This window comes from Oryzifoliimicrobium ureilyticum (assembly GCF_037199735.1).
Taxonomy (GTDB): Bacteria; Pseudomonadota; Alphaproteobacteria; order Rhizobiales; family Rhizobiaceae; genus Rhizobium; species Rhizobium ureilyticus.
This window is the reverse complement of the sequence record NZ_JBBBVQ010000020.1, coordinates 57,672-114,421: the sequence shown is the minus strand read 5'-3', so window position 1 is coordinate 114,421 and position 56,750 is coordinate 57,672. Positions and strand designations below refer to the sequence as shown.

Annotated in this window: 50 protein-coding genes (1 of these 50 only partly in view); 29 read left to right on the top strand and 21 right to left on the bottom strand. The window is 55.1% G+C overall.

Translation table 11 applies throughout. From position 1 onward, the window contains the following. The 3 genes from VQ830_RS22875 to greA all read left to right on the top strand — a co-directional run. The coding region (locus VQ830_RS22875; RefSeq protein WP_337270467.1) for a dTDP-glucose 4,6-dehydratase at positions 1 to 470 on the top strand (470 nt) is incomplete at its 5' end. Positions 471 to 511: 41 nt separating this feature from the next. After that, positions 512 to 1,381 carry a glucose-1-phosphate thymidylyltransferase RfbA gene (rfbA, locus tag VQ830_RS22870; RefSeq protein WP_337270466.1) on the top strand — a complete coding sequence of 290 codons (870 nt, stop codon included), beginning with the start codon at positions 512 to 514 and terminating at the stop codon, positions 1,379 to 1,381. Between the two features lie 175 nt (positions 1,382 to 1,556). Further along, entirely contained in the window at positions 1,557 to 2,039 is a 483-nt protein-coding gene (gene greA, locus VQ830_RS22865) for a transcription elongation factor GreA (RefSeq protein WP_337270465.1), read from the top strand. A gap of 124 nt (positions 2,040 to 2,163) precedes the next feature. On the opposite strand, the gene kdgD is transcribed toward greA, so the two are convergent. From kdgD to tssH, 15 genes are all read right to left on the bottom strand, one after another. After that, positions 2,164 to 3,075 (bottom strand): 5-dehydro-4-deoxyglucarate dehydratase, encoded by a 912-nt coding sequence (gene kdgD / locus VQ830_RS22860; protein WP_337270464.1) that lies wholly within the window; start codon positions 3,073 to 3,075, stop codon positions 2,164 to 2,166. Positions 3,076 to 3,104: 29 nt separating this feature from the next. Continuing rightward, positions 3,105 to 4,085, bottom strand: a complete 981-nt coding sequence (locus VQ830_RS22855) for a mannonate dehydratase (RefSeq protein ID WP_337270463.1) — start codon at positions 4,083 to 4,085, stop codon at positions 3,105 to 3,107. A 60-nt stretch (positions 4,086 to 4,145) separates the two neighbouring features. After that, complete coding sequence (locus VQ830_RS22850; RefSeq protein ID WP_337270462.1) at positions 4,146 to 4,856, bottom strand: FadR/GntR family transcriptional regulator; 711 nt, start codon at positions 4,854 to 4,856, stop codon at positions 4,146 to 4,148. Between the two features lie 158 nt (positions 4,857 to 5,014). Then, a complete protein-coding gene (locus VQ830_RS22845; protein ID WP_337270461.1) occupies positions 5,015 to 5,473 on the bottom strand; it encodes a hypothetical protein in 459 nt (152 codons plus the stop codon). Positions 5,474 to 5,617: 144 nt separating this feature from the next. Beyond that, a complete protein-coding gene (locus VQ830_RS22840; protein ID WP_337270460.1) occupies positions 5,618 to 6,058 on the bottom strand; it encodes a hypothetical protein in 441 nt (146 codons plus the stop codon). A gap of 338 nt (positions 6,059 to 6,396) precedes the next feature. Next, positions 6,397 to 7,095, bottom strand: a complete 699-nt coding sequence (locus tag VQ830_RS22835; protein ID WP_337270459.1) for a GAD-like domain-containing protein — start codon at positions 7,093 to 7,095, stop codon at positions 6,397 to 6,399. Positions 7,096 to 7,491: 396 nt separating this feature from the next. Next, the gene (locus VQ830_RS22830) at positions 7,492 to 8,226 is read right to left on the bottom strand and encodes a GAD-like domain-containing protein (protein WP_337270458.1); all 735 of its coding nucleotides are present in this window, start codon (positions 8,224 to 8,226) and stop codon (positions 7,492 to 7,494) included. Between the two features lie 247 nt (positions 8,227 to 8,473). Next, positions 8,474 to 9,637 (bottom strand): hypothetical protein, encoded by a 1,164-nt coding sequence (locus tag VQ830_RS22825; RefSeq protein WP_337270457.1) that lies wholly within the window; start codon positions 9,635 to 9,637, stop codon positions 8,474 to 8,476. 117 nt (positions 9,638 to 9,754) lie between these two features. Further along, on the bottom strand, positions 9,755 to 10,336 hold the full coding sequence (locus VQ830_RS22820) for a suppressor of fused domain protein (protein WP_337270456.1): 582 nt from the start codon (positions 10,334 to 10,336) through the stop codon (positions 9,755 to 9,757). 15 nt (positions 10,337 to 10,351) lie between these two features. Further along, positions 10,352 to 11,923: a PAAR-like domain-containing protein gene (locus tag VQ830_RS22815; protein ID WP_337270455.1), complete on the bottom strand. Its 1,572-nt coding sequence runs from the start codon at positions 11,921 to 11,923 to the stop codon at positions 10,352 to 10,354. Continuing rightward, a complete protein-coding gene (locus tag VQ830_RS22810; protein ID WP_337270454.1) occupies positions 11,923 to 12,978 on the bottom strand; it encodes a DUF2169 family type VI secretion system accessory protein in 1,056 nt (351 codons plus the stop codon). The genes VQ830_RS22815 and VQ830_RS22810 overlap by 1 nt, the downstream gene beginning before the upstream one ends. A 6-nt stretch (positions 12,979 to 12,984) precedes the next feature. Beyond that, complete coding sequence (gene tssI, locus VQ830_RS22805; RefSeq protein ID WP_337270453.1) at positions 12,985 to 15,309, bottom strand: type VI secretion system tip protein TssI/VgrG; 2,325 nt, start codon at positions 15,307 to 15,309, stop codon at positions 12,985 to 12,987. A 27-nt stretch (positions 15,310 to 15,336) separates the two neighbouring features. Beyond that, a complete protein-coding gene (locus tag VQ830_RS22800) occupies positions 15,337 to 15,780 on the bottom strand; it encodes a hypothetical protein (protein ID WP_337270452.1) in 444 nt (147 codons plus the stop codon). A gap of 290 nt (positions 15,781 to 16,070) precedes the next feature. Further along, positions 16,071 to 16,547 carry an Hcp family type VI secretion system effector gene (locus tag VQ830_RS22795; RefSeq protein WP_337270451.1) on the bottom strand — a complete coding sequence of 159 codons (477 nt, stop codon included), beginning with the start codon at positions 16,545 to 16,547 and terminating at the stop codon, positions 16,071 to 16,073. 59 nt (positions 16,548 to 16,606) lie between these two features. Further along, positions 16,607 to 19,258, bottom strand: coding sequence for a type VI secretion system ATPase TssH (gene tssH / locus VQ830_RS22790; RefSeq protein WP_337270450.1), 2,652 nt, complete (start codon positions 19,256 to 19,258; stop codon positions 16,607 to 16,609). A 219-nt stretch (positions 19,259 to 19,477) separates the two neighbouring features. Here tssH and tssA point away from each other — a divergent pair, with 219 nt between their 5' ends. The 16 genes from tssA to VQ830_RS22715 all read left to right on the top strand — a co-directional run bounded on the left by tssA (position 19,478) and on the right by VQ830_RS22715 (position 39,032). Beyond that, positions 19,478 to 20,539 carry a type VI secretion system protein TssA gene (tssA, locus tag VQ830_RS22785; protein WP_337270449.1) on the top strand — a complete coding sequence of 354 codons (1,062 nt, stop codon included), beginning with the start codon at positions 19,478 to 19,480 and terminating at the stop codon, positions 20,537 to 20,539. Positions 20,540 to 20,604: 65 nt separating this feature from the next. After that, the gene (tssB, locus tag VQ830_RS22780; RefSeq protein ID WP_337270448.1) at positions 20,605 to 21,120 is read left to right on the top strand and encodes a type VI secretion system contractile sheath small subunit; all 516 of its coding nucleotides are present in this window, start codon (positions 20,605 to 20,607) and stop codon (positions 21,118 to 21,120) included. 93 nt (positions 21,121 to 21,213) lie between these two features. Further along, positions 21,214 to 22,698: a type VI secretion system contractile sheath large subunit gene (tssC, locus tag VQ830_RS22775; protein WP_337270447.1), complete on the top strand. Its 1,485-nt coding sequence runs from the start codon at positions 21,214 to 21,216 to the stop codon at positions 22,696 to 22,698. A 67-nt stretch (positions 22,699 to 22,765) separates the two neighbouring features. Further along, positions 22,766 to 24,145, top strand: a complete 1,380-nt coding sequence (gene tssC, locus VQ830_RS22770; protein WP_337270446.1) for a type VI secretion system contractile sheath large subunit — start codon at positions 22,766 to 22,768, stop codon at positions 24,143 to 24,145. After that, positions 24,142 to 24,969 (top strand): type VI secretion system accessory protein TagJ, encoded by an 828-nt coding sequence (locus VQ830_RS22765; protein WP_337270445.1) that lies wholly within the window; start codon positions 24,142 to 24,144, stop codon positions 24,967 to 24,969. The genes tssC (VQ830_RS22770) and VQ830_RS22765 overlap by 4 nt, the downstream gene beginning before the upstream one ends. Next, positions 24,962 to 25,471: a type VI secretion system baseplate subunit TssE gene (gene tssE, locus VQ830_RS22760; RefSeq protein WP_337270444.1), complete on the top strand. Its 510-nt coding sequence runs from the start codon at positions 24,962 to 24,964 to the stop codon at positions 25,469 to 25,471. The genes VQ830_RS22765 and tssE overlap by 8 nt, the downstream gene beginning before the upstream one ends. Next, positions 25,464 to 27,245: a type VI secretion system baseplate subunit TssF gene (gene tssF / locus VQ830_RS22755; RefSeq protein WP_337270443.1), complete on the top strand. Its 1,782-nt coding sequence runs from the start codon at positions 25,464 to 25,466 to the stop codon at positions 27,243 to 27,245. The genes tssE and tssF overlap by 8 nt, the downstream gene beginning before the upstream one ends. A gap of 9 nt (positions 27,246 to 27,254) precedes the next feature. Continuing rightward, positions 27,255 to 28,259 carry a type VI secretion system baseplate subunit TssG gene (gene tssG / locus VQ830_RS22750; RefSeq protein WP_337270442.1) on the top strand — a complete coding sequence of 335 codons (1,005 nt, stop codon included), beginning with the start codon at positions 27,255 to 27,257 and terminating at the stop codon, positions 28,257 to 28,259. Positions 28,260 to 28,269: 10 nt separating this feature from the next. Further along, positions 28,270 to 29,451 (top strand): FHA domain-containing protein, encoded by a 1,182-nt coding sequence (locus tag VQ830_RS22745; protein ID WP_337270441.1) that lies wholly within the window; start codon positions 28,270 to 28,272, stop codon positions 29,449 to 29,451. Next, the gene (tssK, locus tag VQ830_RS22740; RefSeq protein WP_337270440.1) at positions 29,441 to 30,778 is read left to right on the top strand and encodes a type VI secretion system baseplate subunit TssK; all 1,338 of its coding nucleotides are present in this window, start codon (positions 29,441 to 29,443) and stop codon (positions 30,776 to 30,778) included. The genes VQ830_RS22745 and tssK overlap by 11 nt, the downstream gene beginning before the upstream one ends. Then, entirely contained in the window at positions 30,775 to 32,307 is a 1,533-nt protein-coding gene (gene tssL / locus VQ830_RS22735) for a type VI secretion system protein TssL, long form (protein WP_337270439.1), read from the top strand. Before tssK ends, tssL begins: the two co-directional genes overlap by 4 nt. Next, a complete protein-coding gene (tssM, locus tag VQ830_RS22730; protein ID WP_337270438.1) occupies positions 32,304 to 35,771 on the top strand; it encodes a type VI secretion system membrane subunit TssM in 3,468 nt (1,155 codons plus the stop codon). The genes tssL and tssM overlap by 4 nt, the downstream gene beginning before the upstream one ends. 82 nt (positions 35,772 to 35,853) lie before the next feature. Then, on the top strand, positions 35,854 to 37,266 hold the full coding sequence (gene tagF / locus VQ830_RS22725) for a type VI secretion system-associated protein TagF (RefSeq protein WP_337270437.1): 1,413 nt from the start codon (positions 35,854 to 35,856) through the stop codon (positions 37,264 to 37,266). Next, positions 37,247 to 38,173: a protein kinase domain-containing protein gene (locus VQ830_RS22720; RefSeq protein WP_337270436.1), complete on the top strand. Its 927-nt coding sequence runs from the start codon at positions 37,247 to 37,249 to the stop codon at positions 38,171 to 38,173. The genes tagF and VQ830_RS22720 overlap by 20 nt, the downstream gene beginning before the upstream one ends. A 118-nt stretch (positions 38,174 to 38,291) precedes the next feature. Continuing rightward, entirely contained in the window at positions 38,292 to 38,477 is a 186-nt protein-coding gene (locus VQ830_RS28855) for a suppressor of fused domain protein (RefSeq protein ID WP_497812707.1), read from the top strand. A 252-nt stretch (positions 38,478 to 38,729) separates the two neighbouring features. Next, positions 38,730 to 39,032, top strand: a complete 303-nt coding sequence (locus VQ830_RS22715) for an alkylphosphonate utilization protein (protein WP_337270435.1) — start codon at positions 38,730 to 38,732, stop codon at positions 39,030 to 39,032. A 158-nt stretch (positions 39,033 to 39,190) separates the two neighbouring features. Here the strand turns inward: VQ830_RS22715 and VQ830_RS22710 are convergent, their stop codons facing one another. Further along, positions 39,191 to 39,922 (bottom strand): SDR family oxidoreductase, encoded by a 732-nt coding sequence (locus tag VQ830_RS22710; RefSeq protein WP_337270434.1) that lies wholly within the window; start codon positions 39,920 to 39,922, stop codon positions 39,191 to 39,193. Between the two features lie 88 nt (positions 39,923 to 40,010). On the opposite strand from VQ830_RS22710, the gene VQ830_RS22705 reads away from it, so the two are divergent. The 3 genes from VQ830_RS22705 to atzD all read left to right on the top strand — a co-directional run bounded on the left by VQ830_RS22705 (position 40,011) and on the right by atzD (position 43,245). After that, positions 40,011 to 40,928, top strand: coding sequence for a LysR family transcriptional regulator (locus tag VQ830_RS22705; protein ID WP_337270433.1), 918 nt, complete (start codon positions 40,011 to 40,013; stop codon positions 40,926 to 40,928). A 183-nt stretch (positions 40,929 to 41,111) separates the two neighbouring features. Continuing rightward, positions 41,112 to 41,999 (top strand): LysR family transcriptional regulator, encoded by an 888-nt coding sequence (locus VQ830_RS22700; RefSeq protein WP_337270432.1) that lies wholly within the window; start codon positions 41,112 to 41,114, stop codon positions 41,997 to 41,999. Between the two features lie 187 nt (positions 42,000 to 42,186). Then, on the top strand, positions 42,187 to 43,245 hold the full coding sequence (gene atzD, locus VQ830_RS22695; RefSeq protein ID WP_337270431.1) for a cyanuric acid amidohydrolase: 1,059 nt from the start codon (positions 42,187 to 42,189) through the stop codon (positions 43,243 to 43,245). 31 nt (positions 43,246 to 43,276) lie between these two features. On the opposite strand, the gene VQ830_RS22690 is transcribed toward atzD, so the two are convergent. After that, on the bottom strand, positions 43,277 to 45,904 hold the full coding sequence (locus VQ830_RS22690; RefSeq protein WP_337270430.1) for an ATP-binding protein: 2,628 nt from the start codon (positions 45,902 to 45,904) through the stop codon (positions 43,277 to 43,279). 237 nt (positions 45,905 to 46,141) lie between these two features. On the opposite strand from VQ830_RS22690, the gene VQ830_RS22685 reads away from it, so the two are divergent. The 5 genes from VQ830_RS22685 (at position 46,142) to VQ830_RS22665 (ending at position 50,902) form a co-directional block, all read left to right on the top strand. Then, a complete protein-coding gene (locus tag VQ830_RS22685; protein ID WP_337270429.1) occupies positions 46,142 to 46,678 on the top strand; it encodes a helix-turn-helix transcriptional regulator in 537 nt (178 codons plus the stop codon). Between the two features lie 35 nt (positions 46,679 to 46,713). Then, complete coding sequence (locus VQ830_RS22680; RefSeq protein ID WP_337270428.1) at positions 46,714 to 47,640, top strand: alpha/beta hydrolase fold domain-containing protein; 927 nt, start codon at positions 46,714 to 46,716, stop codon at positions 47,638 to 47,640. A 138-nt stretch (positions 47,641 to 47,778) separates the two neighbouring features. Continuing rightward, the gene (locus VQ830_RS22675; protein ID WP_337270427.1) at positions 47,779 to 48,120 is read left to right on the top strand and encodes a hypothetical protein; all 342 of its coding nucleotides are present in this window, start codon (positions 47,779 to 47,781) and stop codon (positions 48,118 to 48,120) included. Positions 48,121 to 48,373: 253 nt separating this feature from the next. Continuing rightward, positions 48,374 to 49,252, top strand: coding sequence for a helix-turn-helix domain-containing protein (locus tag VQ830_RS22670; protein WP_337270426.1), 879 nt, complete (start codon positions 48,374 to 48,376; stop codon positions 49,250 to 49,252). A 174-nt stretch (positions 49,253 to 49,426) separates the two neighbouring features. Continuing rightward, entirely contained in the window at positions 49,427 to 50,902 is a 1,476-nt protein-coding gene (locus tag VQ830_RS22665; RefSeq protein ID WP_337270425.1) for a mechanosensitive ion channel domain-containing protein, read from the top strand. A 327-nt stretch (positions 50,903 to 51,229) separates the two neighbouring features. On the opposite strand, the gene VQ830_RS22660 is transcribed toward VQ830_RS22665, so the two are convergent. Next, complete coding sequence (locus VQ830_RS22660; protein WP_337270424.1) at positions 51,230 to 52,423, bottom strand: MFS transporter; 1,194 nt, start codon at positions 52,421 to 52,423, stop codon at positions 51,230 to 51,232. A gap of 103 nt (positions 52,424 to 52,526) precedes the next feature. Here VQ830_RS22660 and VQ830_RS22655 point away from each other — a divergent pair, with 103 nt between their 5' ends. Then, entirely contained in the window at positions 52,527 to 53,420 is an 894-nt protein-coding gene (locus tag VQ830_RS22655) for a LysR family transcriptional regulator (protein WP_337270423.1), read from the top strand. Between the two features lie 54 nt (positions 53,421 to 53,474). On the opposite strand, the gene VQ830_RS22650 is transcribed toward VQ830_RS22655, so the two are convergent. After that, on the bottom strand, positions 53,475 to 54,035 hold the full coding sequence (locus tag VQ830_RS22650; protein ID WP_337270422.1) for a helix-turn-helix domain-containing protein: 561 nt from the start codon (positions 54,033 to 54,035) through the stop codon (positions 53,475 to 53,477). A gap of 683 nt (positions 54,036 to 54,718) precedes the next feature. Here VQ830_RS22650 and VQ830_RS22645 point away from each other — a divergent pair. Next, positions 54,719 to 55,594, top strand: a complete 876-nt coding sequence (locus tag VQ830_RS22645) for a sensor histidine kinase (protein ID WP_337270421.1) — start codon at positions 54,719 to 54,721, stop codon at positions 55,592 to 55,594. Between the two features lie 14 nt (positions 55,595 to 55,608). Here the strand turns inward: VQ830_RS22645 and VQ830_RS22640 are convergent, their stop codons facing one another. Both VQ830_RS22640 and VQ830_RS22635 read right to left on the bottom strand, forming a co-directional pair. Then, positions 55,609 to 55,992, bottom strand: coding sequence for a response regulator (locus tag VQ830_RS22640; RefSeq protein ID WP_337270420.1), 384 nt, complete (start codon positions 55,990 to 55,992; stop codon positions 55,609 to 55,611). Positions 55,993 to 56,147: 155 nt separating this feature from the next. Next, positions 56,148 to 56,750 carry the 3' end of an MFS transporter gene (locus tag VQ830_RS22635; protein WP_337270419.1) on the bottom strand. The gene runs 609 nt beyond the window's last position, so only the last 603 of its 1,212 coding nucleotides appear in the window; the start codon falls outside the window, past its right edge; its stop codon occupies positions 56,148 to 56,150.

Genomic DNA, 56,750 nt, shown 5'->3' with positions numbered 1-56,750 from the left:
AGAAGCTGATCCCGCTGATGATCCTCAATGCGCTGGAGGGCAAGCCGCTGCCGGTTTATGGCAATGGCGCCAATATCCGCGACTGGCTTTATGTCGAAGATCATGCAAGGGCACTTGACCTGATTGCCGAGCGCGGCCGCATCAGCGAGACCTACAATGTCGGCGGACGCAACGAGCGGCGCAATATCGACGTCGTCACACGCATCTGCGAACTGATGGATGCGATCCGTCCTCGGGCAGACAGCCACAAGCGTCTCATCACCTATGTGGATGATCGTCCAGGTCATGATGCCCGCTATGCGATCGATGCCGACAAGCTGGAGAACGAGCTCGGTTGGCGCGCCCAGGAGAACTTCGACAGCGGCATCGAAAAGACCGTTTGCTGGTATCTGGAAAATCAGTGGTGGTGGGAACCACTGCGCAAGGGATATGCCGGCGATCGGCTCGGGCTTCTCAATGAGAAGCACTGAGATACGCGAGATCAACGGCATGAGTTAAAGGTAGATCGATCATGAAGGGCATTATTCTTGCTGGCGGTAGCGGCACGCGACTTCATCCGATGACGAGGGTCATCTCGAAGCAGCTGATGCCGGTCTATGACAAGCCGATGATCTATTATCCGCTGTCGACGCTGATGCTCGCAGGCATCCGCGAGATTCTGATCATCTCAACGCCGCTCGACATGCCGCTCTTCGAGCGCCTCCTCGGCGATGGATCGCAGTGGGGCGTCAAGCTCAGCTATGCCGTCCAGCCGCATCCCGGCGGACTTGCACAAGCCTACATCATCGGTGCCGACTTTATCGGCGACAGTCCGTCCTGCCTCATCCTTGGCGACAACATCTTCTACGGCCATGGCGTGACTGATACCTTCCGTCGCGCCATCGACAACCTGCAAGGCGCGACCGTCTTTGCCTATCGGGTTGCCGATCCGGAGCGTTATGGTGTCGTCGAGTTCGATGAGACGCGCAAGGCCATCTCCATCGAGGAAAAGCCCGAAAAGCCGAAATCGAGCTATGCCGTGACCGGCCTTTACTTCTACGACAAGCATGTCGTCGAGATTGCCGCCAATCTGAAGCCATCGCCTCGCGGCGAGCTTGAGATCACCGACGTGAACAAGGAGTATCTGAAGCGCGGCCGGATGAATGTCGAGACGCTCGGACGCGGTTTTGCATGGTTTGACACAGGCACTCCGGACAGTCTCCTCAACGCCGCTGAATTCGTAGCAACCTTGGAACGGCGTCAGGACGTCAAGATCTCCTGCCCGGAAGAGATCGCCTACCGCCAGGGCTTCATCGACCGCGCTGCCCTCACCCGCCTTGCCCAGGAATATGGCAAGAGCGCCTACGGCGCATATCTGCGGGAAAAGGTGTTGGCGGAATAGAGCCCTCGGAGGGTGAGCTGGAGCGCCAGCAAGCCCTCAATGCTCTTGAAGTGAGCCGACCGAGCTGATCTCATAGTCACCCTTTCCGTTGGGGCGCCAAAACCACCCCTTTCGCCATCAGTCGTCGACACTATATCCTTGCGAAAAGCAAATAAGCATCGAGTGGAGGATCGTCTTGGCAGTTGCATTCACAAAAGAAGAAAGCGCAGAAACGGCAGCGGAAACGCAGCTGCCTGACCGCCCGATCTCAACACATCCAAATCTCGTCACCAAAAACGGTTTGGCAGCTTTACAGGCTGCGCTTCATCAGGCGCGACAGGCCTATGAGGCCGCTCAGACAATCGAAGATATCAACGAAAGGCGCCGTCAATCTGCCCTTCCCGCACGCGACCTACGTTATTTCGCAGAGAGAGTAAGAACAGCGGAGCTTGTGGAGATCGCGTTATCGGCCGATAAAGTGTCGTTCGGCAGCACCGTCAGTTTTGTGAGGAACGACGGAAGGAAACAGGTCTATCGCATCGTTGGTGAAGACGAGGCCGAACCGAAGACGGGCACGATTTCCTATGTTTCACCTGTCGCGGTCGCGCTGGTGGGCAAGGCCGTCGGCGATGTTGTCCCGTTTGGTGACGATGAACTCGAAATCATCGCTATTGAGTAAGCAGCAAGCAGCGTAACGGCCCGCTCGTCGAGAAAGGCATGGCTACCTGCCAGCCAGCTCAAAAGCGCTGGCGGCAGATCCGCCCGCGCTAGGTCGTCGAGCTCAGCGGCCCTACAGCACTTCGCTATTGCGTATCTTTTTGCGCCGCCATCAGCTTCTGCAACTCCGCGAATTCCTCGGGCGTGAGATCTGTCAGTGGCGGGCGGACCTTGCCGGGATCGCGGCCAACCGCTTTCAATCCCGCCTTGATGATCGAGACGGCATAGCCCTTTTTCCGGTTTCTCAATGCGACCAGCGGAAAGAAGAAACCTTTCAGGATACTGTCAACAGTCGATTGATCCCCTGTGCGCAGCGCTTGATAGAAACGCTGCGCAAGGCTTGGGACAAAATTGAAGACAGCGGAAGAATAGGTCGTAACGCCGGCAGCAAAGTAAGCTTGGGCATAAACCTCGTGCGTCGGCATGCCGCCAACATAGACCAATCGGTCACCGATCTTGGTGGTAATCTCGATAACGCGATCCACGTCGCCGACGCCGTCTTTGAAGCCGATAAGGTTGGGGCATTCCTCGCAAAGCCTCGCAAGACTGTCGGCCGTCAAGACGGCGTTATCCCTGTTATAAACGATGACGCCGATGCCAACAGCGCGGCATACCGCTCTGACGTGCTCTATCAGCCCTGCCTGTTCTGCAAACATCAGATAGGGAGGCAATAGCAACAGTCCATCTGCTCCCGCCTTCTCGGCCGATCGCGCAATTTCGATGGCGAGCGAGGTCCCATAGCCGGTCCCGGAAAGGATCGGGGTCGCCCCAGCCGCCTCTTTGGCGGTGGCGATGACATGCGGAATTTCCTGAGGGTTAAGCGAGAAGAACTCCCCGGTCCCCCCAGCCGCAAAAAGCGCACTCGCGCCGTAGCCGGAGAGCCATTGGACATGCGCGCCATAGGCCTCTGGGTCGAAATCGTTGTTTGCTTTGAAGTGCGTTACCGGAAAAGAAAGCAGTCCGCCGCCAACGGCTGCTTTTATGGCATTTGGTTCCACGGGAGCCCCCTTGTCAATTTCGGATAGAATTAAAAATGGCCGGCATCGAGCGCTTCAAGGAGCGCTGCGATATAGCCGTAACAAAAAGCAAAGGCGACACCCGTCGGATCACGCCCGCTGATGCGTGGCACATGATCTGGCATGACCATGTATTTGTACCCAATCTCTTTGTAGATCTTCAGGGATTGGACCATGTCCATGTCACCTTCGTCCGGAAAGGTTTCCATAAAAGACAGTTTGCCGCCGCGGATATTGCGGAAATGGAGATTGAAGATCTTTTCTCGCTCGCCAAACCAGCGGATGACCGGACCGATCTCCTCGCGTGGGTTCTCCAGCATTTCGCCGATCGATCCCTGGCAGAAGTTCAAACCGTGATAGTGACTTTCACGCAGTTGGACAAACTTCTTGAGGCCATCGACTGACCCCAGAACGCGCGTCACGCCGCGATAGCCTGGCGGCGTGTAGGGGTCATGGGGGTGGCAGGCGAGTCTAACCCGATTTTCTTCCGCAACGGGAACGACGCGCTCGAGAAAATAATCGATGCGTTCCCAGTTCTCATCTTCCGAAAGCTGGCCTGCCGCCCCAGGCTGCGCCCGCTGATCGGCCTTCTCCCAGCGGAATGCCTCGTTCAAGGACCCGCCACGTCCCGGCTCGAGCTCCGTGCGCGGAATACCAATGAGGTTCAGATTGTATTTGACAGCGGGAATGCCAGCTTTCGCGCAGTTTTCGATCATGCCACAAACGGCATCGATCTGGCGATCCCGCTGCGGCCCTGCAAGGAGGATATCCGGATAGGAAGCCTGCTCGATCGGCTTTGACGGCAACGGTAGCTGAACCATATCCAGGATCAGACCAAAGCTTTCGACACGGTCGCGATGGCGATCGAGATCCTCGAGCGTCCAGCTCGATGGCGGCCCGGGAGGATCGGCGGAGATATGCTTTACGCCCAGTTGCGCGAAAACGCGCAAATCATCATCGTCACGAACTTCGACCTGCGTTCCCAAATACAAGAGAACCTCCTATTCATATGACGTCATATGAATAGGTCGATGCCCGGGAATTGTCCAGCGCTATCCTGCTTCGGCAAGGCCACGATAGCGACGTTGACTTTCCGCAATATGGGAGCGCATGAGCGAGCGAGCGCGTTCGGGATCCTGCTCGATGATTGCGGCCAGTATAGCAGCATGCTCTGCGTGTACTTTCTCCAGGTAATCGCGCTTATTCGCCTGTGGGAGGCTTGGAAACTGGCTGCGCGGTATAGCGCGCGCACCGAAATGACGGAGCGCCTCGACATAAAACCTGTTGTTGGTCGCTAACGCCACGGCAGAATGAAATTCATAGTCGGCTTCGACCGTTGGCTGGGCTGCTTCGATTGCACGCGCCATCTTCCTATGCGCGTTGCGAATGGCTTCTTCCTGCTCGGCGGTCCGGCGATAGGCCGCAATTGCCGCCGCTTCGCCCTCGACAGCGACGCGATATTCCAGCAGTTCCAGCATCTCAGGAATATTGCTGAGGTCCGCCGGCGTCAGTATTGACGGCGGGTTCGCGCCAGCGCCTGTCACGAAGACGCCTTTGCCTTGGACCGGGCTGACATAGCCTGCCGCTCGTAAATCGGCGATCGCCTCACGCACCACCGTTCTGCTCACGCCGAAAGACGCCTCAAGTTGCGGCTCAGTGGGCAGCCTGTCCCCCGGCTGTAAAAGACCGCTCTCGATTTGCTGTCTCACATGATCGATAAGCTGCTGAGCCAGACGTTTACGACCGGTACTCTGGGTTGCCATTTCTTTACGCAGCCTCGTTGAAGGAAATCCTAGGAGACATCATACGACAAGGACATCTCATATGACATCCTGATCATCTCTGCGTTCGCAGTATCGAAAATATGCGGGCTTGGCGAGAGCACAGGAAAGGCATGCAACGCCGTTGCTTGCGGAGAGAGCTATGCAATCGTGTAGCGGCTCCTGATGTCGCGAAGAAACTCGACGGTGGCTGGAGAGAGCGCGCCGCTTTGAAGATATTCATCGAAATCAAGTTCAAAGATCCGGCTCTCGACAACGTCCTTCACGAGGCTGGGGTCGCCAAAGATCACCATATATTCGTGCGCTTCCGGCGCCCAAATGTAGAGTTCGCGGGCGCCGAATTTCATGAGGAGGTTCGTGTAGGATCGCTCATAGGTCCAGATAAGCGATTGTCGCAAGTTTGCAGGTCCAAACTGCTCCGGCTCGTTTCCAAACTCCTGCGCCCAGCATTCTAGCGAGGTTACTTGCAGGAGCCGGGCTACCTTTGCCAGCTCTTCCTCGCTGGGATATTCCGGTAGAACGACGCTGCGGAAGCCGGCACGTTTCATCTCAGCAAGATCAAGCTCTGTGTTTTCAGTGATGAAAGCGGCCTTAGACATCAGACAAACATAACAGAGAAAGCCGGCTTATAGGACGTGCTGGCACCACCAACTGATGAAGACGTTCACAGCGGCTAACTTGACAGAAGCCATATGTCTGACTCCCAAGCTTATGAAAGTCGCTTATCCCATTGTGAGCCGTCATTACAAACGGATATCCTCGAATTGGAAAAAGCCTGATCCATCTGTCAATGCGAACAACTTCATCTTTGTTTCATGACCTGGCAGCTGCTTGTCTAGAAACGTGGTTCCGGAGACGCCTTGCTCAAGCTTCCACCAAGGGTTATCATCTCCACTGGCGAACAAGAACGCATCAGTGACGACAAAGCCGTTATTCTCTAATTCCTTTATTATCTTCGCCACGTTGGAATGAACGAAGGAGCCTTGTGCCCGGACCACTGGATCGCGACCACTCACGGCATCTAATTTTGTAACCTGTAAAAGGGTAGTTAAGCCTGGAAGGTTAACTTTTTCGAAGACATTCCCCTTCGTTACGAGGGGATCCTTATCATAATAAGGAGAGTCCCAGGCTGCTGACGTGAGCACCACAATTGAAAAGAAAATCAGTCTACTGATCATGGACATATAAGGGACCTCACACATCCGTTCGCTTATACAGTTATGGCCGCCCGAATTAGTTCAGATTGCACGATGGTACGGATTTCGGTGTACGCCCAGCTTCAAGTCGCATTAAACTCTCGAAACCAACAGTCTCAATGGGAGGGAAGTATCCGAAGCACTCGCCTCTTTCCAGCGACCCATGCGCAACTATAAACCGGTCGAACATAGGTTGATCTTGTGCATCGAATTCCTCGAACGTCTTGCTTTTTGAAGGGAGTAGGGATCGCGCTAGAACATCTTGATCAATACTTCTGTCACCTTTAGGAAGTCCAGGCGGTAAAACGAACGCTGTAGGTTCCAGCTCAGCCAATCATTCTAACTAGCTTGGGAGGATATTGTTTGAGGTCCATGAGTTTCAGTTGAGTCGCTTGGGCCAGTATACTCATGTGCGGCAAAGCGTCATACACAGTTAAGCTGTCGGCAGTTCGATTGCCGCCAAGCGCGAGAATAGGTTTGAACCCATAAATCTGAGCCCGCTCCAAAATACCTAGTCTTGAACGAACTGACGGAAATAAGGGGCTGCCGTTTTCATCCAGCGGATCCTGAGACGCACCGTCTGCGAGCAGCAGACTCGTTAGGAGCGTTATGTTGGGGTCGATATTCTGTTTGGGGGCCAACAACCACCGGCAGGATACAAAGCTATCAACTAACGCGATGCGCACGTCGCGATGATCTTCGTTCCACGCAAGTATTTCACCGAAAGCGCTAAACCCTATAGGATAAGTCTTGTCTGGGTCTAAATCCGGGTCGTTTCCAAACGCTTGCCTGAGCACAGGTCGATATTTGTCTGGATCACAAAGTTGAAAATAGCCGTCCCGAAACACACCAATACCGACTTTATCCCAAAGATAGAAAATCGATTCAGGAAGGTGCCCATTATATTTTTCAGCATTCTCTGGCGCGCAAGGTTCCGTTGACTCGCCGCCCCTAGCGAACTTCGCAAGAACCGCTTCAAATCTTTGTCGATATTGCTCCATCCAGACGAACTTTCTTTTTTGCATGATGATCTTGGCGTGCTTGAACTACCTTGGTCAGGATTGGCTGAGGATGAATCTTGATGTTGCATCGCCGGAAAACGTACTGTTGATCGCATAGATGGATTGGCCGTTAGGAACGGTGTCTCTCCTCCTCTCGACAGCACAAGGCCTATCTCACGGCCCCTGAAAAACATGACGTTCGTGCCGCTCAGCGCAGGCTTCTGTCCTGCGGTGATTACCTAACCACCTTCTGGTGGCTCATACTCATCATAGGTCGGTGACCTATTGAAGTGAGACGGACAAAGCATTCGACAAGCGGCATCTTCCGAAGGTTCCGCCCTTCAGGTTCAAGGCGGAGCAAAATGGTATATTTCCATGTCAGTCGCCATGAACTTTGTGTCTCAGATTTCGGGTACCAAGCTATCCTTGAGGTCCCAGCTCACGCACAGGCACAGGCCTTCTCAGCGGGTTCGCTGGATTATTCGGGTCTCTTTGCCATTCTATCAGCGTCGGGCGCGTGAGTTCTGCTTGGAACAGTAGATGCTCTATAACCTTCACCTTCTGCATATCCTCGGGATAGCCCTCTCCACCCATCTGTCTAGCAGGCACAAAACCAAAGATCTCGCCCGGTTTCAACAGACCGAGACGGTTGGATGCGGATGAGAATAAGTCATATTCCGAATATTGCTCATCCATATTTCGGCTCATAGTAAAGCCCTTCGTTCTAATAGACTGAGCAACTGCGAGATCATCGCTCATCGGATTGCCGTCGCCATCCATCAATGGATCAGGTCCATCGATGGCAACGTCACTTTCAAAGCCAGTAAGATCGATTCTGCACCGATGGAGTTTGGAGCTCCAGGCCGAAATGCTGCCGTCGTGCTCATACATATAAACGTCAAAATCTTCTGCGCGGTACTCTGGATCGCAGACCCAAACATAACCCTTCAACAAGGCGCCTCTGCCGTGATCGCGCCAAAACCGCAGCAGTCCATCTGGCAATCGCCCACGGTAACGCTCGATTTCCTCGTCGCTGACCCGTTGCGCATAATCCAGAGGCCCAATGACATCGACAATATCGCTAAACGGATCGGCAAAGTTGATCATCGGGATATTGTGGAGTTGCTCGTAAGTGAACTCGACCTTCTCGCTCATATCGGAAGTCCTTGTTTGTTCCACGGCCAGCGCATTTTCGAAGACGGCGTCGGATCTCAGCTATATCAAGCTCTGCTTCGCCGGCGGAAAATCTGGGCATATCTCTGCCGCCGATTTGCATGAAAAACTTATTTCAGCAAAGTCCATGACCCCCTGACACGAGCTTTGGCGGGAAATGGGACCGAGGCGAGCCCGTATCTGCTTTTCAAAGAGCGCGCCCTGCATCATCTTACAAGCTGGCTCGTCATTACATCCGTGGTGGGTTGCCCTTGAATGGCCGCTCGCTCAGTTCCTTTGGAATATCGTATTGGTCCCAGGTGGCCCCGTCCGTCCAGAAATATCGAAGCTGGTAATCGAAGAGATACGCTTTGCCTCCCTCGATCTGAAGGTTGCTTGTCTGCACAAGATAAGGCGGAGCATTCACCTTGATCTTCGGAGAAAACGGCGAAAGCATGTGGCCATCGAACTGCGATACCCCATCTGATGTTGTGACAATCATCTTGTCTCCAAGGAACTCGCCAAAGCTAATCCTAGTGTTCCTATCGCCAAGGAAGGATATGTCGGTGAAGCCCGACTGAGCACTTCCCTTCATGATTAGTCCCTTGTCGCCCAGAACGTAATCGAACCCCTTCTGGTCCGTGCAAACGTTGGAAAGGCTAACGGCATCTTCCTTTACCTTTGCAACGCGGTCAGGAAGATCATGCTTTTTCCAATTCCCTGGACTTCCCGTATACATCATCATGAGGTCAGGGTAGCTTTTGAATTCCTTGTCCAGCTTCGCTTCGATCGCTTCCTCTTCTTCCTCCGGCATGTCTTCACGATAAAGAGGGTGGCCTGGATACAGCAGGAACTGCCTGCGATCCGGCGTCAGTTTGACTTCGAGATAAAGTTCGCCGTTATGGTCTTTCCCGATGATCCGAAACTGTGGCTGCTTATAGGCAGGTGGTACATCCACTTGTGGAGCAACATCCTGCCATGTTTTATCGTGGCCCAGTTTCAACCATCCACGATTACCGGCGACAAGAAATTGATCGCCAATTGGTGTTATCGTGTAAAAAGATATATCTGGAGCGTCTTCTGTTTCGGCTTTGGTTCCCGGGATGATGAAGTGCTCAGTTGTTTCCGGGTGGAAGATGTAAATATCGCCACTCACGCTGAGGGCGACATAAGACGGTTCGCCATCCTGAGGTGCCGCATAAACCTGTATGTCGTTCAACTGCCGACGGACATCGTCTCTGTCGAAAGTACGGTCGATGGTGTCGCGTCTCAGAACGATGGTGTAAGGATCGTCCCAGCGCGGCCCTCCCACCAGCAAGGCAAAGTAACGCTCACTGACCATAACAGCATTATAGAGGGAAGGCTCCCACCGTCCGTAAAGCTCCTCGAAATCCTCGTCGTCTGATTCAATCATCTTGGATGCTGTCAATTGCTGCGCGTCGGTGTTCTAAACCACATATTTTGGATCTATCGTCTACAGCTCCAACGTCATTCGACTATGGACAGATTTTTCCAGAGCTAGCGAGAAACCTCATCTCGTCGATTGACGATCTATATTAAATATATCGATTTGTTCTTTCTCAAAGAGATCCTCGAGAGCATCAAAGCTTTCATCCTTTGCGAAACGGTATTCTTCTTCAGAAATTGGCACGGCCAGAAGCCAATCAACCGTTTTCGTATCAAGCTTTAAACTTGAAAGTTTATCCTCCCAGATAAATGGCTCTACGAAGGCAATATGCTGCATGGTTTTGGAAGCGCTATACATTTGCACGATGTTGGGGAAAATTACTCCTGGAGCTAGGAACCAGTGATCGTTCACAACGCAAAACCCGCAAGTTGCGATAATATTAGCGTAATGTGGGGAGTTCGAGTCGCAAACACCAAGAATTTCAACTCGGGCGGGATATTCAACTTTACCCCTCATTATCGGGTAGTCGGAGACGCCTATTGTCGCGTATGAACTAACGCCTTCATCTGGAGCATCAGAGCATGCAACTATATCTAGATTACTTATGTGGTTGTCGTCCCAATACTTCCTTATATTAGGCACGCCGCCGAAAACTGAAACAATTGTCTTGGCAATTAATCTATTTTCATCAGAAACTTTCTGCATCGACTCCCGCCTCAGCTACTTTCCAAGATAAGTATCGGTCATGTCTTCACCAGCATGACTTCGATTTGATGATGGCAATTCAGGGCGATAGTGGCTTGGATCATTATATTCGTCAAGGAACTGCGATCGGCTATAGTTTTTGTCAATCGCATTTTCTTGAGCTTTTCGGAATTCATACCCTGGCTTATGGCCCATATCCCAAGGCTCGTTCTCATTCATTTCCCGCCCGGTTAACGGATCTCGGATTTTTCCGTCAGGCCCCCGTGCATCCTCCCAAACCTTTTTGCGGACACCCTTCCTAAAACCTGATGGTCGCTTGTAAATTGTTTTCTTAAGATCTTTTCTTGTGCTTCTGGTCCCCTCGTCTCCTGCTGTCTTGGCTTCCCCCAGAGCCTCCTCAGCCTTTTTTCCTTCTTTGGCCTTGCGCGCTGCGTCGACAGCTTCCTTTGCCCGATGCTCTACTTTCGCAATATCGCCAAGCTTTTCCGCACCTTCAATTAATTCGCCTGCAAGCTTCGCTTTTTTGAATGGGTTTATAACGCCGACAGCCACGGCGGCGAGGTGACCTCCAGCCTGAAGTACGCCGCCTTTGTCGTACGCGTCAGTAACGCCGGTCCATAATCCTTTAACAGCATCGCCTGTCCAAGTTGCGACGTTTTCAGCGGACTGAACGGGATTATTCCACACATATTTGGCAGTATTGCCGACACCGTGAGCGACGTTTTCGCCGAACTCTTCCACATCGCTGACAGATGGTCGCGCATCCCAGGCTGATTTTAGATCAGATCCGATCTTCGAAGGATCTTGCCAATATTCTTGGCCTTTACTTAAAGCACCACCGACGAGTTGCGCCTCGTCGGAATTCTCGTAAAAGCCGTCCCAGGCCTTGCTAAAACCGCTTCTGTTTTGCTTGTCATCTCCATCAGGCGGATCATATACGCTCGTGGACTTAACATTAATATATTCACCGGGGCAATTGCCGTTGTTGAGAGTGCATCTGTCGCTGTGCCGCTGAACTGGAACTCCATTTGCAAAAACAATTGGAGAAGATGTGACCGGCTTAACAACACCGCCCACCGTGCCGGATTTTACACCTAGCCCTACACCCGGTTCATCGCCGTAACAGCAGGAAAATGTTGAATTTTGACGTTTAATTAGCTTGCCATTAGAGCGCACATTAGGGGAGTATTCGCTTTTATCGCTTGCCTTGCCCCAGGTAGGAAAAGGAATGACCTTGTCTGGTGCTCGACAAAAGTCGGGTGAAAGACAGACAGCTATGGCTGTGCTGTCGTCTGGAATCAATTCGGGCGGTGGTGGATTTGCGGCAGTTGGAGCAGGTGGACGACCAGCTTTACTCCCCTTACTGTCACGAAGCTTCTTTTCTAGTTCAGTGTCATTAAATTCAACAACGCTGTCGAGGTCATTGGGATTTTTAAACTGATAAAAGTAGTTCCCGCGCTGGTTCCACAGAACAGGTTGATCCTCCACAAGCCCATTACGCGTTATTGCATTTGTCGCGCGGGCTTCGGCAGTGACGTCTACGTTTACATAACCTTGGTGGTTAGCAGAGGCGGCCCCACCTGACATCAAGCTTGCTCCTGTCTTATTTCAAATGAAATTTGGGGAAGGCCACGCCGCTTCGGCCATGGGAATGCCGTGCGCCAAGTTAAAAACACGCGTCCAATTCCTGGACGCATATCAAAATGAACACCGTCCAATACCATTGGGCCTTCTGCTGGGCCATTTCCTTGATCAATGTTAACCCTCAGATAAATACCAGGGAGGTTGCCTTTCAGAATGTCGTATTGCGGCAGAAGACGAAAGAGTTCAAACCTCTCTTCGCCGCGCAACCAAGGCTCAACAATTAGGTCCCTCGATGCCGCTTGCCAAAACGCAAAGTTGAAATCGGTGGGTAAAAGCGGATACCGCTCTTCCAGCCAGTCATCGTCATATGTTCCAGCTAAATCAGCACGATCTTTCCAAAACGGGGAAATTGGAGCTAGTCCTGCTGGCGCAGGGCGGTCCTTTATCGATGTTATAGGAGCCGCGTCATCCTCAATCTGTGGCGCAGGCCACTCAGGTTTTTCTTTGAAGCGCGCTTCATCGACGAGACCGATACCAATCGGATTTGCTTCAACCTTTTCATTTTCTAGTTGACCGCCAAACGCTAGGCGCCAGTCTAAAGGAACGTAGCGCGCTGGCCGCCCCTCAGTTAGTTCCCAACCGTCAAGCGCATCTTCATTGTCACGAGTGATTAAACCTCGCCATGTCTTTCGGGTCTTAGCTCGCCAGAAGCGCGGTCCATGAACACGGAGACGCTTTTCAACGGGCCCTAGCTTTAAAGCACATTGCCATGTCGACGCAGGAACGCCTTCCGGAGCAAAGGTCGCACCGATGAACGTAACGTCGGTGCCAGGTTTGAAAGGGGCGAGATCGGTACAAGCGACCTGCGGTGTTTGATGGGGATCTCCATCATAAACATCAGACAAGACGAGTGGCGCCTGCTTGTCAGCGAGTTGCAGTGGTCCACCATTCGTAAGTTTAAATGTGCCTCTGGCGACAACCACCCCTAGCAGATCGCCGACCATGTTATACTGGCGAAAAGCTAAAGCAGGAAAGGGAGTGCGGTTATCAACTGACATCGCACATCAACCTTTGACTGAAGCATCCGCAGATGTTGGCGCTGCTTCCGAGAAACCACCGCCAGGCTTATTGAGATCAACGACAACGCCGTTTATTTGCGTCGGGCCCGATGCTGTGAAGTTAAAATTGGTCCCAAGAATAATGACCGTGCCATCTTTGCGCATGATGAATTTTGAGGCGCCGCATTCAATTACGAATTCCTCACCAACAATCGTTTTTTTGAATTTCCCGACAGTCTCCAAGGATGTTTGCCCGATATTGGTTACTTTGCTGATCCCGATCTGCTCTGCATGGGCCACTCCCACGCTGTCAGATTTGAAGCTGCTGACGATCGTGTTCATGATGCCGGGCAGCGGGAACAGGCTGGAGGCGTCCGTTCCAACACCTGTGCCGGAGCCGGCAAGCGCCGTCCCCGCATCGGCGCGCGGACTTGGGCCTGACACGACGCCTTCGCGCGCGGATAGGCCGCCTGAGCCGAGAAAACCAAGGGCGGAGGAGGCAAGGGTCGTCGCGAAGCTCGCGATGCCAGGACCGCCACCGCCAGCAATCTGCGCGGCTTGCGAAAGAAGGCTCGCCGTTTGACCGGATAGCGCCTGCACACCCGCCATGGCCATCATCGCCATCGGCCCCGTGCCGCCCACAACCATATTTACCGAACCGCCGATCTCATGCTTCTGGTTGCCCGCCACTTCGACAGCACGGTTGCCGCCAATGGAGGCGACTTCGTGGCGGTCGATGCGTTTGGTGCGGTCGTTGAGGACGCGTGTCGTCTGGTCTTTCTGGGCGTGAAAGAACTGGTTCTCTTTTCCCGCCTCGTCCTCGAAGGTGATTTCGTTGAAGCCCTGGCCTTTATGCGTATTCGAGCGCAGCACCATGCGGGTCTTGTTGGCGGGGAGGTCATAGGGAACCGAATTGGCGGGGTTGTTGACGACACCAGTGACAACAGGTCGATCAGGGTCGCCATCGACGAAGGCGACCATAACCTCCATGCCAATGCGTGGGATGACTTGTGCGCCCCAGCTTGATCCGCCCCATGCCTGGCTGACTCGCACCCAGCAGGTATCCGTCCCATCCTTCTTGGCTCTGCGGTCCCAGGGAAACCAGACCTTGATGCGGCCATACTGGTCGGGGTGGATCTCCTCGCCTTGCGGGCCGGCAACGATCGCGACCTGCGTGCCTTCGATGCGCGGGCGCTTCGTGTTGCGGTGCGGCGTCAGGGGAATGCGGGAGGGGATGGCTTCGAAGTGGTTGATATATTCCGGCTCGTTCGTGTTCGTCTCATAGGACCGGTCGACGATGGTATGGGCAGCGCGGATGATTACATGCTCTTCGTATTCATGCTCGGGATGGGCCACCTCATAGGGCGTAAAGCGGCGGCCGGCTTCCAAAATACGGACGGTCGATTCCCCGAAGACATGATCGTGATCGGCTTCGGTTGCCTGCACCCGCAGCTTCTGAGCACGCTCTGCTTCGGCAACGGACGAGATGCGGGCGGGATATTCATAAAGCTCGCGCTTGGTTGCATCCGGCATCTGAACCAGCGAGGGCGTCATCGTGCCCGGCACCATGCTCGGCGTCTCAAAATTCCAGTCAGCGCCAGCCCGTTGTCCCGGCACATAAGAGTAGCGTCTTGCCCAGTCTGTGATATGATTGCGATCGGATGAACCCTGCGCCAGGCGCACCTTTCCTTCGCCTTGTGCCGAGGGGGATGGCCCAAGCCAGCCGTTGGCTGTATCGGCGACATTGAGCTTATGGCTGCCATCCTCATGGCTGAACCAATAGAACAGCCCATCTTCCTCGAACCTCCTGAGAAGATAGGATAAATCATCTTCATTCCATTGCACGCTATAGTGCTGAGGTGGCGGAGGACTGATGATGCCGGAGACATCGGGGGCTGGGATGCCATGCTCGGCAAACAGCGTTTGCACCACATCCACCGAGGTCTTGTCCATCCAGATGCGGCAGTCGGAGCGGCGGGACAACAGCCACATCTGCGGGCGCAGCACCAGAGAATAGGAGCGCAGCCCGCGCGTGATGGGCGGCCCTTCATTCAGCTCGGTCACAAGGCCATTGAAGGGCCGGCGCACGCCGCTGCCTTCGTCCTCGCCCTGCTGCACCTCGACGGAGACATCTGCCAGCCGGCCAATCAGTTCCTGCGGCTTGACCGCCTCCTTCTTGGCGCGGACGAACAGTCTGATCTCAAAGAGCTGCGAGACGCCTTCATCGACAATCACGCGCTCCGGCAAAAGCTGGTCTTCTCCCAGCGGCGACTTTACCTTCAGAACACGGCTCGCCTGGATGAAATCAGCGGGCGATAAAATCTCGTCCATAGTGTCTCCCGACATAAACGATCGCGATCAGCTTGCCGCCGCCATGGCTTTAGAAAAGCGACGTTGGAAATTTTGCAGAAGCATCTGCTTTTCGAACTGGCGCAGGATTTCGAAATGGCCGCTCGCGCTGTTGTAGTAGGCGGCGGCGATAGGTTGGTCATCGCCTTGTTGAATAAAAGGCACCGCCGGATTGCCATATAGAATCTTGTTCGGCGCTGGGTCTTTTCCAATCAAATCGAGAAAGCGGAGTGGGATGTCGAATTTATATTTTTCACCGACGGTTGCTTTAAAGATATTCTTCTTGCCGGTGTAAACATGCACAACGCTCGTCTTGCCGTTCGGCACGCTGACGATTTGTTGTCCGGGCTTAATCCATTCCGTCGCCAGCTCACGAAAGCCCGGCATATGAGGTAACTTCACGCCTTCGAAATAAACGTCCTCTACCCGCGCAAGCGTATAGACATAGCGCATGACCTGGAGATGGCTTGAGCCAATGACCTTGATGCCTTTTACCTTATAACTCGGCGCTATAGACCCAAACAGGCTTTCGCCAGATGTGTATTCGACAATCAAATGCTGCGATGTAAGCGAAATCTTATCGATTGCAGGGGCGCTCATCAGCCCACCTCCTCTATCACCGAAACGATGCTCGCCAGGCTTTCGTACAAGCAATCTCGCGAAGGTCAGTGTTCCTTGTGATCGACAACCACTCCAGACAAAGATGGATGCCGACATGAGCCGGCATCCACTTGTCAATGACGTTACGACGCCTTTGTGGTCGCAAGATCGTAAGAGGCGATCATTGGCGACTTCGGCGTGTTGTTGTCGTCGTATGGCGTGTACTTCACTTCCATCTTGGTGAAGTTGAGCTTGATGGTTTCGACCGGACGATCGCCGCTCGAATCCACCGAGTAGCTCGCCAGAAGCGTATTGGTCAGGCGATATTCGATGTAAGTATTGCCTGGGTTACCTGTGGTTACCAGGTGAATCAGGGCCTGCTTACCAGTACGGCCAGCGCAGGCTTCCGAAAAAAGCTTGGTGGACGAAGAGTCGCTCACCTTAGTAAGAATGACTTCTGAAATAGTCGGCTCCGAAGCTTCACGGTTTGCAGCAGAACCAGCTGACGTGTTCATGTTACGAGCCACGTTCCAGTGAATGGCTTCGATATCCATCCATTGGCGATGTTCCTCGTGCGTTGCGTCGCCTTGGATACCGTCGATCTGCAAATAAATCGGCATGCTTTAGCTCTCCTATTGCTAATAATGACCTCTTGCTCCGAGGTCGGCTTACCTTTCATCTAGTGCCGCATGCGCCGGGTATTTCCCTCCGACGCGGCAACTTCATCCACCGTAGCGTCACCTACTCCGGCGAATTCCTCAATTTCCTCGATCTTTCCAGCCGTAATGCTGAAGCGACCCTCGTTATACTGGACGGTCGCCTCGCCAACGCGCGCGCCGTCCGCCATCCGTTCCAGAAAGAAGGTGGATAGCGGTGGAAGAAGATCGCGACCGATCATGATCTCGATTGCGCGTGCACCGATCTCGCTCGCGCCAGCGCGCGCCACCAAGGCCTCACGCGCTTCAGCAGAAAGAATAAGATCCGTGCCGTAGGTTGACTGAACGCGCTCCTTGATCTTGCCGATCTGGATATCGACGATCTTCGACAATTGTTCTGTGCCGAGCGGCATGAAGGGCAGGATAATCGTGCGGCCCAGGAAGGCCGGCTTGAACTGCTTTTTGAGCTCGGGCATCAAAAGCGCTTCCAGAGCCTCGCCTTCCGGCATCGTGTCCGGATCGGCAGCCAGAGCCGTCAAGAGTTCCGACCCGGTATTGGCCGTCATAAAGATCGTGGTGTTCTTGAAATCGACGTCGCGGCCCTCGCCGTCGCGGAGAATGCCTTTGTCGAAGACCTGATAAAATATATCCTGAACACCTGGGTGAGCCTTATCGATTTCATCGAGAAGCAGGACGCCATAGGGTCTGCGCCGCACTGCCTCCGTCAGCACCCCGCCCTCGCCATAGCCGACATAGCCTGGAGGCGAACCGAGCAAGAGCGAAACCTTATGCTCTTCCTTGAACTCGGACATATTGATGGTGGTGAGATGACTGCTCCCCCCATATAGCATATCCGCAAGGCTAAGGGCCGTTTCCGTCTTACCCGTGCCCGACATGCCGACAAGCAGGAAGACGGCCGGTGGCCGGCGCGGATCGGCAAGTCCGGCGCGCGCCGCCCGCATTGCATCGGCAATGCGATCAATCGCTCCATCCTGTCCGATGACGCGCTGCTTTAAGCGCTCGTCCAAGGTCTTTGCCGTCTCGACCTGGTCGGCAAGAAGCTTTCCAAGAGGAATGCCTGTCCAACGGGCAACCACTGCTGCAACGACTTCTCGGTCGACGACATCAGGAATCAGCTTTTCGTCTTTCGCCTTGGCGACAAGTCTTACCGTCTGCTTGCGCTTTGTCGCCTTAACGCCAGCCTCGTCGGGTCCGTCGAGCTTCTCCAGTTCCAGCATCTCTGCTTCGTAGCGTGCGCTGACGGCTTCCGATTCCTTCTCCAAGCGCGCGATTTCAGCCGCGATTGCCTCAGCGCGCTCTTCGATCTCCTTATCCTGCGGCTCGCGCGCAAGCCATTCTGCTTCCTGTTGCAACAGGCGGCGCTCATCTTCCAAGCGCGACAGCCGCTCCGGCGGCGTTTGACGCGCGAGCGAAACGGCAGCGGCAGCGGTATCCAGCAAGCTGACAGCCTTATCCGGCAGCTGACGCGCTGGCATGTATCGCGCCGAAAGCTCGACCGCGGCAACGATGGCCTCGTCTCGAATTGTTACGCCATGATGTTCGATGAAGGTTTCCGCAACGCCGCGCAGCATGCGGACAGCCGTCTGTTCGTCCGGCTCGCGGACGTGAACGGGTTGAAAGCGACGCGTCAGAGCGGCGTCCTTCTCGAAGTACCGCTTGTATTCGCTCCACGTCGTCGCCGCGACAGTGCGAACTTCGCCGCGCGCAAGCGCCGGTTTGAGAATATTGGCGGCATCGCCCTGGCCAGCCGAACCGCCGGCGCCGATCAGCCCATGGGCCTCATCGATGAAAAGGATAATGGGTTCCGGCGAGCGCTTGACGGCGTCAATGACGCCATGCAAGCGGCGCTCAAATTCGCCCTTTACCCCTGCACCCGCCTGAAGAAGGGTCAGATCCAGCATCAAAAGGCGAACCGGCTTCAGCTTTTCAGGAACACGGCCAGCCGCAATTTCCAAAGCAAGCGCCTCGGCGACCGCCGTTTTACCAACGCCTGCCTCACCAACGAGAATTGGGTTATTCTGGCGGCGACGCGTGAGAATATCGACGACCTGGCGAAGCTCGTCGGCGCGGCCGATGACCGGATCCAGTTTGCCCTGGCGGGCATCTTCGGTCATGTCATGTGTGTAGAGCCGAAGGAAATCGTTGTCAGCGCTCGAACTGGATAGTGGCTTGGCTGTCTCAATATCGCTCGGCGCTTCCTTGCGGGCCTCTCGCAATTCATCGAGAGCGGCACGATCCATCGCCCGCAACGAGGGAAGCGTCGTCCTGAGAAGCGAGCGCATCGATGGTTCTTCATCGAGCGCCAGAAGAAGATCGAGGAAATCGATGCTCTTGCGACCGGACTGAAGTGAGGCAAGCAACCAAGCTTCCTTGCCAAGACTTAGGAGATTTTGGGAAAGCGTCAGACTTTCTCCGTCACCGATTGGCATGTCCTCGAAAGCGCGCTCAATCTCCTCAGACAATTTTCGCGAGGAAATTTTCAGAGCACTGAGCGTGTCTTCTTGCGAATTTGTCTTGAGGATTCCACTCAACCAATGCGGAAGGTCGACATGCTGATGCGCGCGAGCAGCGGCTACCGAAGCCCCCTCCTCAAGCGCCACACGAAGGTCAGGCTCAAGCGCTTCGATCAGGCGATTGAGGTCTATACGCGGCATGCAATAACACTCCCCGATTGCTGCATTCCACAACGTGACGTGGCATACCTAGAGCGAGCTTCCTTAAGAGTCTAGCCCCAACCAATTCTTTTTCGGCAAACTTTAAAGGCCTTGCCTGATAATGAAGTCGTATTATATGTAGCACCAACAGTGACTTAGGGTCACGTATTTATAGTATACCCAGTTTATGACGTCTTTAAAGTTGAGGTAACTTTGCCTTTGAGTACAGACGAAGTAAAACTAAAGATAGAATATTCAAGCGACTGCGGAGAAAATATCCGCGCCGTTCCTAGATTACGTGAGTTATATTACAGGCTGAAGGACGAACGAAACAAAGCGCGGACAGAAGAGCGCACAGTTGACCCTGACGATGTTCTTAAAATTTCTCCAGCTTGGATTAATGTTAGCAATCTCGGGTTGCAAATTATTTCTTCCGAGAGCCGCGACCTCGAAGTATTGGCTTGGCTCGCCGAAGCGCACTTGCGGCTGCGGGGATTTCACGGATTACGCGAAATTTATGAGACCTGCATTGAGATCTTCTCGCAGCATTGGGAAGCGCTTCGATCGATCGATGATGACGATCTCGAAGAAAAGTTTGCGCCTTTTTCCGGCTTGAACGGCGTTGGCAGTGAGGGCACCCTCGTTCAACCGCTGCGACTTACATCCCTTATTCCGGGTGGAAAATTCGCAGAGTGGAGCCTTTGGGATTTCCAGCTTGCGCAGCGCGGTTCGGAAACAAAGCGCCGCGAAGCGCTGCAGGCTGCTGCAAGCGAAGTCGGCTCCGAGGCACTATCTGCCCATCTGACGGAGGTGAACAAATGCCTTGCTGCCTTCGACGCCATGATGGCGATCCTATCCGAGAAATGTGGGCCGCACGCGCCCGCCAGTTCCAACATCCGCAATACGCTGATTGAAGTTGCGGCTGCTATCCGCGCCTTGGGTGGCCGAGACATCGTTGACGTTGAGGCCAATCCGCAAGTCGATGAGAACGTTCATGGAGATGCAGGCGATGGCGGCACACAAACGTCTCACCACCCCGCTCTGTCAAGATCGTTCCCCGAAGGCATCGCCTCACGAGAAGAGGCTTTCGAGCATCTCTTGAATATCGCGCGTTTTTTCCGACGAACCGAGCCGCATTCCCCCATTTCCATGGCGATCGAAACATTGGTCCGCCGTGGGCGAATGGATTTTTCAGAATTGCTGGCCGAGCTTCTACCCGAGGCACAAGCCCGCAATTCGGTACTGACAGCGGCAGGAATCAAGCCGCATGGAGAAAATTAGAAAGCGTCCTAGATAAGGCTCAAACTGCCGACGATTCATGAGCCGCCAGGCTGAAGGAGATGTATATGGCAAGCGTACATGAAAAGCTCGAGAGGGTCCGCAAACCCCGGGTCCATATCAAATACGAGGTGGAGACGGAAGGCGCGATGGTGGTCAAGGAACTGCCTTTCGTGGTTGGCGTGCTCGGCGATTTCTCCGGCAATCCAACTCAGCCCTTGAAGCCCTTCAGCGAGCGCAAATTCGTTCAGATCGATCGCGACAATTTCGACGAAGTCATGCGGCGCATGTCGCCGGGGCTCAATATCAGCGTTCCCAACACGCTTGAAAATGACGGAACTGATATTCAGGTGAATTTGAAGTTCGAGAGCATGGACGACTTTCTTCCCGGCTCTGTGGTGCAGCAGGTGCCTGCGCTGAAGGCGCTACTCGATGCGCGCAACGAACTGCGCGACCTGATGAGTAAAGCCGACCGCTCAGAGGACCTGGAACGGCTTTTAGAGGATATCCTGCAGAACAAAGCAGATCTCGCCAAACTCGTTTCGGAGTTGAAAGACAAAAACGGCGAGAGCGACCAAAAGTAAGAAGTGAAGGCAGTCTAAGGATCAATCGGCCTCGCCATGCGAGGGCGCAACTTTTCTAGCGGTGCGAAGTCGCCGCAACGGAGGGAAAACGAGATGAGCGCTGAGAGCCTGCTAAAGAATAATGGCGAAGCGACAACGACAACCGAGGAACAAGGCCTCCTCAACAAGGTCGTTGCCGCAACGCGGCAAACTGAACCCGACCGCGCGCAAAACCTTCTGCGCACGCTGACCGATCAGGCACTGAAAGGCACGGTCAAATACGATCGAAACCTGACCGTCACCTTAAATCGAGCCATTGCGGAACTCGATCGAACAATTTCCGACCAGCTGGCTGCCATCATGCAGTCACCCGAATTTACGAAGCTGGAAGGTACATGGCGTGGCCTGAATTACCTGGTCAAGAACACCGAGACGAGCGTCAATCTCAAGATCCGCGTGATGAACGCGACGAAGCGGGAGGTCAGCCGCGATCTTGAGAAGGCGGTCGAGTTCGACCAGTCTCGTTTGTTCAAGGCAATCTATGAAGACGAATTCGGCACACCGGGCGGCGAGCCGATCGGGGCCATTATCGGAGACTACGAGTTCGACAATTCCTTTGAAGACGTTCAGACACTTCAAAGTGTGTCTTCGATAGCTGCGGCCGCTTTCGCACCATTCATCTCGGCGGCAAGCCCACGCATGTTCGGGTTTGAAGACTATCGCGAACTGGCGCGTCCGCGCGATCTCGAGAAGATCTTCGAGACCGTGGAATATGCGAAGTGGCGCAGCTTCCGCGAGAGCGACGATTCGCGTTTCGTCACACTAGCCTTGCCGCGCGTTTTGGCACGGATGCCCTATGGGCCAAAAACAAACCCCATCGACGAGTTTGTATTCGACGAAACCAACGGCTCGGCCAATGGCGAATTGGCGCATGACGATTACTGCTGGATGAATGCAGCCTACGTCATGGGCGCGAGAATGACAGAAGCCTTTGCCAAGAGCGGATGGTGCACCGCAATCCGTGGCGCAGAAAACGGCGGCAAGGTTGAAAATCTGCCGATGCATGTCTTCTCCAGCGATGATGGAGATCTCGATCTGAAATGCCCGACCGAAGTCGGCATCACGGATCGGCGGGATGCAGAACTCGGCAAGCTCGGGTTCCTTCCCCTCTGCCATTACAAGAACACGGACTATGCTGTGTTCTTCGGCGCTCAGACAGCGCATAAGCCAAAGATCTACGACAAGCCGGAAGCAACGGCCAATGCGGCTGTTTCTGCACGCTTGCCCTACATCATGGCCACCTCGCGTTTCGCCCACTATCTCAAGGTGATGGGACGCGACAAAATCGGTTCCTTCATGGAAGCCTCCGATTGCGAAGTCTGGCTCAACAGATGGATTGCAAACTACGTCAATGCTAATGACGAAGCGGGCGAGGAATCGCGTGCCAAGTATCCGCTGCGAGACGCCAAGGTCACCGTACAGGAAATTCCTGGCAAGCCCGGCGCCTACAATGCGGTTGCCTGGATGCGGCCATGGCTGCAGATGGAGGAACTGACAACCTCCCTGCGCATGGTGGCTCGCATTCCTTCGAAGAACTGATCCGGTCGGGGCGACTTAGCCCCGGCTCTCCTCGTTGTTTCGATCACCGCCTCAAACCGTGGCAGCCATGTCCAATTCGTCCGCACGTTTGCTGGCCGACCGGCTCATTGCTCTGATTGACGATGCGCTCAACCGGCAAGTCAACGCTATCCTGCACCACCAGGAATTCCTGGCAATGGAGGCAAGATGGCGGGGTCTTGCTATGCTCGTGCGCGAAGCTGGCCGAAGCGCCGAAGTCAAGGTCAAGCTTTTGAACGCCAGCTGGCGTGAACTGGCGCGCAGCATGGAGCGCGCCAGCGACTTCGATCAAAGCCATTTGTTTGAGCTGGTCTACAACCGTGAGTTCGGCATGCCGGGCGGTGAGCCGTTCGGATTGATGGTGGGAGATTACACGATCTCCCCGGACGAACACCAAGGGGCTGATTCGATCAGCACGCTGGTTCAGATCGGAATGGTTGCAGCGGCCGCGTTTTGTCCATTCGTCGCCGGCGCTTCTCCCAAAACGATTGGTCTGGAGGACTTTGGCGAACTACAGCGCGTGCATGATTTTTCATGGTTGAGGCAGGATAAAGAACGTCTGCGTTGGAATGGATTGAGGGCGCGCGAAGACGCTCGCTTCCTCGGACTTGTCGCGCCGCGCATTCTGCTCCGGCCACCCTATAAGTTGAATGACCGCCGCCGGAGCGATGGTTTTCTGTTCAAAGAGCAGGTGACGGAAGGCGGGAACACCCTCCTATGGGGTAATTCAGCCTTTGCCTTTGCCACTATTGTGACCCGCAACTTTGTCGATACAGGCTGGTTTGCGGATATAAGAGGCGTCACACAAGACATGATCGACGGCGGCATGCTCTCAACGCAGGAGTTGCCGCCGCTTGATCTTGGGATTGAGAGCGAGGGCTTGTCGGCGCAGCCGCCGGTGGAAGTTCGCTTGACGACTGGCCAGGAACAACAGTTTTCAGATCTTGGGATCATTCCTGTCTCGACGACATATCTCTCAAGCTCGGCCATTTTCAACGCCAATCAATCTCTGCATGCCCCCGGTCACTACTCCACCGAAGCGGCCAGGCAGAACGGCCGCTTGGCCGCGATGCTGCAGTATGTCTTATGCGCATCGCGCTTTTCGCATTACCTCAAGGTCATCATGCGCGATGATATCGGGCAGTTGAGCGACGCGCTGACGATCGAGCGGAAACTAGAGAATTGGCTCTCCGGTTACACGCTAGGCAATGACGATGCTGAGATGAGTTTGCGTATCCGCTATCCGCTCCGTTCTGCCGGCATCAAGGTTTTCGAAATTCCGGGCAAGCCAGGCTCGTTTTCCTGCACGGTCCGACTGCAGCCGCATTTCCAGCTCGACGATGTGTCCACGAGCTTTCACCTCGTCGCAGAGACTGTTTCGATCGCCGCGCCTTCGGGGCAGGCGGCACAACAAAGGATTTCCGCATGACGATCAGCGCCGATATTTCTCGATTGCTTGACGACAATGCGCTTGAAGAGGCAATCAATGTTGCCAAAGCATATGTCAAAGGCACCCCTTCCGATCATAAGGGCCGCAATCTTTACATCGATGTTCTGATCCTTGCCGGCGAATACGAAAAGGCCGATGCTCAGTGCAGCCTTGCCGCGACCTTCTCGCCGGAAGACAGCATGGGCTACTCCGTGCTGCGTCAAAATCTTCGCGCCATGTCCGCGCGCGAAGCGTGGTATCTCAGCGCTGCCGTTCCAGATCTTCCCGGCGGCCCATCCGAACTCGATCAACTGGCGATCAAGGCCGCCCTTGCGCTTAAGGACAACGATCTTTCCTTGGCTACCGATAGTCTCGCCGCACTTGAAGAAAAGCGGGGGCAAGTGCCCCTTTCGGTGAACGGCAAAACCGTTGACGATATTCGCGACCTTGACGATCGCATACCCCATGCGCTCGAGGTTCTGACGTCGGGTGGCCGCTATCTCTGGATCGACTACCGACGGATACAATCCTTGTCGATTGCCCCAATGGCGCGGCCACGAGATATCGCATTCCGACAAGCCGATTTGGTCTTGCTCGATGGCGCTGTTGCAAACGTTCTTGTTCCTGCGGTTTATCATTCCCACAAAGTGGATGCTTCGCTTCGTCTTGGCAGGGAAACGGAGTGGGATGAGCGCAATCCCGCTTTTGTGACAGGCGCCGGTCAGCGCTGCCTTCTGGCCGGCGACGACATGATCGCGTTTCACGAGATCAATGAACTTACAACAACTGATGCGGCAGGAGACAGGCAGATCGCCCATGGCTGACCCGCTCGAACAGTTTCGGCAAAGGGATAGGACGCTTGCCCGGTCAGTGCTCGACCGTCTGCTTGACGAAAATCCTGATGTAGAGATCGATCCGCCAATCAGCCTGACGGAGCAGATAAATGAGATGCGCGAGGTGATACGCCGCGACCTTGAGGCGCTTTTGAACACTCGCCGCAGTCCGGCCGGACCACCAGCCATTTTCAAAGAGCTGCAAGATGCCCTTGTCTCCTATGGTGTCGACGGAATCTTGTCCGCCAATCTGGTCACGGACGCTTCAAAGTTGAAGCTTGCCGCAATCATGGAGCGACGTATTGCTATGTTTGAAACCCGCCTTTCCGACGTGCGGGTAACGGTTCTCAAAAACAGGATCGATGGAGAACGTGCGCTGCGTATGCGGATACAAGCCACGTTTCGGCTCTACGAAGGCATGCCCCCGATCAGCTTTGAGTCAAAGATAGATCCGTCCACGCAGCGCTTCCATCTGGAGGCTGCCAATGGGTGAGCGTTTCCTGGAACGCTATAACGACGAACTCTTTGCGCTGCGAAAGCGCGCGGCCCGATTTGCCTCGGCTTTTCCGAAAATTGCCGGGCGATTGCGCATGACCGGCGAGGTCGCCGACGATCCGCATGTCGAGAGGATTATTCAGAGCTTTGCCTACTCCGCAGCCCGCGTGCGCCAAAAGCTCGACGATGAATTTCCGGAGCTGACAGATAGTCTTCTTGAAACGCTCTATCCGCACTATCTGGCGCCGCTGCCGTCAATGAGCATTGTGCGGATAGAGCAAAGTCCAAATCTTGCCTCCGTTCAGCAACTGCCGCGCCATAGCGAGATCATTGCCGAGCCTGTCGGCGGCGAAACCTGCCGTTTCCGTACCACGCAAGATGTCGAGATCGTTCCGCTCGAGATTTCCGCCGCTGTTCTGGCAGGTCAACCGCTCGATGCGCCTGTCTCGCGATTTTCAGGCGTTGCAAGTTGCCTGAAGATCTCGTTGCGGACGACTACGCCGCGTCCAGCCACTTTTGCAGAGATCGGGATCGATCGGCTGCAACTCTTCATAAATTCGGCCTGGCAGCAGTCGACGGCCCTCTACGAACTCCTTGCCAATCATTGCGTTGGCATCGGCGTTGCCCGTTATGCGGAAGATCCGGATGTTGTTTTTCTGCCGGCAAGAAATCTTCGTCCGTCGGGCTTTGATGCCGAACAGGGAATGCTTCCCTATCCCCCGACCAGTTTTGAAGGCTATCGGCTCCTGACGGAATTCTTCGCGCTTCCGCAAAAATTCCTTTTTCTCGACGTCGAAGGACTAGATCAGTGGAAGGGTGGAGATTGCGAACTCTATCTTTATCTCGACGCCGCCGACAGCCGCTTGGAAAAAATGATATCGGCGCACGATTTGACGCTCAATGCGACACCGATCGTGAACCTCTTCAGGCAGAGCTGCGAGCCGATAACTTTGGACGGCGGACGAACCGAGTATCGCCTGACACCGGATGCTCGCCGTCAAGGCAGCCGAGAGATCTATAGCATCGAGGAGGTCCAGCTGACGAGCCGTTCCGGGCAGGTTGAAAAATCTCATCCATTCTTTGGCCGAGGTCAGGCCCCGTCCGGCTCCACCGTCTATTGGCAGGCCTATCGACGCTTCGATGAGGATGATGGCTCTTCGGACACCGATCTTGCCTTCGTGGATCCAACGCGCGGACCGCTGGAACCCATGGATCTCGTTGCGAGCGTTGACACCCTTTGCCTTAACCGTGACCTTCCAAGCCAGTTGCCATACGGTGGTGGACATCCGCTTCTTCAGCTTGCGACCGGAAATGAAGCGGTCAAATCCATAGAAGCTTTGATGCCTCCAACGCCGGCCGTGCGGATGAACGAACGTTCGGCGCGCGAATGGCGAATGGTCTCGCACCTTCTGCTCAATCATCTCTCGTTATTCGACAATGGGGGCGCCGCTCTCAAGGACATTCTATCGCTCTATGCCTTCCAGGATTCTCCGGAAACGCGGCAGCTTGTCGGATCGATTTCGCGCGTCGAAGCACGAAATTCGCATGCGAGGATTGGATCGGCGATGGTGCCAGGGACCGATGTTGCGCTTGAATTCGATCCTGCTTTGATCGACCGCGCCGGCGCCTATATTTTCGGAAATATCCTCAATCACTTCTTTAGCTTGTATACCTCGATCAACAGCTTTACGCGCCTGACCATCAGAATGCGCGGCCAGTCTGAAATGCTTGCGCAATGGCCGGCTCGGGCCGCCAATCGTCCCTTGCTTTAGGAGTTGGGGATGGACATCTTGGCCACATCAAAACAAGAAAGACAGTCTCGCAGGCTCGAGGCCGATCCCGGCAATTTCGATCCTGTGACCGCGTTCCGGATTGCCCAACACTTGGCCGATCCGGATGATCTGGACGTGGGCTCTCATACGGGCGCCAAGCCGGCACCATTGGCGGTGAGCAGCTTCAGACGCAGCAAGGGGCGCATACAGGTCCTGGCGGCCTTCGCCCCTCTCGTTGGCCCGCTCGGCCCTCTACCGCCGAGCTATAACGAGCTTCTCCAACGCGAACAGCGCAATAGATCGAAGGCACTAGCAAGCTTTTTCAACCTTTTTTCGGCGCGGTTCGCCGAGTTGTTCGTCGGCGCGACAGAAAAGTACCGCTTGGCGCGCGGATTGCGGTGGACGCGCGTCAAAGAAAAGAACCCCTTCTACAGAACGCTCTTTGCCCTGACCGGCTTCGGCACCTCGGCCTTGACCGAACGTGCAGGTGTCGATGAGGAGGTTCTTCTGCGCTTCAGCGGTTTCTTCGCAGACCGAACACGCAATGCGCAAAATCTCACCGCCATGCTTTGCGAATATACCGGTCTTCCCGTTGTCATCGAGCAATTCCGCCGTCGCTGGGTGCCTTTGCCGGAGCACGAGCAGAGTAAGATGGCCGGTACAGCGGATTTAAGATTAGGCGTCAACGTCACGGCGGGGTCTGCGGTCGAAGACTATAGCGGCGGCTTTCGAATTGTTCTCGGCCCGCTCGGCTATCATGACTATCTTACTCTGACGCCCGGCAGCACCCGCTTGATGGAGATCGTTTCACTCTCCCGCCTTTATGTCGGGAGCGCGCTCGAATTTGACGTTCAGGTTATACTGAAAAAGGAAGATGTCCCATTTTGCCAACTGGGTGCAACCGAGGTGAAGGCACGCTTGGGCTGGAACAGCTGGGCGAGAAGCGAGCCTGCCGCGCAAGATAGCGGCGAGGCCATCATTCCCGAACGGCAAGCGCTTGCGGTGACTGAATGAGGAGGCATCGTTGAAGCTGATTTTCAGAGAAAGCGGAGCATCCCCGGCCAGCAACTGGACGCTTGAGCATGGCCGTCGCAGCATCGGGCGCGCGGCCGATTGCGATTGGCAGATTGATGACAGCGAGCGGCGCATTTCCAAGCTCCATTGCATCATCAGTCGAGATCGCAACGGATTTATACTTACCGACAAGAGTGCCAACGGCACCTATGTCAATGGTAATTTCGTACAGGAGGGAGACAGCGTCCGTCTCGCCCACGGATCACGCATTGAAATGGCAGGCAGAGCCTTCGATGTCACCATCGCCGGTGATCCAGAGATTGACGTTACCGATCCGGATCCCGCCTTACGGATGAGTGACGAGACCCCGACAATATCCTCCATTCTAGCTGATATCGCACCGGGGGGTCGCACATCACGCAGTGTTCTGGGCGACAACAGGTTGACGGAAGAGCTTCCGCAGTCGGGCCTGGAGGATAGTGGTCGCGTTCGAAAGACGATCTCGCGTAATGTCGAGATAGGCTGGAGCGAGCCGCCATCCTCCAGCAATTTGGGTCCGGTGCTGCCTGATGACTGGGACGCAGATCCGACCGACAGCAGTGTGCACGAACATACGGATGCGCGCCATATTGCGGTCCGCCTGCCGCGTGCGCAGGAAAAGAAGGTTGCTGCTGACTTCGAGGATGTTTTTCCGATCGACGAACAACGGATCCCGGAAGAGCCGCGGCGAACGGATGGGCAACTGCAGAGACTTGAACGTCTTAAAAAGGCGGTCGATCGGCTCGAAGCTGAGATTATTGATAGTCTCGCTCTCTTGGACATTGACTATGCGCCGCAGGCGGTTGCGCGAGAAGAACAGACCGAGGCTGCGCTCGTTGCGCGGATCGACGATCTTGCCGTACAGCAACGCGCCTTGGCGGCCGCTCTCGAAACAATGATGGCGCAATGTACACAACAGCTTGAGCCGCGTCTCATCGAGGCCAAGGCAGAACTTGAGCCGCAAACCTGGCAGGGATGGCTCAAGAGATCAGATCATTGGGCGCACTATAAGCAACAGTTCGAACATAATGGGCGCCAGCTTTCGGTCCGCGAATTCCTGCAGAAAGCAGCGCGTGGTGAAATCGAAACCGATACGCAGGGCGTAACGCAAGACCAATCCGGCAGAGGAGAAGGCCAACAAGATGAGACATGAAAACCGTGTCGCGTGGAGCGAGGGCATGTTTCTGCGGGTTCAGCACTTCCAGCAATCCGATCGCTGGACGGAGCGTCTGGTACGCCATACGACGCGCAACCTCTCGCCTTATCCTTGGGGTATCGCCGAGATCGGCATCGACAGGAGCGCACTCGCCATCGGACAATTTGCCGTATCCAACCTACGCGGCATTCTTCCTGACGGCACGCTCTTTGATGCCCCTGAAGACACAGACCTTCCGCCTGCGCTCGAACTGGATGAAAGCGTGAAGAACGCCATCGTTTACCTTGCACTTCCGGCTCGCCAGCCAGGCAGGGCGGATATGGCAAGAACCGTTTCGGCCAGTAGCGGCGTCCGGTTTGTTGCCTCCGCTTACGAAGCTCCGGATGCCAATGTAGATACGGATTTTGTAGCACCGATCGACGTTGGACGCCTGAGCTTGAAGTTTCTAAAAACGGGCGACGATCTTGCGGGATATGATCTCATCGGTGTTGCACGCATTATTGAGGTGCGGTCCGATCGCGCTGTCATTCTCGATCCTGATTTCATTCCACCTTGTTTGAATTGTGCGGCCTCGCAGCGGCTCAATGAACTTTTGACCGAGCTGTTGGGCATCGTTCGCCATCGCGCTCAAGCCATTGCCGAGCGCATTGGCGACCCGACCATCCGTGGAACGGCGGAGGTCGGCGATTACTTCCTGTTACAGATCCTGAACAGAGCCGATCCCCTGCTTTTCCATATGTCGGCAAATGCGACACGCCTTCACCCGATCACCTTCTATGAAGAATGCATCGGTTTGGCAGGTGAGCTTGCAACCTTCACGGCACAGACAAAGCGAGCGACCGCTTTTCAACCCTATCGCCATGATGATCTGAAGGCGAGTTTCGCCGCGGTTTTCGACGATCTGCGGGCATCGCTCTCGGCGGTCCTAGAACAAGCGGCCGTCGCCATCGATCTTGTCGAGCGTCGCCACGGCGTGCGGGTCGGCACTATTCACGACCGCGGCCTCCTCAAGGATGCGGGCTTTGTGCTGGCGGTGCGCGCGGATCTTCCAGCCGAAGACATCCGCCGGAAATTGCCGGCGCAAATCAAGGTCGGTCCGGTCGAACGCATCTCCGAACTGGTCAACGTCGCCTTGCCCGGTATTCCGGTTCGTCCGCTTCCCGTCCTACCCCGACAGCTGCCGTATCGGTCGGGCACCATTTATTTCGAAGTCGATACGAAAACACCTCTTTGGAAACAGTTGGAAACCTCAGGCGCGATTGCCCTGCATCTGGCAGGTGACTTCCCGGGCCTTGAGATGGAACTTTGGGCATTACGCGAATGAGCAACGACAAGCCCTCTACACCGTCCTGGCAGGATCTTCCAACCGTCGTGGAGATCACCGAGGAAACGCGCCAGCGCGGCCAATCTGCCGAGAAAATGGCAGCGATCCTCGATGACATCATCGAAGGAAACGATGGCTCGCACACGCCCGGCGTGACCGAGCAGTCCTTGGCGATCGATCGGATCATCGAAGACTTCCGCTTTGGCGGCGAGGAGGTACCGACGCTTGTTCGCTCGGCAGCCCCTCTGCTCAACCTTGCGCATATCCTGCGCTTCAGCGAGCAGCGACCCGATCCGGAGCAATTACGCCGCGCCTGCCTTGAAGCAATTACGCGCTATGAGCGGGATCTTGCTTCTGCACGCATCAGTCCGGAACGCGCGCGCGCGGCTCACTATGTGGTGTGCGCGACTGTCGATGATGTCATCCTAAGCAAGCCATGGGGCGTTCGCGCCGGTTGGGCTCGCTCCGGACTCGTTTCCACATTTCATAACGACGTCACAGGTGGCGATCGGGTTTTTGACATTCTTGACCATTTCCACCAGTCGCCGGGGGCAAACAAAGAACTCCTGCTGTTGATCTATCTTTGCCTTTCCCTTGCCTTTGAGGGGCGTACGCGCGTGTCGCCGCGCGGCTCGCTGGAGCTCGCGCGGATCCGTGATAGCCTCTATAAGACGCTGCTTGGTCAATATGGCGTCTTCGAGCGTGAGCTGTCGCCACATTGGCAAGGCGTTGCCGCGCGGCATAGGCCTTTGCGAACGGCAACGGCCTTGTGGACACTGCTTTCCATCCTCGCACTCGTCTTCGCTCTGGGTTACCTCTTCTTCACCTTCAGCCTCAATCAGGCCTCAGACGCGACGTTTGGAAGGCTGGCCACTCTTCCGCCTGGCGATACGCCCAGCATCCTGATCAAACCGCCACCGGAACCGGTAAAAGTTGTTGAGGAGAAAAAACCTCCGGTGGTGGTTCAAGATCCGCCGCCGAAACCACCACAGAAACCGACCCGGTTGCAAAACCTGATGACGTTCCTCCAGCCGGAAGTGGAAAAGAAGCTCGTCACACTCGCGGACGTGAACGGGCGCCTCAGGGTCCGTATCAACAATTCCGGTTTGTTTGCCGTCGGGAGTGCGGAAGTTCAGCCCAAATTCCGCGATCTTCTCTCGCGCATTGGCGGCGCATTGGCCTCGGACAAATTCCGGGCGGTCGTGATCGGCTATACCGACAACGTGCCAATACGCACCCCGGAATTCCCGTCGAACTGGCATCTGTCGGAAGCACGAGCAAAAGCCGTCGGTGACATCCTTTCAAGCTTTACCGGGCCGGATGCCATTTTGACCGAAGGCCGCGCCGACAGCGACCCGATTGCGAGCAACGAGACGCCCGAAGGACGGGAAATGAATCGAAGAACCGAAATCATGGTTTTGACGAACCCGGACGAGAAATTGAACGAGGCCGGAATTCTGTCGCCGCCTATTGAAAATTCGGACCAGCAGGCGGCACCTGCTCCACAGTCTGGAGGTACTCAGCAATGAACCCGCTGAGCTATTTCTATACACTTCGTTCTTACGTCGACAGCTATGCCGGCCTCGTCGGTCGACGCTTCATCTCGATCATCTGGGCCATCGCCATCTGCGTGGTGATCTGGTTTTACGGGTATCTCGTCGCCTTCGGCAGTTTCAAGCCATTCGCCACCGTTCAGGCGCGTATCATCGCCATTCTTGTCGTACTGGCTGCCTGGGCCGTTTATATCGGCATCAGCCTTTATAGGGCGCGAAAGCAGGACAAGGAACTCGTCGACAGCATTGAAAACGAGGCGCTGCGGAATCGACAGGCTGAAGTCGGCGAGATCCATAATCGCCTGAAAGAGGCGTTGGCTCTTCTTCGGCGCATCACGAAAAAGCGCTTCGGCTACATTTACGATCTGCCTTGGTATGTGATTTTTGGAGCGCCTGGGTCAGGCAAGACAACGGCCTTGACCAATTCCGGGCTGCAATTTCCGCTCGGAGATGCAATTGGCGAAAATGCCGTCCAGGGGATCGGCGGCACGCGCAATTGCAATTGGTGGTTCACCGATGAAGCGATCATCATCGACACCGCCGGACGCTACACGACGCAGGAGGATCTTGACGGCTCATCAAAAGCGGGATGGGAGGGCTTTCTCGGCCTTTTGAGGCGGTATCGTCGCTCGCAGCCGATCAACGGTGCATTGGTGACGCTGTCGGTGGTCGATCTACTTCTGCGTGATCCCGAGGAGCAAAAGCAGGAGCTTCGCGCGATCCGCCAGCGCCTCGGCGAGCTTGACGAATTCTTGCATGCGAGGGTTCCGGTTTATCTTGTTTTGACGAAGGCCGATCTTCTGCAGGGTTTTGTCGAGTTCTTCGACGGTTTCAACAAGACGGACCGTCAGCAAGTCTGGGGCACGACATTCAAGCTCGATGAAAGCTATGCGGCCAAAGAGTTGCCGCAACGCTTGGCAGATGAATTCCAGCTTCTGCAAGAACGCGTCGACGCGATGCTGATCGAACGGCTTCAACAGGAGCAGAATGCCGAGATCAGAGGCAGGATTTTCCGCTTCCCTGCAGAACTGGCAAAGCTCAAGGATCGGCTGCATGATGCCCTGACCGAGCTATGCGCAAGTTCACAGCTTGTCGAGGCACCGCTCCTGCGTGGGGTTTATCTCGCCTCCGGCACCCAGTCGGAGACTGCGCCGCGGGTCAAGCGAAGCTATTTCCTGTCGCGGCTGTTCAAGGACGTCATCTTCTCGGAAGCTGCCCTCGTCATGCGAGACAAGCGATTGTCGCGACGGCAGCTTTTCGTTCGCCGAAGCGCCTATGCTTTGACGATCGCTTTGATCGCGGTGGTCTTCGCCGGCTGGATCATGACTTATTTCGCAAACACGCGAGCGCTCGCAGAGGCCGATCTGAAGCTGAATGCCTATGAAAAATTCGTGCAAGGTATTCCTGTCCAACGGGTCGACGATGCCGACTTCCTGCGGATTCTACCGGCGCTCGACAATCTGCGCGATGCCAATGCCGGATTTCAGGATGCACGCTTCTGGGCGGTCAATTTTGGCCTGAATCAGGAGGAAAAGATTGCCGGACGCCAGAGAGATGCCTATCAGCGTGCGCTTAATGCGCTTCTGTTGCCGCGCATGCTGGTGCAGCTTCAGAACCAGCTCGGCGATGAGAAAGATGTAACGCGCACCTTCAACACCTTAAAACTCTACGAGATGCTTGGGGGTGTCGGAACGCTGGACCGTGACTTCCTTGTACTTCAGGCTGAAGACATGTTTGCCTCGCTTTATCCAGGCGAAGGCCGCGCGGTGGCGCGTGACTCACTGATGCGGCATGTCAGAGCACTGGCGCAAGGCAGCCTGCCGCCGATCAATCTCGATCAGCGGCTGATTTCTCAAGCGCGCGATATCATCAAGGATCAGCCCGTTGCCACAAGAGCCTTCGACATCTTGGCCGGACTGGACGAGGCGCGGTCTCTGCCGCAATGGACACCGGCTAGCGCATTTGGTGCCCTCGGCGATCGCGCCTTTGAGCGCGAGTCCAAGGTACCTTTGACTGCCGGTGTCGAAGGCTTGTTTACGGCGAGCGGCTATCGAACTGTCGTTCTGCCGAAAGTCACCTATGCGGCGCGGGTTGCTCTGTCCGAAGGATGGGTACGTGGCTCTGATACCGCTCTTCAAGGAGCAACCATCGATACCGTCGCTCAGGCAGCGCTTCAGATCTATTTTGATCGGTTTGAAAAGCGGTGGGCGGAAGTCCTCAGTGATATCCATGTCAAGTCGTCGCAATCGATCGGCGATGCCGTGGAAACCACACGCGTTCTGTCCAATGATAGGAACATCCTGGCAGAGGCCGCCAAGTCTATTGCCGAGGCGACGGATCTCCGGCCACAGGTCGGTAACAGTATTGCTGCGGCGAACACCGGCAGTGACGGCGATACTGTTTCAACCATCCTGACCGCCACAGTGAACGCACCAGACCCTTATGGACGTCTGCGCGATCTCAATCCTGCCAATTCGGCAGTCAGCGCCGTGACCGGGGGAGATAAACAGGCAAACCAGAACCCTGCGCAAAGTTTGCTCGCTGCGCTGAAGAGCCTGAACGAGCAACTTGCCCGCTCCTCCACCTCTTCTGATGAGGTTGCAAAGGTTTTTGATGTCGACAGCCAGCTCACCAAGGCGAACCAAGATCTGCTGCAGCAAGCGCGCCAGCTTCCCGCGCCCCTCGACAGTTGGGTGGCTGGGCTATCAGCGGATACTGGCTCGCTCGCAGTGAAATCTGCGCGCTCGCGGATCGCCGATCTTTGGAGCGCTGAAGGCGCATCGCTGTGTTCGTCTGTAGTGACAGGCCGCTATCCCTTTGACCGATCATCGCCGCGGGATGTCGCCATGGCGGATTTCACACGCCTCTTTGGGCCGACGGGGCTGTTCCAGACATTCTTCAAGCAAAGACTTGAGCCGTTTGTCGACAAAACAGCAACGCCGTGGGGCTGGAAGGGAACGTTTGGCGCATCCGGCATCAAAAGCGAGGCGATCGCGCAGTTTGAAAATGCCGACAAGATCATGCGGGCATTTTTCCCCAACGGCAGCGAAACGCCGTCCGTCTCCATCAACGTCAAGCCCGTATCGCTGAGTGATGACTCAACGGCGGTTATGCTCGAAATCGAGGGCGAGCGCGTTGTCTATTACCATGGCCCTATCCAGGCCAAGACCATCAACTGGCCATCGAAGAACAGTTCGGCAAGCATGTCTCGAATTGCCTTCCAACCTGGAGGATGGCAGCAGGCAAAAACGGAGAACGGCGACTGGTCGGCGTTTCGCTTGTTCGACGACGCCCAGATCGAGGGACAAACGGGAGACATGCTGCGGGCGCGTTTTCAAAACAACGGACAGAATGCCGATTTCGATATCCAATTCGGCTCGGTGCTCAATCCGTTCAAACTCGACGCGCTGTCCAATTTTAGCTGCCCGGTACAATTTTAAGAATGTGCAAAACACCTTAATCAGGAGGGAATATTATGAAGCAAGGCGATGACATTCTTTCTTCGCCACCTCGCGTTGACTGATGGCTCTACAGTCTACACGACAGACGAAGACGGCGACGGAGAGCGACCGGATTGGGTTCTTCGGCAAGGTCCCTACGCATGGCGACTTCATATCGGAGGGCCTCGATAGGGACCTTGTAACCTTGATCGACGAGTGGCTGCGTTCGGGTTTGCATGCTTGCGCCGAGGCGTTCCCAGGCCGATGGGGCGACCTCTTTGCCGCCTCGCCCCCGCGGCGTTTTATTATCGAGCGCGGCGTGTGGGGCGCCTCCGCCTACGCGGGAGTGCTTTTACCCAACAAGGATCGTGTCGGACGTCGCTACCCTTTCCTGTTGCTGGCGCAGATGAGCGAGTTCAAGCAGCACCCACGAGCGCTTTACCTCGACGACGCCTGGTTTATCGCCGTGGAGGCCTTGCTTGAGACGTCCTTGCGGAGCGACTTCGATATTTCGCGGTTTACGGCCGCCATCAAGCGTCTACGCATGCCCCGCGCGCGCGATGATGACGAAACGCATGTGTCCGAAGGGCGGAGAAGTTTTTGGTGGTACATCGATGCAGAAACGAGAAGCGCGCGCGGCCTTCTGTTCGAAGGGAAGTTGAAGAGCGAGGACTTCCTGAAGATTTTCGAGGAAAGCAAACCGTCTCCCCAACATCCTGACGAGCAGAATGAGGCTGCGCCAGCGGTCGCAATCACTCCGCAGGCTGCACAGCCTCAATCCGCCCCCGCCGTTAACCCATTGGTCCGCGACGACGATGGGCCGCTCGTCTACAGCTATGCAACCCATCCCGGCACGCATCTCGGCGTCAATGCTGACTCGCTTTTCGTGTCAAAAGCCCCGGCACTCTTTGCGATTGCCGATGGGGTCGGCGAACCCAATCTCGGCCTTGAGGCTGCGCGACTAACGACAAACAGCCTGACGGATATTCTTGAAGATCCAAGTGCGGAAAACCTCGCCCTGCGTATCAAGGGTAAGCTGAGCGCCGTCAACAGTCTACTTCTTCATAGACCCAACCTCAATCCAACCCAACGTCCTATGGCCAGCGTTGTGGCGGCATCGCTGTCCAGCGACAACCTTACCGTACTTTGGGCCGGCGATGCGCGGGCCTATCTGCTGCGCGACGGCGTCATGCTCCCCTTGACCAACGATCACGTCATTGTCGGAATGAAGAGGCAGCTTTCCCAATGCGTGGGCATTGGGCAGCAGTTCAAGCCGGATGTCACGGTTGATAACTGGAAGCAAGGCGATCGTTTGTTGCTTTGCAGCTTCACATTGGTGAACCTGCTGACGGAGCGTGGCGTTGCCGAAGTCGTTGCCGCAACACCTGTCAAAGATTGCGCGAACGCGCTTATCCAGGAAGCCTTGATCGAGAACGCGCGGGACAATGTCAGCGCCATCGTTATCGGATGTCGCGATGACAAACGACGCCGATAAGCCCAAGCCGCCGGATATGCTGCAACGGCATTTTGCGGCGCTATGGTCGACCATTCGGCAAGATGAGGCGGGGCCGCGCCCGCCCGACGAACAACGCCTTCTCCTCGATCAGATCAGAAACGCATTCGACCGGGCAGCGAACCGGTTAAGCGATACGACGAATGCATACATCGCTGGTACATTTACTGTGGAAGGCAGCATCTATCGCAGTGAGACAACGGAAATTTTGCAGCTTCGGCACCGGGATCTCGGCACGCTGCATGCCCTCAAAACCCTGCCCTTCATGCAGGCAGCGAATGCACCGCTGATCGAGCGGCTGCGTCGCGAAGCTGCCATCGGTCTCGGCTTTCGTCACAGCACGATCGTCGAGACAACCGTGCTTCTACGCCTTGACGATGGGCGGCCGGCTCTCTTGCAAGACTGGCAAGGCCGTTCACTTCTCGATCTCTACAAGCACGCAGATATGATCGAACTTGATATCGGCGCCTTGCTGTTCCGGCTCTTGGAAGCGCTCGCCGTCATCCATGAGCAAGGCTACGTGCATTGCGATGTTGCGCCGGGCAATATCTTCATCCCAGCGGGCGATCCCAAATCCGCGATGCTCGGCGACTTTGGCATCAGTCTCCGCAAAGGCGAATGTCATTCCGACCTCGGCCTTGCATTCGCGGGCTCCCCCGATTTCCTTCCGCCAGAACACGGACCGGAGAAACCGGTCGACACAAGCCACGACATCTACGCGCTCGGCCGCCTTACCGCGTATCTTCTTGATCGACAGAAAGAACAAGCCAGGCACGATCTTCAACTTTTCTCGGCCGCCTGTGCGCAAAACGATCCTTTTCAGCGGCCTCGCTCGGCAGAAGATGCACGGGCCTTACTGATGCACCTGAACGAGCAGGAACGCTCCTAACCGAAGGTGCCGATCCTCTTGTCGCGGAAAGAAGGGGCAGAGGTAGGTCGTCAAGAAAAAGGATCGTTTCCAATCTTTATTTAAAAGGCGAGGCGGAAAGCATGAGGATTACCGAGCAATTTATTTGGAGGATAAACTTTCAAGTTTAAAGCTTAATACGAAAATGGTTGATTGGCTTCTGGCCGTGCCAATTATTGAACAAGAATACCGTTTCGCAAAGGATGAAAGCTTTGATGCACTCAAGGATCTGTTTGAGAAACAACAAATCGATATATTCAATATAGATCGTCAATCGACGAGATGAGATTTATCTCTAAACCTTTGAAAATCATCGTAGTAAGATGACGCTGGAGCTCTAAACGATAGATCCTAAATAGGTGGTATAGCACATCGACGTGCAGCAACTGACTGCATCCAAGACGAATTTGATTCTTCACTCAGAAAGCAATGCCCATGTTTGATCTTCCGAAAGGTCTGAGATAGAGGAAATGAAATCAAGCGTCGCCGACAAGATAAGCCCTGTTATTTTGCTGGCCGCACGACAAACGGAATTAGTATGAGCGACCAGAACGACGACTACATTTATGATGAGGCGACAGGTGAATGGCGGCCCGCCTCGGAAATTGCTGCAGAAGCAGCAAAAGCGGCTGAGGTTCGGGACGCTTCGGGTAATCTCCTGGAAGATGGCGACTCCGTTGTTCTGATCAAAGACCTGAAAGTGAAAGGCGCCGGCCAGACGCTCAAACAAGGCACGGTGATCCGCTCGATCCGCATAACCGACAACCCGGAAGAAATCGATTGCCGGCACGACGCAATCAAGGGGCTGGTGTTGCGCACGGAATTTGTAAGAAAGCGCTAAAGCTGACATACGGAAAGAATTCTCGCGCGAGATATAATATCGCCTTCGTTGGAGCGAACCTGCTGCGCGCGATGCTGCGTATTTTGACGTCTTATGCCAACAATAGCAACGATAAGCTCACTTGCGAGTTGGCTATCGCAGACCTTGCCCCCCGCCCGTCACCAGGGGACGACGGTACCGTCGAAGTAAAAGCCGCCAGATGGGCCGCTTTCGTCCAAAGTCGCCAGCCATACAATTCCGCTCGCGGCTTGCTCAACCGTTCGATAACCGGAATGCCCGTTGAAATCTGTGGCGGTATAGCCAGGATCCGCGGCATTGACCTTAATGCGCAAGCCAGCCAACTCCTTCGAAAGGGCCAAGGTCACCGCATTCAATGCCGACTTGGAGCTGTTATACCCGAGGAAGTTAACGCCATAGAACTGGTTTTGAGGATCAGACAGCCATCCAAGTGAGCCGAGGCCACTGCTGACCATGACGACGTTGGCGCCAGCCGCATTCGTTAAGAGAGGCAGAAAGGCCTGAGTGACCCTGATCGGACCGAAGACGTTGGTCTCATAAATGCGGCGGATGTCGTCGATTGACTGCTGGGAGGGCGGCAGCATCTGGCCGGGGATGCCGGCATTATTGATGAGAACGTCGAGCTTTTCGTCTTCCGCTTCAACGCGCATCACTGCCTGCTTGATGGACGCCTCGTCTGTCACATCGATAGAGATTGGCCTGACCTCGATCCCTTCCGCGGTGAGGCTCCGAGCAGCTGCCCCTCCTCGTTCCTCATCACGACTGCCGAGCCATATGCCGTAGCCCAGCCGTCCCATCTGACGTGCCGTTTCAAATCCGATGCTTTTGTTCGCACCTGTGATCAATACCGATTTCTTCTGCATGGTGGCCATTCTCCGATTTCCCAAAAGTGAGATAATGCAAAGATATCCTCCAAAGGCGGTATCGATAATCATATGAAATCCGCATAGACTGATCGTTATGGCGAACAATGAAAACCTCCCTAGCTTTGACGATCTTTCGGTGTTCCTCGACATCTGCGATACGGGGGGCTTTCGTAAAACGGCCCAAAGAATGGGGTTGTCGCCTTCGTCCGTCAGCGAAAGGCTCAAGCGCCTGGAGCAGAGCCTTGGCGTGCCGCTCCTGACGAGGACGACAAGGAGCATATCGCCGACTGATGCAGGGCAGCGTCTCGCGGACCGGTTATTGCCGCTCTATCAAGAGGCGCGCGCGGCTCTGAACGATGCAGCCAGCGCGCATCTGGCCATCCGCGGGCTGCTGAAGCTGAATGTGACTGGAGCCGTCATGGTGGATATCCTTCCATCACTGGTCGACCGTTTTCTCAAGGCGTATCCCGGCGTGCGAGTGGAACTGGTGGTAGAGGATAGGCTCGTGGACGTCGTGGCCGCCGGATGCGACGCGGGCATCCGTTATGGCGAGCATCTTGCCCAGGACATGATCGCCATACCAATCGGACCGAGGATGCAGCGAACAGGTCTCGCGGCGGCGCCATCTTATCTAGCGCGGAATGGATGCCCCACCCATCCTAGCGAAATGCGAGATCATGACTGCATTCGCCTCAGGTTCTCCAGCGGCGCGTTTGTACCATGGGAATGCGAGCAAGGCAGCGAGTCTCTCAATGTGGACCCGCAGGGTCGATTGATCGTCGGCGTCGATGCAGCCTCTGCCGCCATAGACCTTGCACGCGCTGGTCAGGGCCTGATCTATACGTTCGAAAACTGGCTTCAGCCGCATTTCTTATCTGGTGAACTCGAACCTGTCCTCCCGGAGTGGTGGATGACGTTTGAGGGCCCCCGCTTGTATTTCTCCCGTAGGTTTATGTCTGCGCCATTGAGAGCGTTTGTCGACTTCATCAAGATGGATGCAGGACGCAGCTAAGCGCATCTTCCGCGCGCTGCTAATGCTCAACGTAGTCGACAGTCGAAAGAAAACGAAGACTCGCCTTCCCTAGTGTCGGCATTTATCGTAGCGAGAACTCCAGTAACAATCGGTGTCCATGGTCTCTGCAAATATCAAATGCCACAAGCCGCATAAGCAAGCAGGCTGCCTTTGGAGAACGGATTGAAGCTGGAACTTGCGTCGCGTGCGTTGGTCTATTTTGCGTCGGTTGCCAAGCATGGATCTATAAGAGGCGCCGCGACCGTACTAAATATCTCAGCATCTGCCGTTAACAGGCAGATCCTCGACCTTGAAGCAAGCATGGGCGTTGCGCTGTTTCAGCGCCTGCCGCGCGGCATGCGGCTGACCACTGCAGGCGAACTGCTACTCGCCTATATTCAGCGCACCAACAGAGATTTCGACGTCGTCAAATCGCAGATCGAAGAGCTTCAAGGTCTGCGGCGCGGTACCGTGCGCATCGCCTTGATCGAGGCTGTGGCTGAAGCGACGGCCGAGCAAATTGCGATATTCCGCCAACAGCACCCCAAGATCTCGTTCGAGTTCAAAGTGATGGGCAGCGTTGAAGTCCTCGCGGCGGTCGCGCGAGAAGAATTTGATCTCGGCATCGCTTTCAATCCCCCGGCCGACCGAAAATTCTACACCTTGGCCGAGACCCGTCAGACGCTTTGCGCGGTGATGGCCCGCAACCACCCGCTTGCCGAGCGTGACGGGCTTCGACTTTCGGACTGCTTGGAGTCTCCTATTTTGCTTGGCGATCGCAGTTTCGGTGGACGAAGCTTATTGGATGCCATGGCCGACGGCACGACCATCAACCTCCAGCCGATCGTCGTTGGGAACTCTATCGCCGCAATGGAAATCATCGTTGCCGCCTCAGAAGCGATCTGCTTCCAGATCGAAATCGGCGCCCGCACCAATGAGATTATCATCGCGCGCCGTCTGCGGGATCCGTCGTTGACGGGTCGGCTCGTCCTTGGCATGAGAAGGGGCCGCCAGTTGCCTGCGATCGCTGCAGTGCTCATCGAGACGCTCAGGGCGACGCTCTTCTCCTAGGCATAGCAACGCCCTGACCGTTGCGTTTTTCCGCACGTTCGGTTCCGAAAATGCTGCTTGTGCGGATTTCCTCCCGGTTCAATAGTCCAATCAAGAAGCCTGCACCGTCGGCAGTCAGCACCTTGCGGTAAGGTTGCTGAACAAGATGATGGCTTCTCCCAACAGCAATTTGACCAGGAGCGTTTCTATGCCGTCCATGCGTGCTGCCGTTTATCGCGTTGCTGCTGCCGGTCCGGATGACGTCTCCGGTGTCGAGGCGCTTTTTAAAGACCGGCTCGATCCAAAAGATGTCGTCGCCATCATGGGCAAGACCGAAGGCAATGGTTGCGTCAACGACTTCACGAGAGGCTTCGCAACCAAAAGCTTTGAAGCGCTTTTTGCCCGCTATGGCGTGTCAGGCGTGTCGATTGTCATGTCAGGCGGCACAGAGGGAGGTTTGTCGCCCCACTGGACAATCTTCGCTCGGAGCGAAGTGGAAGAAGATGCCGCCTGGGCTCTGGCGATCGGAACTGCACGCACGCAAGACCTGCCGGTAGCGCAACTTGGGCGAAAAGGGCAGGTCGAAACGGTTGCTGCGGGGGTACGAAAAGCGATGGCCGATGCCGGCATTGACGATCCGGCCGATGTCCATTTCGTCCAAATCAAATGCCCTTTGATCACTCTTGCGCAGGCGAATGAAGCCGCCGCAAGGGGAGAGTCGCCGGTGACCCGCGATACGCTGAAGTCAATGGCCTTTTCGCGTGGCGCGTCCTCTCTCGGGGCTGCCGTTGCCCTGGGGGAAGTTGATTTAGATGATTTTACCGATGCCGATATATGCAGTCGGTACGAGCTTTTCTCAGGCAGGACATCTGCATCTTCGGGGGTAGAGCTTCATGATCACGAGATCATCGTTCTAGGCATGAGCCGTCGCTGGTCCGGACCGCTTTCGATCGATCATGCCGTTATGGCTGATGCAATCGACGCCGGGTCTGTCAAAGCGACGTGTGACCGGTTGCCGGCGGGATCCATTGTCGCCGTTCTCGCCAAGGCTGAAGCCGATACCTCCGGAAACATTCGCGGCAAGCGGCACACCATGCTGGATGATTCCGATATTGCCAGCACACGGCATGCGCGTGCATTCGTGGGAGGCGTCCTGGCAGGTTTGTTCGGAATGACGGATATTTACGTATCAGGCGGCGCGGAACACCAGGGACCGTCCGGTGGCGGACCAGTATCGATCATTCTTCATCGAGAGATATCAGGTTAATCAGGGTCGCTGGTGCTGTCTAATCAGCAGTTCACGAAGGATATGACAGAGAGATCCTCGCCACCCAAGCTGCTGCGCCTTGTTGTTCAGCAATTGCTTGGGCAGCTTCAAGCGCCTGTATATTTATGCCTGACGGCTCGTCAGCTGTGACTGCCGCCAGGCGAAGGAGTTCAGGTCCACACCAAAGGCTACCTTCAGTATTATGTCTTTCGAGAAGGTTTGGCGTAAAGGCATCAGGGCTTAAGGTTGCGAACACTTCCGCCTGCATTGCTGTGGCATCCTTGGGAAATACGTTTTTTCCTTCCAAAACGGCCGCGAAACCATCTGCCCAAACCTGCCAATGACGCAGACCTCGTTTGGTGGTGCGGCCCATAAGATGACTGTTCCACTCTTTTGCGACATCAAACCGGCCGCACCACAGAGCTGTCGGAATGCATCCAATCGCCAAGCCGTAACAAATCGAAAGATCATGATCGAGCGAAAGAGCATCGGCGGCACAATCCTTTGCGAGCGAAAGCGCTGCATCGGCGTCGCCCATGATCCAGGTGATGCGCATAAGCAAAGCTAGCACCGCCGTCTTGCCGTCAACCTGTGCGTGGTTGGTGTGATTGGCGCGAACGGGAGCATCGTCACCCGCGATGACCTTCATCAGGAGTTCGAGGGCCTGTCCCTGATTGCCTATGAAGTGATGAGAGAGCGCAAGCATATGGTCGGCAGTCTGGATGTTCGCCAGCACACCGCTCGTATAGGCAGGTCCTTTGAATCTCTCGGCAAGACCTAAACTTTCCCTATAGTTACCGAACAAAATTGCCCGAGCCCAAAGACCCCATACGGCTCTCAGCTTATGAGCGGGAAGATCCAGTTGGTCCGCGATCTGAGCTGCCCGAAGGAATGCTTCATTCATTTCCTCCGTTGGGCCTGCCGTATGCCAAAGCGCGTGACCATAGGTTGCCTGAAGTTCTAGCTCCGCAACAGAACCAATGAGATCGGTGCCCACAATCGCGTCAAGAGCTCGGCGAGCCATCGCCAAATATTCAGAGGGAAGCGAAAGATGAAACCAAAGCGATGCAGACGCGATGATTAGCTCTACGCCAAGCTTCTTGTCCCCTGTGGTAAAAGCCCAGTCAAACACGGCGCGAAGATCATCGACCCGCCAGCTATTGGCAGCAAGCCATTGCACTGGATTTTCTCCATCCCAGGCAATCGTTTCCGACGAGAACAGCTTTAAGCATTGTTGCGCGTGCCGTTGCATCACCGTCTCAAATTCCGGCCCTTTGCCAAGCTTTTCCGCGGCGTAAAAACGTGTCGTATCCAGCAAGCGATAAAGTGACGAACGATCGCGCCTGTCCATCGTCACAAGAGATTTGTCGACGAGCGCTGTTAGCGCATCGAAGACCACAAAATTTTCGGTGCCAGGTCCCGAACAAGCTGCAATCGCTGCGTCAAGCTCGAACGAAGAGCGGAACACCGATAGACGCCGAAAGACGGCTTTTTCGCTCTCTGAAAGAAGTTCATGGCTCCAGTCGAGCGTTGCGCGAAGTGTTTGCTGGCGCGGCATTGCCGTCCGACGGCCCTTCGTCAAAACTGAAAAACGGTCATCGAGCCGCTTGGCCATTTCCTGAACGTTGAGCAAGTCCATGCGTGAGGCGGCCATTTCCAACGCAAGTGGAATACCGTCAAGCCGTTCGCAGATATCGAGCACCGCGGAAAGGTCGTCATCGTGGAACTCAAAGCTGCTCGAACTCGCTGCGGCCTTAATGCAAAAAAGCTCGACCGCAGAATAGTCAAGAGCTTGTGCTGCAGTCATCCCTGGCCGATATGCCGGTGTGACCAAGGTCTGCAGTCTGAAAATCGACTCACCTGCCGCCCGAAGAGGCTCGCGGCTCGTAATCAATATGCTGACCTTCGGAGCAGCCTGCAAAATGGCTTCGGCCAGCTGTGCGACGGCGTCAACGACATGCTCACAGTTGTCGAAAACGATGAGAACAGCCTGCGAAATAAGGGACGAAATGATCCCTTGTTCTGCCACCCCCGCTACGGGCAGTCCCAATTGGCTCGCGAGGGCCGATACAACCAAGCTCTCGTTCGCCAGTGGCGCCAAATCGACAAAGCACCCCGCGACACCTTGTTCCGCCACGACTTTGTGCGCAACAGCAAGGGCAACCGTTGTTTTGCCGATGCCACCTGGCCCTGCAATCGTCACTAGCCGTCTTTTTGGAAAGAGATCCGCCAATCCTTGAACGACCTCGTCACGACCAATGACCTGACCAAGGTTAGTGGGAAGAAAGAGCGATAGAGGTTTTGTTTCGACATCTGCCTTCGGAATGGAAACCGCTTCGTTTGCAAGAACGGGGACAACCCACCTATAGCCGCGCCCGGTCTCATTTTGGATGAAACTGATGCCCTCAGCGCTCTCCCCAAGAGCTTTGCGTAAAGCAGAAAGATGGACGCGCATCGCGTTTTCATCGACCGTTGCGTCTGGCCACGCGCGTTGCATCAACTGGTCTTTGGTAACCAGCTCACCGGCTCTTTCTACCAGCAAAATAAGCAGTTCGAGCGCTCTTGCCCCAAGTCGAACGGGTTCACCATTGGAAAACAGCGCCCTTTGCGCAATCGAGAGTGTGAATCTGTCGAATGTGTAGGTGGTGCGGTCTTGCATTGTCGTCCGTTGATCATCGCAGTTCTGGACGTACGTCTTATCAATCTAGGAGCCTGCCGTCCTTGCAGAGAATTGCTTTTCTTGCACAAAACGACTGTGCATCGGAGTCCCGCAAACAGGCTTTATCGGCGTTTGCAACTCTTCACAAAGCTTAATTCACGGTGCTGGGCCGGTCAGCGATAGATGTTGGTCAACGACAACACATCGTTCACATCAACCCGCCGAAAGGAACTTCCGATGTCTTTCAATCGCGCTACTGAAGCAGGTCCAATTTCACCCGTGGCACTCAGGGATTTGCCCGCAAGCATTGCATCCACGTTGACTGACCTTCTTGATCAAGCCGGCTTTGAGGTAGATCGCGATATCGATGCAGTTCGGGCGTGCCTCGAAAAAGCGCGAGCGCTCCTTCGATCGGAACGAAAGCCGGAGCAAGCCTGCGGTTTGGCACCATGGCAGATGAAACGCGTGAGCCAGTTCGTTGAAACGCATCTCTCCTCGACGATCCGTTGTGAAGATATGGCTGCTCTTTGCCGTTTAAGTGTGAGCCACTTTTCGAAGTCGTTTCGCCAAAGTTTCGGTATTCCTCCGCATGCCTATGTTCAAAGACAGCGCGTCGAGTTGGCTAAAAAGCTTTTAAGCGAGGGGCACGAGCCGCTTGCTCAGATCGCACTGGAATGCGGGCTCGCAGATCAGGCGCATCTTTCGCGGCTGTTTCGACAAGCGACAGGAGAAACGCCGAGCAGCTTCCGCCGTCGTCTTGCCTATACAGACTGATCTTCAGCCGAAACCTTACAAAAAGTCATCAAAAAATGCCGGTTCATATCACGCCCGCCTCCGCCAACCCGGTTCTGGATACGCTGACCCAGGAATTCTTGGACCGTTTTCCAGGCCCAGCAACGAGCATGGAAGAAATGCGACAACGGATGTTGGATACTTCTGCTCCACCTGTTGGGGACGTGGAGGTGACGAACATCGCGCTCACTCCCGATCAGATCAGGGCCTCTCTTATGCGGCCGAAGTCTGTAAGTTTGATGGGCCCAGTCCTTGTCTTCTTTTGTACGGCAAGAGGAGACGAACAAGGTCAGATGAACGCTGTGGGCTTATGCCGCGCTCTTTCTGTCAGCAGCCAAATGGCAGTTCTTTGCTTGGATACAAGCCAGGGGCAATTGTCGGTCCGGGTCGCCCGCGCGCTGTCAGCTGTTTCAGAAATCCAAAAAAGCGGTCGCGCTCTTGGACTTGATACGTCGCGCATCGCCGTCGCAGGCGATGGTGTTGGAGCAAACATTGCGGCCATTGTTTCGATGATCGGCAAAGATCTCCCAGATCCGTCTATAGCGCTACAAATCCTCTTCAATCCCATATTGTCCGCGCAGCGCGAAACGCCTTCCTTTCATGCGTTTTCGGAAGGGCCATGGCTAACGCGCGCACTTATGTCTGAGATCTTCAGCGAGTTGGACGCAATCCGCAGCAAAGACCTTCCGTCTCCATCGGACGCTCGTGTTAGAGAGCTGGACGGCATGCCAGCAACGCTTCTTATAACAGCCGAGAACGACATGGCACGAGATGAGGCTGAAACGTTCGCGCTCAAGCTAATGCAGGCAGGGAACAGAGTAAGCGCTGTTCGCTTTCTGGGGACGATCCATGATTTTGCAGTCCTTGGCCAGCTCGCCGACACCCCGGCGGCTCAAGGTGCAGTGGCACAGGCTGCTGCGATTTTGAAAGAGACATTCAAATGATATCGTCTTGGTAAGCCTCTAAGCTCGAGCGCGGCATGATTTGAGTTGCACTTACTTCCGGCGCGAGGTGAGATGCCATACTGAGCGGACTGATCGGTTCTTCAAACGCTGGAAATAACCCTCTTTTAGGAGCGCATGATGGTGGACAAAATTGAAAAGGTGTCCGGGCCTTCCCCGTCAGCGCATACGCGTGTCGATACAAGCGTATCGCTATCCGAACCTGAGGCCGCATGGGTGGCCGAGCGTCAATCAATCATCAACTCCGAACTCGCCCAGCATGCGCGCGAACAGAAAGACGGCTCTTCCCGAGATAAGAACGACAATAAGTCGGATCCCCCGAACAGCGAGCATCATGATCATCAAAGAGACGCAGCCAATGAGCACAGCACCGAAGACCGTCTTTCGGGCGAAAGCGAGCGGATTGGCACTGGCAGTCTGGACGAGGATGTACCCTTCGGAGACCATGTAGGCTTTGTGTAGCGGATTCGACGAGACCATAACGCGCAAGGAAACGAGTAGCAGCAGCGATGTCAGTTTCTGATATTCCGGAGACGCGATCGAATGAGAGGCTCTTCTAACTGCGGTACAATGAACGTGTGAACTGCTATGTCCAATCCTGGACGATGCACAATTTATTTTCATCCATGAGGGTCTCAGATAGCTAGAGATCTTACTTTGACATGCGCCCCACGATATGGAAAATTTGTCTCATTCAACGGGCCCAAAACGACCTATGAGCAACAGTGCGACCAACCGTGATCGCGACGTGTTTGGCTGTTCGAAGTTAACTCTCGACCAGAATAAGCATTTTGTCGGCGCGGGCATTCACTTCCATATCAAAGGCGGCGACGGCGGGGCGCCCGGGCCAGTTCATGCATTGGCCTCATCGACGAACTACTTGGTCGGCATCTCGATGACGGCTGGCCATAAACGCAGAATCCGGCACGAGCATCATCATGAGAGCTATGACTTTGCGGACAAAGATCTCTACATCAGAACGCTCGATGACAATTATCGCGCCGAGCTCACCGGCAACTTCGATTTTGTCCTAATTGAAATCGAACCGTCTGTTTTGTCGAGATTTGCAGACGAGGCCAACGTCGAGGGACTTTCTGAGCTAACCAGGACAATCGGCCGAAATGATCCTGTCCTCGGCGGATTGGTTGCAGCTCTGAAGCTGTCGCATGGGAGCGACCTGATCAAAGAGAGCCTTGGGGCCGCAATTGGCAATCATTTGATTGGAACATATGGCGTCGTGTCACGCCGCCGACGAGTTGCCCGCGGAGGCTTGTCGCGCAGGAACTTAAATCTTGCGAAGGAGTTGATCCTGGCGAGACTCGATTTAGGGATCTCCGTCGGCTCGCTCGCTGATGAATGCAACATGTCGCGCTCCGCCTTTGCCAGAGCATTCAAAGAGAGCACAGGCAAAACGCCCTGGCAGTGGATCACAGAGGCTCGTCTTGAGCGTTCACAGATCCTACTCATAAATCAGGAGCTTTCTCTGGAAGACATTGCAGCCAGTTGCGGATTTGCGGATCACTCGCACTTCACCCGCGTTTTTGCCGCTCATAGAGGAGAGCCGCCAAGCACCTGGCGACGCAAAATGATCTGAACAATTTCTCCTAGCGCCGACTTAGCGTGGGCCTGCAATCCCTGCGTTGCTGTTCCCCGCTATGGCGATGATGGCCTCATCAATTCGAAAATGAAGGCGGACAAATCTGATATAAGCGTTCAAGACGCAAATGCCCGCACAGCTTAGTTTCGGCTGTCATTATTGGGCTTTGCTATGGTTTATCTCGTCAATCCTGTTTTGCAATTGGTCGTTTTAGCAGGTGCATTCGCTGCCGTTCATCTTGCTGCTACGAGTCGCTCGTTTATCTTCTTCGCGCATACCGTTCTCTTTGCCCTGCTGACGGGCGTCCTGGTTTTTCAAGGCATCGAGCCCTATTCGACAACCCAACATCCTGACGGAACTTGGACTGTCGTGCTTTATGGAGCCGCGAAAGCCATTTGGTGGATCGGCGGCGCATTGATGCTCATCAGCTTCGTCAGGCTTGTTCTGATTTTCGAAGAACGTCCCAGAGAGGGGCGACTGGTCCAGGACCTGATTGCCGGGATTATCTACATCGGTGCAGGCCTTTCTATCGTGGCCTACGTCTTCAATATTCCGGTCGGCACTTTGATTGCTACCTCCGGTGTCATCGCGGTGATACTCGGTCTTGCCCTCCAAAGCACGCTTTCCGACGTTTTTTCCGGAGTGGCGCTGAATCTTGGGCGGCCCTATTCCATTGGTGATTGGATCATATTGGACACCGGAGTTCAGGGACGCGTCGTTGAGACGAACTGGCGTGCTACACATTTGCTGAACGCTACAAACGACCTTGTGGTTATCCCCAACAGCAATCTGGCGAAGAGCCAGCTTGTCAATCAAAGCAGCCCTGATGAAGCCCACGGAATAAGCATCGGTGTGAGGGTGATCACGAGCCGAACGCCGCTTCAGATCCAACACGTGTTTGAGACCATCGTTATCGGCAGTAAGCACACGTTGCGTGACCCGCCGGCCCTCATCACCTTGGGCGATATCGATGGACAGTCGATAGCCGTGGACCTTTCCTTCCGGGTCGCTGACGCAGGCCAGATCATCGCCGCTAAGAATGAGATGCTTGACCTTATATTTCGTCATCTCAAGGCCGAAGGCCTTCAACTCGTCACCACGACTGCCCTGCCGGCCTACATGCCGACAACGCCAGTCAATCCCATCGATCTTCCTGCAGATAGCCCGGCGAAGATCGTGCACGCGCTTCCGCTCTTCAGTTCATTGACAGCAGACGAGTTAAAAACCTTGTCGACCGACCTCTCCCGGCATCCTTACCCGCGTGGAACCGAGATCATTCAGCAGGGTGAAAGGTCCCCGACGCTCATGATCGTTGCTCAAGGAGTCGTCGCCGTCGAAAGAGACGACGGCGGCCGAAAGATCGAACTGAACCGCCTGTCTCCCGGTGACTTTCTCGGCGAGCGCGGTCTGCTGATGGGAGCGGCAGAGCCTGGAACAATCCGGACCCTTACAACCGCTGTTGTGTACGAGCTATCGGCTGAAAGTATTGCTAAGGTTTTACGCGATCGACCAGACCTCGCCGACGAGATCGGCTCTACCTTGTCCGCACGCCTCGATGCCGAAGCAGCGAGTGCTGGCGGGAGCTCATCCGTACAGCACCGCCCTCTGACCATCTCCAATAGAATTCGGCAGTTGTTTCAGCTTTAGGCCGATGCGCCAAGCGTCGTTCGACCGAACCGTTAACGAGGAAGCAGCACCGCGTTGGAGTCTCGTTGTCATCGTCAATGTGCGGAGCCGCTAATCACTTCCGTCCGCGCAGGCTGATCCTGCCTACCCTGCAACGACAAAAGTTTCCGGCGACCGTTACAGCCAATAACCGGAAACATAACCGCGGCAACCGTCAGATAAAAATCATTGGAAGAGAACGCTGATCAAAGCGCCCCTCTGGGCTATCTCGTGGAGGAATATGGCCCAGAGAAGTCCTGCCTACGACCGCCGCCCAGTCCAATTTACAATGATCTTTTTATCTCCGTTTTACTTGGCGTGGCTGAACTTCGATGTCGATCTTTGACCAGCGGCCTTCAGTGCTAGCGCGATCAGCGGGAGGATGCCCCCGACAATGGTTACTCCTAGCCACGATCCGTTCTGCCAAGCCAGCGAGGCGATAGCTGAGCCCGCGGCTCCTCCAAGAAACATCCCCGTCATGAAGATTGTATTCAAACGGCTCCGGGCATCGGGATTAAGTGCGTAGATGATATGCTGGTTGGAAACCAACACGCTCTGGATGCCGAAGTCGAGAATGATGACGCCGATTACCAGCGCGACGATCGACGCCCATGTTCCAAAGATCATCCAGGCGGCAATCGTCAGGACAGTTCCGAGCCAAACAACGAAATGCGGACCGCGCTTATCTGCAATGCGGCCTGCTACCGGGGCAGCAAAAACTCCCACCGCACCCACGACACCGAACAATCCTGCGACGTCCGCTCCAAGCGCGAAATTCGGCCCCTGCAGATAAAGAGCGAGAATGGTCCAGAACGCAGTGAAGGAAGCGAACAGCGAAGCTTGAACCAGTGTCGCTGTTCGTAGCGACGGATGATGCCTCCACAACTGGCCAAGTGACTTGATCGCGCTCCCATATTGCATCCGTGATGTGGGCGCATGAGCGGGTAGTATTGCAAACATCATGACCGCCGCAGCCAGCGCCAGCGGCGCTCCAATCCAGAACATCTCGCGCCAGCCCGCATGCTCACCCACGAAGCCCGATAGGGTTCGACTGAAAAGAATACCCGAAAGAACGCCAGCCATCACGGTACCAATGGTCGAACCGCGCTTTTCGGCGGCAGCCAATGATGCCGCGAAGGGCACGATCTGTTGGGCGACAGTGGAGCTTGCTCCAACAACAAGCGAACTGATAACCAGCATCCAGGCGGATGATGACATTGCTGCAAGCGACAGTGCTCCCGCCAATATCACAAACTGTGCGATGATCAGTTTTCGCCGTTGAACGAGGTCACCGAGCGGCAGCAATAGAAAGAGTCCGACAGCATAGCCAAGCTGGGTCGCCGTAGGCACCAGCTCAGCTGCGGATTGACCTCGGAAGTCAGCTTCGATGATGCCGAGCATCGGTTGGTTGTAGTAGATATTGGCGACCGCAATGCCACTGGCAATGGACATGGCCAAAAGAGCGGTTTTGCTCAATGCGCTACTTGTTGTTGAGGATGACATTTCATGAGCCTTTCAAGCTACGAGGACGTGAAAAATGTAGCTTTGCATCGCCAGTTGTTTTAGTTGTGGATATTGATCTGCCAGTTTATCGAAATCAGTTATAATGAACACAGATGATCTTGCTGTTTTTGTCGGCTCGGTTGCCTCCGGAAGCATTTCGGAAGCCGGTAGGCGCCTTGGCATGATGCCGATGGCTGCAACGCGTCGGCTCTCCGCGTTGGAGACAGCTCTTGGCGTTCGACTCCTCAATCGAACCACGCGCTCGCTATCCCTAACGGCGGAAGGAGAAACATTCCTCCCATTTGCTCAGGCAATTGTTGACAACGAACAGCAAGGTCGAGCACTTGTTCGATCAGAGACGATGGGAGCAGCGGGCCTCCTTCGAGTTTCAGTTCCCGTCGCACTGGGACTTAAAATCGTCCCCCCGTTGATCCCGGCGCTCCTGCATGAGCATCCCGACCTTCAAATCGCGCTCGACATGAACGACCGGCTTCCAGACCTCACTGCGTCAGGAACTGATCTTGCCATTCGTATCGCGCGGCTGAAGGACAGCAGTCTTATTGCACAAAAACTGGCGGACAACCCGCGGACCCTGGTTGCCTCGCCTGACTATCTTAGTCGCCGAGGAACGCCCCACTCTTTGGAAGAACTCTCGCATCATGATTGCCTTCCCATGGCAGGTGCTACGCATTGGACCTTCAATTCGCAGGACGGTGAGACGCATTTTCGTGTCCCCTCGCGGTTTTCATCCACCAGCATCGCTGGATGTCATTCCGTGTGCCTTGCCGGAGCCGGGATCACTCTCTTATCAGAATGGGCGGTCGCTGACGATTTACTTTCCGGCAGGCTTCGGCGCGTGGTCCTTGATGAGGCAAAACCAGAGCAGATTGCAATCTGGGCGGTTTATCCCACCACGCGAAACGTTCTGCCCAAGGTGCGCGTGTTCGTGACGGCGTTACGACAGGCTCTGCAGGCCACGCCTTCTGTCAACATGTAGCGATCGCGACCAGGAAGGTCCTCAGTGTCATCGGCATATTCAATACCAGGCGTCCTAAGCTGACATCGCCAGCTCATAACTGGCGCTAAAACGGCGCCAAGCGCTGGGTGTTGTTCCGGTGGCCCTGCGAAAGATCCGGGAAAGATGAGCTTGGTCCGAGAGGCCGCAGTCCAGCGCAATTTCGCTCAAACTATCGTTGCTGTTGGTCATTCGGTACTTTGCATGTTCGATGCGGCGGCTGACGATATAGTTATGAGGCGACATAGCAAAGCTGACTTTGAATGCGGCGGAAAAGTAGCTCGTGCTCAGACGGACCAGTTCAGCAAGCTCGTCGAGCGAAATCGCGGTCGAAAGATTATCTTCGATATATTTCCGCACGCGATTAATTTGCCATGGTGCGAGGCCGCCCGTTGTCACGCGCTTAACAATGCCCTCGGTGACGACATGCGGCGTGAGCAAGATAGATGCCTGTTTGATCAGATCGATTGCGGTGACCTCGTCTTTGTCGACCGTGGTAATCGCCTTGATAACCAGACGGGAGACTTCGTTCGACGCTTCGGGCGGAAGATGTTCCAGCTTCAGGTGGTGTGAAACAATAGCGGCGCTGAGAAGCATATTGATCTCCTAATGACCGAAAAACGTTTGCTGATAAGGTCATCTTCGCTGGATCGCACTCCATCCGAAATCGTACATTCATTGAATTTTCCAACACACCAGTCGTAGCCAATCATACCTTTGTATGATTGATCCCTAAAACCGGCGCCTGCAGGATTCGATAGATAACAAACATCCGGCGGTGGCATGCATGCGCATGATCTTGAATTGGGCCTACTCTTCTTGAACAATACACCAGCGTAGCACGATGAAGGCCTTTCAACGTAGAAGCGAAGTCGTTACCGTCGTATCGAGACCTGCAAGGTCTCAATCACACACTGGATGCCGAGAGAGCGTAAAGCTGTTGGAAGTGAGACATGCCTAGTGGAATACTCTCGCGTGGTGTCTTCGCTCACGCACCGTTCGCGGTGATAGAAATTGATCTTCGTAAGACGCGAGATTTGATCAAGAGTCCCGACATATCGTTTGATGACGATACATCCTGGGATCAAGCGCTCGTTAGATCTTTAACAAACAGTCTAGAAATACTTGATCTGAATGCAGCCGCGCGGTCTATCCTTTTGAGCCACGAAAAGCCGGCGCTAGAACACGTCTCACACATCATCCCAGAGACATTGGAAAAGCCCTTTGTCAGAGGGCTGTTAAGGCTTCTCAACGGATTGAGCTTTTCCATGGAAGGAATATTGAAGTCTCCCGACGGTTCGTTGTTCCCCGCGCACATATCCGGATGGAAGAATGGGCAATCCGGTCAACAAGACAGGGCCATCCTCGGGATCACAAAGCTTCATCAGTCGCGCGATAGCGAGACTTTCAACGTTCTTGGCGACATCGCCCATGCTGGGCGCATATCGATGCTTGGAGAAATGACGGCTTCGATCTCCCACGAAGTGAACCAGCCTCTTGGGTCGATCGTCACGAGTGCCGAGGCAGGCCTACGCTGGCTGAGCCACGAGCAGCCTAATCTGGGCGAAGTCCGAACGCTGCTCGAAAGAATTGCCAACAGCGGTAGACGGGCAGGAAATATTATTGCTGCTTTAAAGGGATTAGCACGCAACACAAAGCCCGACAGAAAGGCGGTCGATATAGCTGCTCTCATCGACGAAGCAGTTTTAATTCTTCGATCGGATTTGAGCCATCGTCAGATTGCACTGCGCCTTGAGCTTGCTCCCGACCTTGTGCCGGTTTGGATTGATCGGACTCAGATACTACAGGTTCTCGTCAATTTGGTCACCAATGCAGCTCAGGCAATGGCAGACGGGCAGGCCTGGAACCGGACGCTTGCTATCAGAGCGCGTAAAGACCAACGACGCGTCACTGTAGAGGTCGAAGACAGTGGTCCGGGTGTCGATCCGAAGGTGCGCGAGCGCTTATTCGAGAGCTTTTATACAACCAAAATAGGTGGGGTCGGCATGGGGCTGGCAATATGCCGCTCTATCATAGAGGCTCATGGCAGCACGATTGAACTTCAGTCGTCGCAGTATCTTGGCGCTCAGTTCAGCTTTTCGCTTCCGACAGAGCCGGATGCAGACGGTTTAGCTGCTCGGCCGCTGCTTGCATAGCAGGTTACAGACAGTCAAACGGCACCCCGGCGATAGTCACCGGCCTTATCTAGATTGCGACTCAGGTCGTTCAAAGAGAACGGCTTGGCGACAACTGAAATTGCCCCGCTTGCATAGGCCCGTTCCTCCAAACTTGGCTCCATTCTGCCTGTCATGAGGATAACCGGTAGACCTTGCTCAAGCTCACCGAGTGCATGCGTCAACTCAATACCATCCATGAACGGCATATCAATATCGCTGATTATGCAAAAAAAGTCAGCCAATCTCGCGCGGTATAAGAGCTGCTCTGCCGAATGAAAGCATTCAGCTTCGTACCCCAGCGACCTTAAGAGACTACTGATCGCAATTGGAATATCTTCGTCGTCGTCTACAATTCCGATAAGTAAACTATAAGGCACCAGCGTCTCCAATTGCACCGATCACGGATGCCCAATGCAAGAAGTAGAGATTGGACCAGGAACGTCAATCATCCCTAGGTTCATGCCCGCGTGACCGAGGCTATGATGAAAGATCAACAGTATGTTGAGGACAGTCAGATTGGCTGGAAGGACTGTCATGATCGAGCTTTCCTTGAACGACCTAAAGCCGTCTTGCGTTGGATCAGGTCCAAAAGGAGCGTCAGCAGCGCAAGGGCGGCGACCGTAACCACGCCAATGTCAACTGCCATTGCAAGCCCATAGATTGTGGCGGTCTTTCCAAGCGATAGCGCGACGAGCGCCTGCGCGAGATATGCCACGAGAAAAAGGGCAGACAAGGTCGCTGCCCTGTGCGTCACCGGTAGGTGGGAGTTCATCAGCGAGAGGCCGCCGAGGAGGAGCCAGCTATACGCAGCCCCAGCCCCAAGCTGAGCCAGGATGTAGAGGCTCAAGGAATGCTCGACGGCCGCAATCGCAAGCACGGCAGACGCGACGATGGCAGAGATACCACCCGATAACATCACTATACGCACAGCGATTTTTCGTGCCGGAATAGTGGCAAGTGTCGATGCCAGAGCGAATAGTGCGATCGTTCCTCCGTTGACCAAAGCGTTTGAAGAAGCAACGACGTCACGCGCAACTTGAGCTCCGAGGGAGAGCGTCATGGCGCCCAGGACGTAAGATCCTGTCACAGCTGCGGTGGAAGTAACAAAGACTGCATACGCTCCGTTGGGGATCGA

Excerpts from the sequence above, each read along its gene's own strand:
- rfbA (WP_337270466.1), top strand. The coding sequence starts at position 512 with ATGAAGGGCATTATTCTTGCTGGCGGTAGCGGCACGCGACTTCATCCG.
- VQ830_RS22850 (WP_337270462.1), bottom strand. The coding sequence starts at position 4,856 with ATGGCAACCCAGAGTACCGGTCGTAAACGTCTGGCTCAGCAGCTTATC.
- VQ830_RS22845 (WP_337270461.1), bottom strand. The coding sequence starts at position 5,473 with ATGTCTAAGGCCGCTTTCATCACTGAAAACACAGAGCTTGATCTTGCT.
- VQ830_RS22840 (WP_337270460.1), bottom strand. The coding sequence starts at position 6,058 with ATGTCCATGATCAGTAGACTGATTTTCTTTTCAATTGTGGTGCTCACG.
- VQ830_RS22835 (WP_337270459.1), bottom strand. The coding sequence starts at position 7,095 with ATGCAAAAAAGAAAGTTCGTCTGGATGGAGCAATATCGACAAAGATTT.
- VQ830_RS22830 (WP_337270458.1), bottom strand. The coding sequence starts at position 8,226 with ATGAGCGAGAAGGTCGAGTTCACTTACGAGCAACTCCACAATATCCCG.
- VQ830_RS22825 (WP_337270457.1), bottom strand. The coding sequence starts at position 9,637 with ATGATTGAATCAGACGACGAGGATTTCGAGGAGCTTTACGGACGGTGG.
- VQ830_RS22820 (WP_337270456.1), bottom strand. The coding sequence starts at position 10,336 with ATGCAGAAAGTTTCTGATGAAAATAGATTAATTGCCAAGACAATTGTT.
- VQ830_RS22815 (WP_337270455.1), bottom strand. The coding sequence starts at position 11,923 with ATGTCAGGTGGGGCCGCCTCTGCTAACCACCAAGGTTATGTAAACGTA.
- VQ830_RS22810 (WP_337270454.1), bottom strand. The coding sequence starts at position 12,978 with ATGTCAGTTGATAACCGCACTCCCTTTCCTGCTTTAGCTTTTCGCCAG.
- tssI (WP_337270453.1), bottom strand. The coding sequence starts at position 15,309 with ATGGACGAGATTTTATCGCCCGCTGATTTCATCCAGGCGAGCCGTGTT.
- VQ830_RS22800 (WP_337270452.1), bottom strand. The coding sequence starts at position 15,780 with ATGCGCTATGTCTATACGCTTGCGCGGGTAGAGGACGTTTATTTCGAA.
- VQ830_RS22795 (WP_337270451.1), bottom strand. The coding sequence starts at position 16,547 with ATGCCGATTTATTTGCAGATCGACGGTATCCAAGGCGACGCAACGCAC.
- tssH (WP_337270450.1), bottom strand. The coding sequence starts at position 19,258 with ATGCCGCGTATAGACCTCAATCGCCTGATCGAAGCGCTTGAGCCTGAC.
- tssB (WP_337270448.1), top strand. The coding sequence starts at position 20,605 with ATGGCAAGCGTACATGAAAAGCTCGAGAGGGTCCGCAAACCCCGGGTC.
- tssC (WP_337270447.1), top strand. The coding sequence starts at position 21,214 with ATGAGCGCTGAGAGCCTGCTAAAGAATAATGGCGAAGCGACAACGACA.
- tssC (WP_337270446.1), top strand. The coding sequence starts at position 22,766 with ATGTCCAATTCGTCCGCACGTTTGCTGGCCGACCGGCTCATTGCTCTG.
- VQ830_RS22765 (WP_337270445.1), top strand. The coding sequence starts at position 24,142 with ATGACGATCAGCGCCGATATTTCTCGATTGCTTGACGACAATGCGCTT.
- tssE (WP_337270444.1), top strand. The coding sequence starts at position 24,962 with ATGGCTGACCCGCTCGAACAGTTTCGGCAAAGGGATAGGACGCTTGCC.
- tssF (WP_337270443.1), top strand. The coding sequence starts at position 25,464 with ATGGGTGAGCGTTTCCTGGAACGCTATAACGACGAACTCTTTGCGCTG.
- tssG (WP_337270442.1), top strand. The coding sequence starts at position 27,255 with ATGGACATCTTGGCCACATCAAAACAAGAAAGACAGTCTCGCAGGCTC.
- tssK (WP_337270440.1), top strand. The coding sequence starts at position 29,441 with ATGAGACATGAAAACCGTGTCGCGTGGAGCGAGGGCATGTTTCTGCGG.
- tssL (WP_337270439.1), top strand. The coding sequence starts at position 30,775 with ATGAGCAACGACAAGCCCTCTACACCGTCCTGGCAGGATCTTCCAACC.
- tssM (WP_337270438.1), top strand. The coding sequence starts at position 32,304 with ATGAACCCGCTGAGCTATTTCTATACACTTCGTTCTTACGTCGACAGC.
- tagF (WP_337270437.1), top strand. The coding sequence starts at position 35,854 with ATGGCTCTACAGTCTACACGACAGACGAAGACGGCGACGGAGAGCGAC.
- VQ830_RS22720 (WP_337270436.1), top strand. The coding sequence starts at position 37,247 with ATGACAAACGACGCCGATAAGCCCAAGCCGCCGGATATGCTGCAACGG.
- VQ830_RS22715 (WP_337270435.1), top strand. The coding sequence starts at position 38,730 with ATGAGCGACCAGAACGACGACTACATTTATGATGAGGCGACAGGTGAA.
- VQ830_RS22710 (WP_337270434.1), bottom strand. The coding sequence starts at position 39,922 with ATGGCCACCATGCAGAAGAAATCGGTATTGATCACAGGTGCGAACAAA.
- VQ830_RS22705 (WP_337270433.1), top strand. The coding sequence starts at position 40,011 with ATGGCGAACAATGAAAACCTCCCTAGCTTTGACGATCTTTCGGTGTTC.
- atzD (WP_337270431.1), top strand. The coding sequence starts at position 42,187 with ATGCCGTCCATGCGTGCTGCCGTTTATCGCGTTGCTGCTGCCGGTCCG.
- VQ830_RS22690 (WP_337270430.1), bottom strand. The coding sequence starts at position 45,904 with ATGCAAGACCGCACCACCTACACATTCGACAGATTCACACTCTCGATT.
- VQ830_RS22685 (WP_337270429.1), top strand. The coding sequence starts at position 46,142 with ATGTCTTTCAATCGCGCTACTGAAGCAGGTCCAATTTCACCCGTGGCA.
- VQ830_RS22680 (WP_337270428.1), top strand. The coding sequence starts at position 46,714 with ATGCCGGTTCATATCACGCCCGCCTCCGCCAACCCGGTTCTGGATACG.
- VQ830_RS22675 (WP_337270427.1), top strand. The coding sequence starts at position 47,779 with ATGGTGGACAAAATTGAAAAGGTGTCCGGGCCTTCCCCGTCAGCGCAT.
- VQ830_RS22670 (WP_337270426.1), top strand. The coding sequence starts at position 48,374 with ATGAGCAACAGTGCGACCAACCGTGATCGCGACGTGTTTGGCTGTTCG.
- VQ830_RS22665 (WP_337270425.1), top strand. The coding sequence starts at position 49,427 with ATGGTTTATCTCGTCAATCCTGTTTTGCAATTGGTCGTTTTAGCAGGT.
- VQ830_RS22660 (WP_337270424.1), bottom strand. The coding sequence starts at position 52,423 with ATGTCATCCTCAACAACAAGTAGCGCATTGAGCAAAACCGCTCTTTTG.
- VQ830_RS22655 (WP_337270423.1), top strand. The coding sequence starts at position 52,527 with ATGAACACAGATGATCTTGCTGTTTTTGTCGGCTCGGTTGCCTCCGGA.
- VQ830_RS22650 (WP_337270422.1), bottom strand. The coding sequence starts at position 54,035 with ATGCTTCTCAGCGCCGCTATTGTTTCACACCACCTGAAGCTGGAACAT.